A 57671-nucleotide genomic window follows, 5' to 3' on the forward strand; every position below is an offset into this window, starting at 1 on the left:
GCGAAGAGGCGTTTGAGGTAGGGCCGAACGATATCGCCGTGGTGCCTGGAGGCGTGCCGCACAAATTCACCAATCTGGGGCCGGGGCGGCTCGAAATCGTGTGCATCCACGCGGCGGGCACGATGGTGCAGGAGAATCTGGAGTAAGCCTCGCACCGGCATTATCCGCCAGCCCGGATTGATCCGGCGCTGGCGGGCGGGCGTAGGTTTACACCACAGCGCTGATCAGCGGTTCGCCGGCGAAGTGGGCTTCGAGGTTGGCGACGAGGAGTGCGCCCATGGCGTCGCGGGTCTGGTAGGTGGCGCTGCCCTGGTGGGGAGACAGGACGACATTGTCGAGGGCGAAGAAGGCTTGCGGCACCTTGGGCTCGTCGACGAACACATCGAGCGCAGCGCCGCCGAGGCCGCCGTTTTGCAGGAGTTCGAGCATGGCGGGTTCGTCGATCAGCGTGCCGCGAGCGACGTTGACCAGCATGCCCTTGGGACCCAGCGCCTCGAGCACTTCGCGGTTGACGATGGCATCCGTACCCTTGCCGCCCGGTGCGATGATGACGAGCCAGTCGCTGTCGCGCGCCATTTCGGTGAGATTGTCGTAGTAGACATGCGGCTCGGCGGTCTGCCGATGGCGTCCGTGGTAAACCACGCGCATCTTCATGGCCTGGGCGCGGATGGCGATCTCCTTGCCGATGCGGCCAAGGCCGAGGATGCCGACGGTCTTGCCGGTGAGTTCGGAGAAGAGGCCCATATTGCCGCCCGCCCATTTGCCCTGGCGGACGTACTGGTCGCCCTGCGGAATGCGGCGGGCCAGCGCGATCATCAGGCCGATGGTGAGTTCGGCCACGGCGTCATTGAGCACGTTGGGCGTATTGGTGACGCGGATGTTGCGGGCCTTGGCGGCCTTGGTGTCGATATTGTCGTAGCCCACGCCGAAGCTGGCGATGATTTCGAGATTGGGTAGCTTTTCCATCAGATCGGCCTTCACGCCGGAACCGGCATGGGCGCGAATGCGCGCGCCGTTGTCGCGCAGCCAGGCTTCGGGGTCCGCCTGTTCATGGAGCTTGTGGACAGTGTAGCGCTCGGCCAGGGCGGCCTCGCAGCTTGCGTGGAGCTTGCTGGTCTGCAGGATTTCGATGGGCATTGGATTCTCTCTTTTCGGCCAGTTTAGTGGGGTAGCCGAACATCGCAAGCCCTACCGTAGGAGGATTGGGGGCGATCCACCCCCCACCCTTGATCCCTCCCCGCGAGGGGAAGGGAGCCGACTGAGATTTCTCTGCTAGAGATCGACCAGGGGCGTGAAACCGCCATAGATCGAGCGCCGGGAATCATAGAGATCGAAATTGGGCGCCATGCGGGGGTCCTTCATGAGGACCTCCCAGGCTTTATCGCGGACTGCCTTGGACGGCCATTCGATGAAGGAAAAGCCGATGGTTTCATCATCTTTGCTGGCGACGGCGCGCTGGTAGTCGGTCGTCTTACCGGGGGGCACGTCATCGCCCCAGCTGTCTACAACACGCAGGGCGCCATGTTCGATCAGCAGGGGCGCCTGTTGCTCGGCGGCAGCGCGATAGGCCTCCTTGTTGGCGATCGGAACGGGCGACACCATGCCTTCCACATAGCCGGGCTTGCCCTTGGCGCCGGTGTCGACCAGCGCTTCGAAGCCGCCATAGATCATGCGCTTGCCATCGAATGGCATTTCGCTCATGTCGGCCATTTCCGGGTCGCTCATCATCTTCTGGCCCGCATCGAGACGCGTGGCGCGATCGGGATATTCGATCCAGGAAAAGAGGGGCACTTCGCCTTCTTCGAGCTTGGTGGCTCGATAGAAATCGGTCTGCTTGCCGTGGGGAACGTCATCGGCCCAGGTCTCGACCAGGCGGGTGGCTCCCAGGCGCTTGAACATGCCCGCGCCCTGGCTGGCGTGTTCACGATATATGTCTTTGTTGGCGGCGGGAACGGCGAGCACAAAACCTTCAATATAGGACATGGATCATCTCCGAGAGGGTACAGTCTGCCTCAACAACGAACGGGCGACGGGCACTTCGACATGCCGTTGCGGCTTTTTTCCGTTCGCTAGGGGCGCCGTCTCTCAGGGGGTCAGGATCAACAGCCAGGCCGAGATGGTGACCGCAGAAGCGACGGTGGCGATCAGGATGGTGTTGGCGGCAACGCTGGCGGCGCGGTTGTAGTAGGTCGCAAAGATATAGACGTTGACGCCTGCCGGCATGGCCGACAGCAGGATGCCGTAGCGGGCTATCTCCATGGGGACATGCAGGATCCAGATCATCATCACATAGGCCAGCGCCGGGTGGACGATGAGCTTGATGAAGGAGGCGACGAGCGCCTGCCGCCAATTGTCGGAGAGCTTGTATTCGTTGAGCGCGCCGCCAATGCCAAACAGGGCCGCGGGGATCACGGCCGAACTCATCATCACGAAAAAGGCTTCGGCCGGCTCGATCAGTTGCAGGCCGGAGAAGTAGCCGATCATGCCGGCGATAATGCCCCAGATCAGCGGATTGGAGAGTACGCGGCGGGCGGCCACAAACAGCGTCTTGCCCAGGGGTTGGCCGTCGCGGCGCACCAGTTCCATGGTGATCATGCCGATGGTCAGCAGGATGGCGCCATGCAGGCCGATGATCGAGAGGGTGACAGGCAGCGATTCCGGGCCATAAGCACGGGTCATGATCGGCAGGCCAACCAGCACCGTATTGGTGAAGGTGCCGGAGAAGCCCACCGAAACGCCGACGCCCGGCGTGTTGCCGAAGAACCTGATGGCGACGACGATGCCCAGCACGAAGCAGATCAGCGCACCGATGTAGAACGGCCCGATGATCGCGAGGTTGAAAGCCGAGCGCAAATCGCTGGTCAGCAGCGAATGGAACAGCAGGCAGGGGGTGGCAAAGTTGTTGACGAAGGCGATGAGGCTCTTGATGCCCTCGGCCGGGAAGAGGCGGAAGCGGACGGCGCCGTAGCCGAATGCCATCAGCGCAAAGATAGGCGCGATGACCGTGATGATGGCGAGCATGGCCGGAATTCCGTGGCCTTGAAGGAATGCGCCCTGCCCTATCGGGGCTGCCGTGCCGGGTCAATGGCAATCTTGTATGGAAGAAAGAGATTGCGCAGAGCAGGCCGCAAAAGCGAAACTAAAATCTTCCCAAACGAAAGCCACTCGCCTAGAAACGAAACTGATAAAGGAGTTCTGCATGGCCAGCAGCGACAGTGTCGACGTCTTCGTAATCGGTGGGGGCATCAATGGGGCAAGCGTTGCGCGCGACGCGGTGGGACGCGGTTTCAGCGTGGCGCTGGCCGAAATGAACGATCTGGCCTCGGGCACTTCGTCGGCGGCGACAAAGCTGGTGCATGGTGGTTTGCGCTATCTCGAGCATTATGAGTTCCGGCTGGTGCATGAGGCGCTGGCGGAGCGCGAGGTACTGTGGGCCGCAGCGCCCCACATCATCTGGCCGCTACGCTTCGTGTTGCCGCATCACAAGGGGCTGCGGCCCGCATTCGTGCTGCGCGCGGGGCTGGCCATGTATGACTATATGGGCGGCCGCCGGCTGTTGCCGCCCACCAAAACGCTGAACCTGACGCGGGACGTGACGGGCAAGCCGCTGAAACCGGGATATCGGCTGGGGTTTGAATATTCCGATTGCTGGGTGGAAGATTCGCGTTTCGTGGTGCTGAACGCGCGCGATGCGGCGGACAAGGGCGCGACGATCCATGTGCGCACGAAAGTCACCAGCGTGCGGCGGGACGCTGGAAGCTGGCTGATCGAGCTTGATGGTGAAGGCGGGCGGCAGACCGTTCGCGCCAAGCTGGTGGTCAATGCGGCTGGGCCCTGGGTTGACCAGGTGATTACCGGGGCGATGGGGCACAAGGGCGCGCGCAATGTGCGGCTGGTCAAGGGCAGCCATCTGGTGGTGCGGCGGCTGTTCGACCATGACCGCTGCTATATTTTCCAGAATGCCGATGGGCGCATCATTTTCGCCATTCCCTATGAAACCGATTTCACCCTGATCGGAACCACCGACCAGGATTTCCAAGGTGATCCGAAGAACGTCCAGATCTCCGACGGCGAAACCGACTATCTGCTTTCGGCCGCCAGCGAGTATTTTGCCACGCCGGTGACAAGGGGAGATATCCGCTGGTCATATTCCGGCGTGCGGCCGCTGTTCGACGATGGGGCGAGTGCGGCGCAGGAAGCTACGCGCGATTACGTGCTCAAGGTGGATGGCGATGCGGCGAGCGGAGCGGCCGTGCATGTGTTTGGCGGCAAGCTGACGACGTCGCGGCGGCTGGCAGAGTCGGTGCTGGAAAAGATCGAAGGCGTGCTGGGCAAGAAGGGTCCGGCATGGACCAAGGTCAGCAAGCTGCCGGGCGGCGATTTCGAGCCGTTGGCATTCGACGCCGAAGCACGGCGGCTGCACAAGGATTATCCCGGGCTGCCTGCCACCCTGACGCGGCGGCTGATGCGGCTTTATGGGACCAAGGCACGGGTGCTGCTGGGGGATCGCAAGACGCTCGAGGATCTGGGCCAGCATTTTGGCGCCGACCTTTATCAGGCAGAGGTGGATTACCTGATGTCCGAGGAATGGGCGCGGACGGCGGAGGATGTGCTGTGGCGGCGTACCAAGCTGGGCTTGCGGGTCGGCGCTGATGACGTGGCGGCGCTGGAAGGCTATCTAGGGCAGAACACGCAGGGGACGGCTATATGAGCGATTTTATTCTGGCGATCGACCAGGGGACGACTTCCAGCCGGGCGATCGTGTTCGACAGGAATCGCAAAATAGCCGGTGTCGGGCAGAAGGAATTCACCCAGCACTTTCCCGAGGATGGCTGGGTCGAGCATGACCCGGAGGAAATCTGGGAGAGCGTGGTCTGGTCGGTCAAGACGGCCATCGAAGACGCCGGGATAACAGCGGCGGATATCGCTGCAATCGGCATCACCAATCAGCGCGAGACGACGCTGATCTGGGACCGGCAGACCGGCAAGCCGATCTACAACGCCATTGTCTGGCAGGACCGGCGCACGGCGGCTTATTGCGCCGAGCTGCGGCAGGCGGGGCATGAGGCGGAGGTGACCGAGAAGACCGGGTTGCTGCTCGACCCGTACTTTGCCGGTACGAAGGTGAAGTGGCTGCTCGACAATGTCGAGGGAGCGCGGAGCCGGGCCGAGGCGGGCGAGCTGGCATTCGGGACGGTGGACAGCTTCCTAATCTGGCGGCTGACCGGTGGCAAGAGCCATGTGACCGATGCGACCAATGCCGGGCGGACGCTGCTGTTCGATATCGGCAGGAATGCGTGGGACGATGGACTGCTGGCGCTGCTGGACGTGCCGGCGGCGTTGCTGCCCGAGGTTAAGGATTGCGCTGATGATTTCGGGATGACGGATGAAGCGCTGTTTGGCGCTGAAATCCCGATCCTGGGCGTGGCGGGGGACCAGCATGCGGCCACTATCGGGCAGGCCTGCTTCCGGCCGGGCATGCTGAAATCAACCTATGGCACGGGCTGCTTTGCACTGCTCAACACCGGCGCCGACATCGTGCGCAGCCGGAACCGGCTGCTGACGACCATTGCCTATCGGCTGGACGGGAAGACCTGTTATGCGCTGGAGGGCTCGATTTTTATCGCCGGGGCTGCGGTGCAGTGGATTCGCGATGGGCTGAAGCTGGTCAAGCATGCCAGCGAGACCGGGCCGTTGGCACGGACGGCGGACCCCAGCCAGAATGTTTATATGGTGCCGGCCTTTGTGGGGCTTGGTGCGCCGTGGTGGGATGCCGATGCGCGCGGTGCCATCTATGGGCTGACGCGGAACTCGGGGCCGGCGGAGATCGCCCGGGCAGCGTTGGAGGCCGTGTGCTACCAGACGCTGGACTTGCTGGATGCCATGCGCAAGGACTGGAAGGGCGGCGGCGACACCGTCCTGCGGGTCGATGGCGGTATGGTGGCGTCGGATTGGACAATGCAGTTTCTGGCGGACGTGCTCGATGCGCCGGTGGATCGGCCGGTGATTTTGGAAACGACAGCGCTGGGGGCGGCGTGGCTGGCGGGCTCAAAGGCTGGCGTGTGGCCGGGGATGGATGAGTTTGCCGAAGGCTGGGCGCTGGAGCGGCAGTTCGAGCCGCAGATGGATGCGGCGGAGCGGACGCGGAAGGTCAGGGGTTGGAACGATGCGGTGCGGCGGACGCTGACGGTTTAGGCCGAAGGCGCTATCCGTACACGCGCCAGGCGTCGAAGCTGCCGCCGGCGATCATGGCCCAGTAGAGTTTTCCGCTAGGGGCGCGGACGGCGGCGAGGCCGAATTCGGTGAATTTCTTGCTCAGCAGGGTGGAGCGATGGCCGGAGGAATTCATCCAGCCGCCAATGGTGCTGCCGAGGTCTGGGTAGCCCTTGGCGACGTTTTCGCCGACGGCGCCGAGATAGCCGGCCGCAGCGACGCGCTGGCGCAGGGTGACGCCGAGATCGTGGCTCATGGTGTTCTGCTGCGCCATGAGGCGGGCTTGCGAGCGGGCGGCGCTTTCAAGGGCGGCATTATAGGTCCAGGGCGGCGAGCCGTTGGCAGCGCGGACGGCGTTGATGGCCGAGAGGATTTCCGCGTCGGTCAGCGTTTCCGGGGTGCTGGCGGTTTTGGGCAGGATGGGAACGGTGCTGGCGCAGGCCGAGAGGGCAGCGGCGGAGGCCAGGACCAGGACGCTGCGGCGGGTCAAATTGGGCATGGATGGTCCGGTTTCAGGCCTGGTCGTAGGCGGTCAGGAGCAGCGGCAGCATGGCAAGCTGGGCGGCGATGGGTTGTTCGTCTTCGAGCGACCAGCAGGCCGATAGGGCCGCATGAGCAGCGGCCCAGCCCAGCATGCGCTTGCGGGGGAAGCCCAGGCGTTGCGAAAGGAGCTCGGACATGGCGGCGATGCGGCGCGGGTCCTTGACCAGCTCGTCCGCACCCACCGGATTGTTGATCGCGTTGGCGACCTCATAGACGGGGTCGCCAAGGAGGGCCTTGGGATCAATGGCGAGCCAGCCGCGGGGGCTGGAAATGATGTTGTCGTGGTGCAGATCGCCGTGCAGGGGCACTTGGGCGCTGGGGCGATCGAACAAGGTCAACGCTACCCCGGCGGCGCGGGCGAAAAGGTCACGGGCCGTATAGGGCCAATTGCGAATATTGGTGGAGAACAGCGGCGCGAAATGGTCGCGCAGGGGCAACAGGTCCTGTGGCGGGTCGGTGCGTGGACGGTGCAGGAGGTTGACCACGGTCGCCAGGGCGATGGTGGCCTCGTCGTCCCGACCCTGCCGGACTGCGTCGCCGAGCGGAATGCCATCGAGCCATTCCATGAAGAGCGTGCCGCCGTGGCGGTCGAAGACCGTGGCAGCCCCCTCCCCGCCATACCAGTTCATCAGCTCGCCGCCACGCTGCTCATGATCGCCCTTGCCGGGCTTGAGGATTTTCAGAACTGCGTGGTTGCGACCATTCTGCTCGACCCGGAAGATCCAGCTCGTGGGGGTTTCGGCAAGAGGACTTGCCTTGGTGAGCGACCAACGGATCAGGGCGCGATTGAGCGCAGTTTCGACGGGCGACTGATTCATCATGGAGCCATTAAAGCAGAAGGAGCGCCCGGATTCGACCGCGGTGCTGTGATGGCTGGTAAACTTGATGAAATGGTGGCGTCAACCTTTGAGTAACACTGCCGGTTTGCCCGGCAGCAACCTTAATGGCCGGAACAGGCGATTTGGAAGGGTTTCTTTACCAAACCCAGGCGCACAATGGATCTCACGCGAAGTCAGTTGGAACAAGGGGGACGGCAGATGACGCAAGAGACCTTTGAAGGCGAACATGACGGGCGATTGCAGGATGTCCTCGCTGCAGATGAAGCGCGAACGGGTGTGCTGCGGCAGATTACCAACGGCGTCGGCGGATTGTTGCTGTTGCTGGTGACGGGACTGCTGATCGTGCTGCTGGTGTTGTGGAAGTCGCCCTGAGATCAGCGGACGTGCCGAAGCGCCGCCCGGGCCTCGTCGCTTATGGCGCGGGGAGAGTAGCCCTCGGGTCGAGCCCGAGGGTGACGAGTGGTGGGTGGACTCGCCTTGAGAGTGAGTCCAACCCCGCGCCTATCAGTCTTCGTCGCTGGCCATCTGCTGGAGGAGTGCGCCTTTGCCGCGGAGGCGGAAGTAGAGGGGGACGAGGAGGGCTATGGCGGCGATGATGTAGAGGGTGATGGCGATGGGGGAGCTCACCAGCACCAGGGGGTCACCCTGGCTGATGGCGAGGGCGCGGCGAAGTTGCTGTTCGGACAGGGGCCCGAGGATCAGTCCGATGACGACCGGCGCAATGGGGTAGCCGAAGCGGCGCAGGATGAAGCCCAGGATGCCGAAGGCGAGCAGGATCAGCAGTTCGAACGAGAACGGGATGGGACCCAGCCGACCCGACATGGCGCCATTGGCACCGAGCGTGCCCAGGGTCGCGAAGGTCAGGATGCCGGCATAGAGCCAGGGTTTTGGGATGGTTAGCAGTTTCACCCATAGCCCGATCAGCGGCAGGTTGAGAACCAGCAGCATCAGATTGGCGACGAGCAGGCTGGCAACAAGCGACCAGACCAGCGGCGCGTTGTTGGTGAACAGGAGCGGGCCGGGCTGCAGGCCGAATTGCTGGAAGCCCGCAAGCATGATGGCGGCGGTCGCCGAAGTGGGAAGACCCAGCGTCAGGAGCGGCACCAGCGTGCCAGCGGCCGACGCATTGTTGGCAGCCTCGGGGCCGGCAACGCCTTCGATGGCGCCTTCGCCGAATTCTTCAGGATGCTTGGAGAGCTTGCGCTCTGCGGCATAGGAAAAGAACGTGCCGATTTCGGCGCCGCCGGCCGGCATGGCGCCGATGGGGAAACCGATAAAGGTGCCGCGCAGCCAAGCCGGCCAGGAACGTTTCCAATCCTGAGCCGTCATCCAGACGGAGCCCTTGACCGCCAGCACTTCTTCCTTGAGCGAGCTTGTGGACGAGGCGATGGCGAGCGTTTCGCCGATGGCGAACAGGGCGACGGCGAGCGTGGTAACTTCAATTCCATCGAGCAGGTCGGGAATACCGAAGGATAGGCGCGCCTGACCGGTTTGCAGGTCGATGCCGATGATACCAAGGCCAAGGCCAATAAAGAGCGCCGTGATGCCGCGCAGGGCACTGTCGCCGAACGCGGCGGAAACCGTTACAAAGGCCAGCACCATCAGCGCGAAATAATCGGCGGGTCCAAAGGCCAGGGCCGCCTTGACCACCCAGGGGGCGACAAACGCCAAGGCGAATGTGGCGATAAGACCGGCAATGAAGGAGCCGATGGCGGCGGTGGCCAGCGCCGGACCGCCCCTGCCCTTGCGGGCCATCTTGTTGCCCTCGAGGGCGGTTACGATGGATGCGCTTTCGCCGGGTGTGTTGAGCAGGATGGAGGTGGTGGATCCGCCATACATGCCGCCATAGTAGATGCCGGCGAACATGATGAGCGAGCCGGTCGGATCGAGCCGATAGGTCACGGGAAGCAGCAGCGCGACGGTGAGCGCGGGGCCGATGCCGGGCAGCACGCCCACGGCTGTACCCAAGGTGACGCCCAACAGCGCATAAAGCAGGTTTTGCACCTGGATAGCAGCTAGAAGGCCGTCTGCCAAAAGACCGAAGGTATCCATTACAAACGTCTTTCGATCAGGGGATGAGGCGTTCGAGTGGACCGGCCGGCAGGGAGAGCTGCAGCCCACGCGAGAAGATGAACCAGATGACGAAGGCCAGAACGAACCCGATGGGCAGGGTCATCCAGAGGGGTCCACGACCAAAGCCCTTGGCCACGAAGGCGAAGAGCACGGCGCTGCCGATGGAAAAACCGGCCCAGCCGATCAGCAGCATCTGGGCCAACAGCCCGCCGACGACCCATAGCACGGGGCGGTAATTGATTTTTTCACGGGCCGGAAAGCTGCCGCGGAATGCCGAAAAAGCCGTGCCGATGGACAGGACGATCAAGCCGACGGCGATGACATAAGGGAAGACCGTGGGGCCGACCTTGGCCTGAATGGGCGGTACGCGCATGAGCGAAGTCTGCCAGATGATGACGGCCGCAATGGCCGCCAGCACCAGCGCTATGACAAACGCCGCCCCATCGGGGCGGCGCGAGAGATTGGGTTCGCCGAGGCTCATTGCACGAGGCCAATGTCTTTCAGGATGGTCTCGGTGGCCGCGATGTCGCTGGCGAGCTGGGTTTCGAAGGCTTCGCCGGCGAGGTAGGTATCGACCCAGCCATTGGTTTCCAGCACCTGCTGCCAGGTGGCCGAGGTCACCAGCTTTTCGATATCGGCATTGATGGTGGCCTTCTGCTCATCAGTGAGGTCGGGAGCCGCTGCAACCATGCGCCAGTTTTCGACAACCAGATCAACGCCGCTTTCCGACAGGGTCGGAATTTCGGAGCCTTCGAGACGCTCTGCGCCGGTGGACGCCAGGGCGCGCAGGTCACCGGACTGGATCTGGGCGTCGAACTCGCCGAGGCCGGAGATGCCAACGGTCACCTGGCCGCCGAGCACGGCCGCAAGGGCTTCGCCGCCACCGGAATAGGCGATGTAGTTGACGGTGGTCGGATCGACACCGACGGTCTTGGCAAAGAGCCCTGCCGCGATGTGGTCGACGCCACCAGCCGAGCCACCGGCCCAGGAGACCGAACCCGGATCGGCCTTGAGCATGGCGACCAGATCGTCAACGGTCTGCAGTTCGGAATTGGCCGGAACCACGATCACGTCCGACTCGCCGGTGAGGCGGGCAATCGGGGTGACGTTGGCGAGCGAGACAGGCGAGCCATTGGTCAGGATGGCGCCAACCATGACGTAGCCACCGACGATCAAGGCGTTCGGGTTGCCGGTCGACTGATTGACGAACTGGGCGAGGCCAATAGTGCCGCCGGCGCCGGGTACGTTGGTGACCTGCACATTGCCCGAGATGCCTTCGGTCTGAAGCGCATTCTGCATGGCACGAGCGGTCTGGTCCCAGCCACCGCCGGGAGCGGCCGGAGCCATGATGGTGTAGTCTGCCGCAAAAGCGGGGATGGCCATTGCGCCAGTGATTGCCGCGGCCAGAAACAGCTTGTTCATAAGTCCTCCCATGTAACATTCGGAACGTTCTTGGCGTTCGTGATGGACACCATAGAAGGCGTCCCTGTCACCGTCCTGTCATCGCAAGCCGATCGGGCGGAGCCTTGTGCAACCGAGATTGCGCCAATCACCGGCCGATGGCAATGGCGCTAAGCGCTGCGGCGCGGCTGCACAGCGGCGGGGTCGCGCTTTTGAGCGAACAGCCGGAGCAGACCGGTGGTCTCTTCAAAGGAAGCCGGCCGGGAAAACAGGTAGCCCTGCCCCAGAGTGCATCCGAATGCGTCCAGCAGCGCGGCCTGGGCCGGGGTCTCGATGCCCTCGGCCACGACGCGCATATCGAGCTTGCGGGCGATGTCGATGATGGCGCCCACCAGCACATCGCCAGCCCGGTCATCGCCGAGGCGGTTCACGAAGGACCGGTCGATCTTGATGATGTCGACGGGGAAGCTCAGCAGATGGGTCAACGAGGCAAAGCCGGTGCCGAAATCATCGAGCGCCACCAGCAATCCGTGCTGGCGCAAGGCACCGACGGCCTTTGGCACCATCTGGTCGATGCCGCTCATATAGACGGCCTCGTTGACCTCGAGCACGACATGCTTGAGCGGCACGCCGGTGCGGGCGAAGGCGTCCACTATGCGTTGCTCAAGGTCGCCGCGCTGGAAATCACCGGTGGTGACGTTGATCCCTACGTGCTGGAAATCCATGCCCAGATCGAGCCAGGCACGAACGTCCCTGGCGACCTGGTCCAGCATCTGTCCGGTCATCTGATAGGCTATGCGCGGATCGGACAGGCCCGCGTGGAATTCACTGGCCTCGGCGATACGGCCATCGGGCATGCGCATGCGGGCCAGGGCTTCAACGCCGATGATCTCGGAGGTGTCCAGCCTGACGACGGGCTGGTAATAGGGCAGGATACGCCCTTCGAGCATGGCTTGGTCGAGGTTGCGCACCATCCGCACGCGTTCGAGCATGGATGTGCGCAGATCGGGCGAGAAACGGACATAGCCGCCGCGGCGCATTTCCTTGGCATGATAGAGTGCGAAGTCGGCATTCTGGCAGAGGGACGCCCCATCGGCACCGTCATCGCCAAAGAGAGCGCCGCCAACGGTGATATGGGGATCAAGGGTCTGGTCTCCTGCCTTGATCGGGCCACGTACGGCCGCGAGCATGGCGGTGGCGGCCTTGCCGAGATCCATGGCATCGCGGCAATCGGCAACCAGGACGGCGAATTCATCGCCGCCGAGCCGGCAGGCGGTGAGCCGCGGATCGCTGCCGGCAATGCGCTCGGCTATGGTGCGAATCAGCATGTCGCCAAAGCCATGGCCGACCGTGTCATTTACCGCCTTGAGGTGGTCGATATCCACCAGCAGCAAGCCAAAGCGCTCCTTGCGGGCGATGCTGGTGGCAAGCAGGCCATTGAAATGGCCGCGATTGGGCAGGCCCGTCAGCGCGTCGAAATAGGCGAGACGATGGTTGCGTTCGCGGACCTGATCGTTCTCGATGGCGATGGCGCAGAGATGGACGCAGGTTTGAACGATGCTGCGTTCCATGTCGTCCGGGGCGCGGCTGGTGCGATAGTAGAAGGCGAAGGTGGCGACGGGCTGCCCGTCCTGGTCAAGGATGGGGCTTGACCAGCAGGCCCGCAAGCCAAGTGGCTGTGTCAGATGGCGGAAATCCTCCCAGAGCGGATCGGTGTCGATGTCGCAGACGACGACCGGCTCGCGCCGGAAGGCCGCCGTACCACACGAGCCGGCCTTGGGGCCCATCTGCAAACGGTCGATGGCGCTGGAGTAAGATTGCGGCAGGCTGGGCGCCGCCAGGGGATGAAGCAATCCATCGGCATCCACGGTCAGGATGGAACAGATGACGCCGGGCGCCAGGGCTTCGGCGCGGCGGCATAGCAGATCCGCGACCGCCGCCAGACCTGTTCCGCAGGCAACAGCCTCCAGGACCTCGGTCTGTAAACGCAACAGGGCTCCGGTATCGCCAGCATTCATCTGCATCAGCCTCAGGTCAGGCTGCAAGAATAGCGCCGCTGGATGAAGGCTCGGTTCCGCGGATGGTTAAGGTTTTGTGAGCCGCGCTAACCGGTCGTTAGCGACGACTCAGGGACAGCGCTACAGCAACCAGAGCGTTTCGGGAGCGTTCCCAACCTTTGCATGGAGGATTTCATGACCAAGACCCCCTGCCCGATCACTGGCGATCCTGCCCAAATTCGTGCCAGGACAGCCGACTACACCGAATTTGATTGCTCCCGATGCGGCGTGTTCCGCATCAGCGACGCCGCGATGGCGCTGGCTGGAGACAATCCGGAGACGCTGGCGGAGGCTTTGGCCGTGGCGAGAAGTGCTGCTGGAGAGGGCGAGACGCCGATCATCGACAATGTGGTCAGCGGTTGAAAATGACCTTCTGTTGCCATCCACGACCCGCTGACCGGCGGCTACGGACAAGCCCCATAGCCCGCTGCGGCTAATCGTTTGGCTTATTCCGCGCCATAGGGGCTTGTGAGAGCGTTGTGACCTTCCGAACCGTGGGGGCGAAGGTGACACAACAAAGGGATAACGACCGCCGCCCGGGTTCGCCGCTCAATCACATCGCCCAGAGCGTACCGGTTTCAATGGTGCAGAAGTCCAGAAACCGGCTGAAGGACATCAGGAGCTACATCTCCCAAAATTCCGCACCCTGGACGCTTGCATCGGCTGCGGGCACCCCACAGTTCACCCCTTCCAACCGGCGTCCATGGCAAAGCCATGCACCAACGCGGCGCAGTTTTTTTGCGTTTGGTGCCGGTTCGCCAGTGTACGGCTTTTTGCCAGCCTATGTGCAGACCCACACTCCCGCACTGTCCCGGCCGGGTGATCAGACCGAAGCGCTCCATTCCGAACCAACGCCATCCAGCGGGCCGGTGCCGCCAGTTGCGAGTGCTCCGCTCGGGTGGCAAACAGCCGATGTTGAGGCTCCAGCAGCGGCGCCCGGTTCGGTGGAGGTTTCGCAGCCCCGGACGAGCCTGGAGACGGCGGCTGCAGCTAGCGAGCCTGCGCCTACTTCACAGGAGCAAGCGTCGCCGTATGTGTCGGCCAATGCGGGCTGGCGGGCAAGCTGGACTTCGGCTGCGGCGACAACGCCGTGCGGCAGTTGCACCGGACGGGCCTGCACGATGTGTTCGGTTCGCACCGGCGGCCCGGCGGCCAGCAATGGGCGGCCCACCGGCTATGCCAAGCGCGTGCTGATGTATTACGAGCCCACGGATGAGCCGGAGACTGTCGACGGCATTGGCGGAAAGGCTATTGCGCCGGCTGGGCAGACCGAGCAAGGGCTTGCGGGCCCGGCGCTTGCGGCTGCTGTCGCCCCGAACGCCATAGTGCTCGAGAACCAGAAGCAAGGCACGCCGGAAAGCGTCTGGATGATCGGCACGGCCGATGCCTCCATCGAGGGCTATGCCGCCCAGTTCACGCTCAATCACGGACAAACCGTCGACTTCAAGATCGATACGGATTCAAGGGACTACCGCATCGACATCTACCGGCTGGGCTATTACGGCGGCGACGGTGCGCGCCTGGTGCACTCCATCGACCGCGACCTTGCGGCCGCGCAGGTGCAGCCACTGCCGCTGTTCGATGCGGAAACCAAACTGGTCGATGCCGGCAACTGGTCCGTATCTGCGTCGTGGGCCATTCCGGCAGATGCAGTTTCGGGGGTGTATTTCGCCAAGCTGACCCGCTTTGACGGATCGGGCGGCGAGAACATGATCCCGTTCATCGTGCGCGACGATGAGGCGCCGAGCGACATCACCTTCCAGACGTCGGACACGACCTGGCAGGCCTATAACTGGTGGGGCGGCTACAATTTCTACGGCGGCATAGACAACGGCGGCCGTGCCGGCCGCGCCAGTGCCGTCAGCTATAATCGCCCGATCATCACGCGCGATGGCGGATTTGCCGCCGGGCCGCAGGATTATGTCTTTGGGGCCGAATATCCCGCCATCCGCTTTCTTGAGCAGAATGGCTATGACGTCAATTATATCTCGGGCATCGATACGGCGGCCAATGCTGCGCAATTGCTCAATGGCAAGATCTTCCTGTCGGTCGGCCATGACGAATATTGGTCCGGAGATCAACGCGACAATGTGGAGGCCGCGCGCGATGCCGGGGTCAACCTGTCGTTCTGGAGCGGCAACGAGGTTTATTGGGAAACTCGCTGGGAAGCCAGCATTGACGGGACGGGCACGCCCTACAAGACGCTGGTGTCCTACAAGGAGCGCTGGGACAACACCAATTCGGACACGGAGGGCACAACGTCGACCTGGCGCGATCCGACGTTTGGGTCCGGAGAGCCGGAAAATGCGCTGACCGGCACCATGTTCACGGTGGATTCCTACCGGCTCGATGCGATCGATGTGCCCTATGACATGTCCAATCTGCGGTTCTGGCGCAATACCGACGTGGCGGACCTCGACCCCGGCGAGGTCTTTACGCTGACGCAGAATCTGCTCGGCTATGAATGGGATTCCGACGTCGACAATGGTTTCCGTCCGGCAGGCCTGGTGCCGCTCTCCTCGACCACGGTGGACGTCAACACCCTGCTGCTCGATTACGGCAATGCGACCGGACCCGGCACCGCATCCCACAGCCTGACGCTGTACCGCGCGCCGAGCGGAGCGTTGGTGTTCGGCGCCGGTACTGTCTACTGGTCCTGGGGGCTGGATAGTCACCACGACAATGAGGCAACGCCCACCGACCCCAATGTGCAACAGGCGATGATCAACCTGTTTGCCGACATGGGGGTGCAGCCGACGACGCTGATGCAAAGCCTGGTTGTCGCGAACGAGAGCACGGACAATGTTGCGCCCACGAGCGTCATCACCTCACCAACAGCAACGGGGCCGCTGACCGCCGCCCAGACCTACACGGTAACGGGGACCGCCAGTGACACGGGAGGCGGCGCGGTTGCTGTTGTCGAAGTGTCCACCAATGGTGGCGCCTCCTGGCACCGCGCAACGGGACGCGCAAGCTGGACCTATTCCTGGACGCCGATCGTTGCCGGCAATTACACGATCCTGTCGCGCGCCGTTGATGACAGCATCAATCTCGAGGCGCCCAGTGCGGGGGTAACGATTACAGTGGACCCAGGCGGGTCCGGCAATCTATTTGGCCCGAACGACTTGCCCAGTGTGCCGCTTGATCCTGACGGGGCCAAAGTCAATGTCGGGGTGACTTTCTCTGCAGCGCAGTCCGGCAGCATCGTTGGGATTCGGTACTACAAGGGCGTTGGAAATTCGGGCGAGCATGTCGGCTCGCTCTGGACATCCACCGGCACCCTGCTGGCGCAAGCCACCTTCAAGAACGAGACACAGAGTGGCTGGCAGACCGTCATCTTCGATGCGCCGGTGTCCATCACTGCGGGCACCAGCTATGTCGCCAGCTATTTCACAAGCCAGGGCTATGCCGCATCTGCCAATTACTTTTCGACGCCCCACACCCGAGGGGCACTCACGGCGACAAACGGAGTTTACGCCTACGCCGACCAGAGTGCCTTTCCGAACGTAGCGTCGTCCGGGAGTAATTACTGGGTCGACGTCATCTATAGCGGCGTGCCGACCGCCAATGACGCGCCCGTCGGGAACAACGACAATGGGTTTCTGGTCGCCCAGGGTACCTCGATCACCTTTTCGGCAGCAACGCTGCTCGCCAACGATACTGATCCCAACAATGACGCGCTGACCATTATCGGGGCCGGTGCAGCGTCGGGCGGCTCAATTGCCTTCGATGCGCAGGCGCAAACGCTGACCTTCACGCCCAATGCCGGCTATATCGGCCCGGCGACCTTCGGCTATTCCATATCCGATGGGCGCGGCGGCACCGGTTCGGCGCTGGTCAATATGGAGGTCGTGACTTCGGTTTCGACGAGTTCGTTGTTCCAACAAGGGGACACGCCGGCAAACCTCACGACCGTCGATCCAAGCCGGGTCAATCTGGGGGTCCGGTTCGTCGCCTCCGCCGGCGGAATGGTCACCGGGATCCGATACTACAAGAGCGCCAACGATACCGGCACGCATACCGGCACGCTGTGGAGCAGCACCGGCACCTTGCTGGCCACCGGCACCTTCGTCAACGAGACCACCAGCGGCTGGCAGACGCTGCAGTTCAGCAATCCCGTCAGCATCACTGCGGGCACCAGCTATGTCGCCAGCTACCAGAGCAACGGCAATTACGCGACGACGCCGAACTATTTCACCACCGACCACGTCAGTGGCCTGTTGACCGCGCCGGCTGCAGGCAACGGGCTCTTCACCTATGGCGCCGCCAATGTGATGCCGACCAGCACCTATCAGAGCAGCAATTATTGGGTCGACGTGATCCTGAGCTCTACCGCTGCGGCGAATGGGATGCCTGTTGCCAATAATGACACCGGCTATTCGACAGCGACCAACACACAATTGACACTGGCAGCAGCCACGCTGCTGGCGAACGATAACGATCCTGACAGCGATCCGCTGTCGATCACCGGGGTAAGCGGTGCCGTCAATGGCACGGCAGTGTTCAACGCCCAATCCAACAGCGTCGTCTTTACGCCCAATGCGGGTTATTCCGGTGCGGCTTCGTTCAACTATGCCATTTCCGATGGCCGGGGCGGCACTGCCAGCGCCAGCGTGACGCTCAATGTCACCGCTGCGGCCAACCGCGCGCCGGTCGCGGCGGGTGACACGGGATATGGCACCCAGCAGGGCCAGGCCCTGCAGATTGCGGCCGCCAGCCTTCTGGCCAACGACACCGATCCCGATGGCGATGCGTTGACCATCACGGGAGTAACGGGAGCGACCAACGGCACTGTTGGCTTCAATTCGCAGACCAATGTCGTGACCTTTACGCCCAATGCCGGCTACACCGGCGCTGCCAATTTCAACTATTCCATCGCTGACGGGCGCGGTGGCGTTGCCTCAGCGGCCGTGTCGCTGAATGTCGTGGCGCCGCTTGCCGGCAGTACGCTATTTGCGGCGAACGCAACCCCGGCCACGGTGAGCGTCAATGATGCAAGCTCGGTCGAATTGGGCATGCGGTTCACGGTGGCCTCAAGCGGCTCGATAACCGGAATGCGCTTCTACAAGGGCCCGCAAAATACCGGCACCCATACCGGAACGCTGTGGACCAGCACGGGCGCCCAGCTCGGAACGGTCACCTTCCAGAACGAAAGCGCTTCGGGGTGGCAATCGGCAAGCTTCAGCAGCCCGATAGCGGTGACGGCGGGTACGAGCTACGTGGTTTCCTATCACACCAATAGCGGGTTCTATTCGGCAACGAGCGGCTATTTCAACTCGGCCACGACCAACGGGCAGCTCACGGCTCCGCCAAGCACGAGTGGCGGCGGCAACGGTCTGTTCGCCTATGGCTCCGGCTCGATCTTCCCGACCGGGACCTACCAGGCCACCAATTACTGGGTCGACGTCTATTACCAGCAGAGTGCGAACATTGCCCCGGTGGCGGCCAATGATGCTGGGCTGGGGACACAACGCGGCGTTCCACTGCAAATTGCGGCGGCAAGCCTGTTGGCCAATGACAGCGATGCCAATGGCGACAGCCTCGGCATCACCGGTGTCAGTGGCGCCAGCAACGGCACCGTGGCGTTCGATGCGCAGAACAACATCGTAACCTTTACGCCGACCGCCAACTACACCGGCAATGCAGGTTTCACCTACGCCATTTCGGATGGCCGCGGCGGAACGGCTTCCGCCAATGTCGCCCTGACGGTTTCCGCTCCGGCGCCCGGCGTTTCACTGTTTGCCCCCACGGCGACCCCAACCACCACGACGGTCAACGACCCCAATGGGGTTGAACTGGGCATGAAGTTTACCAGCAGCCAGGACGGCACGATTACGGGGATACGTTTCTACAAGGGGCCGCAGAATACCGGCACGCACACCGGCACGTTGTGGAGCGCCACCGGCACCAATCTGGGTACGCTGACCTTCCAGAACGAAACGGCGAGTGGCTGGCAGACGGCCTCGTTTGCCACCCCGATCTCCATCACGGCCGGCACCACCTATGTCGTTTCCTACCACAGCAACGGCAATTACTCCGCCTCCGGCAACGGCTTCGACCAGGCCATCGCCGCGGGTCCGCTGACGGCACCATCGAGCACTTCGAGCGGCGGGAACGGGCTCTATGCCTATGGCAGCTCGAGCGCCTTCCCGACCAACAGCTATAACGCCTCCAACTACTACGTCGACGTCGTCTTCAACGGACAGCTGGCGTCCTGAGCCAGCGGACACAGGAGATCTGGTATTATGCAAAGTGAACTCTACGCCGACGCAATCGGCGAAATTACCGTCACGGGCACGGTGGTGCGCATCGATATGGTAAGCCTTTCGGCAACGATGCGGGACGATATGGGGCAACCGGCCCCCGAACACCGCCAGCGCATCGTGATGTCGCTGGAAGGCTTCGCCAACAGCTTCGACGTGCTGCAAAAAGCCATGAATGGCCTGATCGAGGCTGGTGCCATTCGGCGCAATGAGCCGCCGGAATTTGCAGCGGCGATGGCTGCCGGCAAACCCAATGGCAAGGGTGTTCACCTCAACGCGTCACCGAACTTCGAATAACCCCTGGGGTTGAGCGGCCATGCAGGCGCAGATTCAAACGGGCCCGGAATGCCTTGCGGCTACGCTGCGCCACAATGGCCTTGTCGGAAATGCCGAGCGGCTGGTCGCGGACTATGCCATCGGCGACGAGGGGATCGGGTTCGACCTGATGTTGCGCATGGCGCGCGATGCCGGACTGCGCGCCCGTCGCACCAAGGTGGGCCGAGGCGCCCTGCTGCGGCTGGGCCAGGCCTTTCCGGCAATGGCACGGCTCGAAAACGGCAATTGGGTGACTGTGCTGGGCGCCGAAAAGGACGAGGCGGGCGCGGTGATCCTGCGCCTGTTCGATCCGCTGGCGCAGGCAATTGGTGGCCTGATCACGGTGCCGCTCGACCAGTTCGCCAAGCGCTGGCGCGGCGAATTGCTGCTGGCCAAACGCAGCTATGGCATCACGGACGCAGAGCAACCGTTTGGCTTCAAGTGGTTCGTGCCCGAAATCCTGCAGCAGGGCCGCCTGTTCATGGATGTCGCTGTCGCGGCGCTGTTTCTTTATGCGCTGGGGCTGGCGACCCCGATCTTTTTCCAGCTGGTGATCGACAAGGTTCTGGTGCACCAAAGCTATGCGACGCTGGTGGTACTGGCCGTCGGAGTGGGCGTTGCGCTGGCGTTCGAGGCGCTATTCGTGTTCCTGCGCCGCTACCTTTTGATCTATGCCACCAACCGCATCGACATCAGGGTCGCTACCCGCACGTTCCGGCACCTGCTCAACCTGCCGATCAACTTCTTCGAACAGGCGTCGGCTGGTGTCCTGGTCAAGCACATGCAGCAATCGAGCCGCATTCGCGAGTTCCTGACCGGCCGGCTGTTCCTCACCCTGCTCGATGCCCTGTCGCTGCTGGTCTTCGTGCCCGTGCTGGTGCTCTACAGCCCTACCCTGTCCATGGTCGTGCTCGGCTTCAGTGCCTTGATCGGGCTGATCGTGGCGCTGCTCATCGTGCCGTTCCGCAAACGGCTGGCAGCGCTTTATGCCGCCGAAGGGGAACGGCAGGGCCTTTTGGTCGAAACCATTCACGGCGTGCGCACGATCAAATCTCTTGCAATGGAGCCGTTGCAGCGGCGGGTCTGGGACGACCGCTCGGCGCAGACCATCAATACCCGGTTCAAGGTCGAGGTCATCTCCATCACGGCCCAGGCAATCACTGGCCTGCTGGAGAAACTGATGGCGGTGGCGATCATCGGCTTTGGCGCCTTGCAGGTGTTTGACGGCGCCATGACGGTGGGCGCGCTGATTGCCTTCAACATGCTCGCAAGCCGCGTATCGGGACCATTGGTGGCGATCGTCACCATGGTGCACGAATACCAGGAAGTGGCGCTCTCGGTCCGCATGCTGGGCGAGGTGATGAACCAGAAACCAGAGCGCTCCGGCCGCAGCGAAGGCTTGCGCCCCGAAATTACGGGTGGGGTGGATTTCGAGAATGTCGCATTCCGCTATCTGCAGGATGGAGCGTTCGCGCTTAACGACATCAGCTTTTCCATTCCCGGGGGCAGCATCATGGGCGTGGTTGGCCGCAGCGGGTCCGGCAAGAGCACGATGACGCGGCTCATCCAGGGGCTTTATCCTGTCCAGCAGGGTCTGATCCGCATCAGCGGGCACGATGTACGCGAGCTCGATCTGAACCATTTGCGTCGCAATGTCGGGGTGGTGCTGCAGGACAGTTTCCTGTTCCGCGGAACAGTGCGGGACAATATCGCGGCGGCCAAACCCGATGCCACGTTCGAGCGGATCGTGGAAGCTGCAAGGCTCGCGGGCGCCCTGGAGTTCATCGAGCTGCTGCCGCGCGGTTTCGATACAGTGATCGAGGAAGGCGCCGAGAACCTGTCGGGCGGGCAGCGCCAGCGACTGTCGATTGCCCGGGCACTGGTCACCGACCCCAAGATCCTGATCCTAGATGAGGCCACCAGCGCGCTTGATCCCGAAAGCGAAGCCATCGTCAAGAAGAGCATCAAGGGCATCGCCGCAGGCCGCACCGTGATCATCGTGTCGCATCGGCTGTCGATGCTGACCGACGCCGACTCAATCCTTGTGTTCGACCGGGGCCTGCTGGTCGACGTCGGTCCGCATGGGCAGCTGGTGTCGCGTTGCACCACCTATCGGCATCTCTGGAACCAGCAAACGAAGCTTGTCGGATGAGCGCGACCAGGAAAAAACCCAAACTTGTTCCACCCGAGAAGCCGGCGCATCTCAAGCTGGTACCGCCGGCCAAACAGGCAGCAATCGTGGATTTCCAGACCGATGCTATTGCGCTGGAGCAACGCCGCCCGCCGATAACCGCGCGCCTGACGCTTTACCTGGTGGCCGCAGCGATTGGCTGCGCGATCTATTGGGCCAGCGTGTCGCGCATCGACGAGATCGTCACCGCGCCAGGAAGGCTGACCACCAGCGAGCCCACCCTGGTGATCCAGCCGCTGGAAACATCGATCATCCGGGCCATGGAGGTGAAACCGGGCGACGTGGTGCGCAAGGGGCAGTTGCTGGCAAGGCTGGACCCCACCTTCACCTCTTCCGATGCTGGGCAATTGCAAGCCAAGCTTGCTGGTTTCCAGGCGCAGATCGCGCGGACGCGGGCGGAACTGGCAGGCGAGCTGTTCGTGCCTCCGGAAGGCGCATCGGCGGAAGCGATAATGCAGGGGCAATTGGCCCGGCAGCGCCAGGCTGCCTACGAGGCAAAGCTGGGTGATTTCGATGCGCAGATCGCCCATAGCCAGGCCATGATGGACGCGGCGACGGCGCAACAGACCGTGCTGGCCGAACGCATTGCGGGGCTGAAGGAAATCGAGACGATGCACGAAACGCTCGCCGACGCCGGCAACGGATCGCGCCTGTCGTTCTTGCAAAGCCGGGATCTTTCCCTCGACCTGCAGGTGAGCATGGCCCAGCTTGAGGGGCAATACGCGCAGGCGGGTCAACAGTTGAAGCAGATCAGGGCCGAACGGCAGAACTATATCGAGGATTATCGCCGGCTCGCGACCGAAGCGCTGGTTGACCTCGAGGAGAAAAACGCCGGCGCCAGCGAGGAATTGCGCAAAGTTGCCTTGCGGACTGCGATGGCGGAACTGGTTGCGCCAGCCGATGCGGCAGTGCTCGAGGTCGCGCAACGCTCAGTAGCTTCGGTCGTGCAGCCGGCCGAACCCCTGATCACGTTGGTGCCCCTCCATGTGCCGTTGGAGGTGGAAGTAACGGTGGCGGGCAATGACATCGGCCATCTGGCGGCGGGGGACCTGGCCCGCATCAAGTTCGATGCCTTCCCGTTCCAAAAACACGGGACGGTCACCGGGGAAGTGACCTCGATCAGCGAAAATTCCTTTGCCAAGCCTGCTGACGCCGACCCAGCCGGGGGCGCTGCGTTCTACAAGGTGGTCATCGCTCTGGGCGAGGAACAACTCCGGAACGTCTCACCGGATTTTCGGCTTCTGCCTGGCATGACGGTCTCGGCCGAGATCCACGCCGGCCAGCGCAGCGTCATTTCCTACTTCCTGTACCCGCTGATCCGCGGGCTTGATGAAAGCCTGCGGGAGCCGTGAGGATGAAAGATCGCGGCGGCTTTCCTGCTGTCGTTTGCCCCCGTTGTTCGCGCTTGCAGGGACGAACGGGCCGGGCTCAGGCCAACGGCTTGAGCGGACCCACGACCAACGCCGAGCTTGCACGTCAGCGGGTTGACCACGACCTGGTCTATATCGAAAGAGTTGAGCTGCTGGTCGGCTCTTGGCGTTCCGTCTTGTTTAATCGCCGGTTGTAAAAAAAGCCGGTGTTTCTCCCTCTATCAAGCGCACCGCGGTGAGACGGCCGGTGGCGAATGCGCAGGTGTCGATGCCGATGCGTCCCGGGGCAAGTTCGGGCTCGCTTGCTGGTGTGTGCCCGTGTACGACCAGCAGACCATCCGTGGGGGAAGCATTAAGAAACTCCCTACGGATCCAGACCAAATCGTTGGGGTTTTGCTGAGCGACGGGAATACTCCTTTTGATCCCCGCGTGCACGAAGACTGTCTGCCCGAGCTGTAGACTGAGAGCCAGACCTTCGAGGAAGCTCAGGTGATCCTGCGGTATGTGGCTCTGCAGCATAGTCTGTCGAGCTTTAGGCCGAGATGAGCGGTACAGCGCAACGTCAATCCCATAGGAGCGGATTGTCTCGACGCCCCCAAACTCAAGCCAAGTCTCGTCGCCAAGGCCCTTTATGGCGTTGAGCATAAGTTCTTCGTGGTTACCGCCCAAGAGCACACGCTCGAAGTCATGAGGCAATGGCCGCATGAGGTGTTCGATCACGCCCGCGGAGTCGGGCCCGCGATCAACATAGTCGCCCAGCGTGACAATCAGCTTCTCGCCGGCGATGGCTTCGCCATCTGTCGTGATGAGTTGCTCGAGCGCACGCAACTGATCTAGGCAGCCATGGACGTCGCCCACGGCGTAAACGGCGGCCGGCCAAGCAGGAAAACTTAGTTGGTTCCGGAAGGCACCGCGGGGCGCCTTGGGGCCGAAGAGCGATCGCAGGATTCTTATCATGATGTGGCTCGCTTAATCCGGAGCCGTCGGCATGCCCATGGCAAGCAGAGCGACAAACAGCATGGCATTGGCCTGAATTTCGAAGCTGAAATCAACCAGAGAATGCACAGCGGCAACGGTGGCAACACCGAAAAACAATGCAGCGGGAGCTCCGCCGGGCCGCGGCAGTCTTCCCGATACAGGAACATCCCATTCTGCCGCTCGCCGGTAAGCAATCGTTAATCCCGGATCGCAGACGCGTGAACTTTTCAGCAAAGTGTGGCGTTTGCCCCTCACTCACGAGGAGAGCACAATGCGGACGAAAAGCCACATATCCGCAGTTGCCTTGGCAGCTGCACTCATCACCACACCACAAATTTCCATGGCACAGGACCTCAGTGTTGATCTGGGTGGCGTGGGGGTAGATGCCGACGTTTCCATCGGAGGCGACAGTCTTGTGGATGTCGATGCCGGCGCTGAAGTCGGGGGCGAAAGCGGTCTAGGTGTTGACGCTGGTGTCAGCGTTGGAGGCTCGGAACCGGAGGACGGGCTGGTGGATGCCAATTTGGGTGTCGATTCTGGCGGGTCGGAGAACGATGGGAACTTGGTCGACGTCGACGCAAGCGTCGGCTCAGGGTCCGGATCAATCGGCAATGGTGATGCTGACCTGGTGGACGTCGATTTGGGAATAGGATCAGGGTCCAGCGGTGCTGGTGACACCGGCCCCAATGGCGGCACACTCATCGATCTTGACGCCAATATCGGCGCCACCGGCGGAGGCGACGTGCCGGCGACCGGCCCGTCTGGTGGCAACACCCTGATCACGGGCGACATTCGCATCGGCTCGATTGGCGATGACGATGCCCGCGCAGATGCCCTGCTCGGCCTGATTGCCAGCCCCAAGCTGGCCGACATCGATCTGGACGCCACAATAGACGACACGCGTGTGTCCATCGTTGTGGTCGCAGAGCTGTTGGGCGCAGAGGCGATGGCGAACATCGAGGCGGCAATTCAGTCGAGCGGTGACGGGCGGTCGGAGCTAATCGATGCGCTCTCCAACAGCGTCGAGTTGGCCTCGATCCTGGGCAAGGAGGGTATCGATCTTTCCGACGTGCTCGCGGTTCAGATCGTAGAGAACGGCGCTACCGAAGTGATCGTTCTGGATCGCACAGTCACCGTCGCGCTTGGGGGCGATGAGAGTGACCTGGCCAACCTCGGAATAGGTGACACGGCGGAGCTGGATGTGGACCTGCTGAGCGATGAGGAACTAGCGGCAGTTGACCTCGACCTCTTGCCGGATGACCAGCGGGCGGAGGTTCAACTTCGCCTGCTGAGTGATGGGCACGACCTCGCTGACATGCCAGTAGACGATCTGGCCAATATCGACCTGGATCTGCTCTCGGACGATCAGCTTGCTTCGCTGGATCTTGATGTACTTCCCGAGACGCTGCGTACCCCCATTCAACTGCGGCTGCTTGGTGATGAGGGCAATCTGGCAGATCTCAGTGTTGGCGATCTTGCGGAACTTGATGTGGGGCTGGCGCCTGGCGGCGGCGATTCGGATGACGGCGACACCGGTGGTGGCGGAGACGGCAACGGTAACGGCGGTGGCAATGGTGATGGCGATGGGGGTGACAATGACGGCGGCGCTGGCGAGGGCGGCGGTGGCGGCACCGGCACCGGAGGTGAGGATAACGGAGGGGCGAATGGCGGCGCGAACGGCAACGCGGGCGGCGGCTCCGATGATGCTGCCGATACGGTCACCGATACAGCCGCATCATCCTCGGCTCAGGCCGAAGGTCGCTTCGGCATTGCTTCGCTAGGCTGCGGTATCGGTGTGTTGGCTCTGGCCAATGGCCGTGATGCCACGCCCCAGGCAATCGTTTCCGCCGAAAGCCTGGAGTTGGTGCGGATCGATGGTTGCGAGCGCAGCCTTGTCGATGCAGAGATCGATTCCATACGGTCTGCCATCGACACGAACGCTGCGATTTCCAACGTATTGGAGCAGGCCAGCATCCCGCTCGATCAGGTGATCGGCGCAACTATCCAGGGCGGTACACTTACCCTCTTCATCGATCCGTCCGATGTGATGTAAGCGGAACGGAGACCCTCATGGCTCCGGCTCAAGTGCCGGGGCCAAATTCTAAAAAGCGAATCTCGTTTCAGGTGACGTCGGTAGCGGCCAGCAGTGCTCCAATGAGGGCCACTGTCATCAACGGGTTACGCAGGCACGATCTGAGGCTGGAAGAGCGAAGGCTCCAGGCCCAAATGGCTTATCACCCGGGGCAGATAGCCCGCGGCGAACCCAATACTGCCGCCCACGGCAAGCCGATCAAGACCAAGAATTGCCGTCAGGTCCGCAATCAGGCCTGCTACTGCGGCAGCGGAGCGGTCGATAACCGGCTCGAAACTGCCATGGTCGAATACGGCACGTGCATCTGGCAGTCCGGCGGCCTCGGCGATCGCACGACCACCGGCCACGCTTTCGACAGTGCCGTGCCGGTCTGACCCGCAGAGTGAACTTCCGAGCCGCGAGGATGAAAAGCTGACATGACCGGCCAATCCGTTCAGGCTGTCGACCAACCGGCCATCCAGAACCAGGCTGAGGCATGCGTGTGGTGCCTCACCCTCGATCCGAGGCGGTTCTCCGGACTGACAATCGCCGCATGTCGGTTTTTCCGCCTCAGCCTGTTTTCCGTTGCACCGGTGCAAAACTGCCGCCATTGCGCATCGCCGGTCCCGCTCGCAGGGCCGCTGCCGCCTCGCTTGTCGAGGCGCCACCATCTAGCTTGAACACATCGACAATGTTGTCGAGCTCGGAGGCCTGGGCTTCGGTTTGCTCGATGGCCGCGTTGGTCTGTTCCACAAGGGCCGCGTTGTGCTGAGTCATCTCGTCCATTTGCCTGACGGCAACCGTCACTTCGCCAAGCGCTGCGGACTGTTCCCGATTGGCTTGGGCAATCAACTCGATGAGACCCGAACTCTCCTCCGCGCCGGCCAGAATGTCCTGCAAGGTTTCCGCGGCTTGCCCCACCAGTTGGGAGCCAATCTTGACTTCGCTGGCGCTGGCCTCGATCAGCGCCTTGACCTCACTGGATGCTTGCGCTGCCGATTGAGCCAGGCGCCGAACTTCAACGGCTACAACGGCGAACCCCTTGCCGGCGTCCCCTGCTCGCGCGGCCTCGACTGAGGCGTTCAACGCCAGCAGATTGGTTTGAAAGGCAATATCATCGATCAAGCCGATGATATTGGAAATCTTGCCTGAACTGGTCTCGATCGCGGCCATCGCAGCGTTGGCGTTGTTCATGACGATACCGCCCTGGCTGGCATTGCTCGAAACTCCGCGCGCTTTCTGGCTGGCGGTAGTCGCTCGATCGGCATTCTCGACAACGGCCGCGGAAAGCTGCTCGATGGAGGCCAATGTCTGTTCGATGGTCGCTGCCTGCCGTGTTGTGCGCTCGGAAAGATCGTTGGCGCCGGAAAGAATTTCGCTAGTGGCTGTTCGCAGCGAACGGGAGGTCTGTTGCAAGCCGCGGATGATGTCGAGCAGACGGGTCAACGACTGGTTGAACGCCAATCGAAGCTCTTCGTATTGCCCGGTGAACTGGGTATCGATCCGGCCGCTGAGATCGCCTTCTGCCATCTTAGCCAAACTGGCAGTGAGTTGGGCAATGATGCCTTCGGCGCGCTTCCGCTCGGTGATGTCCGTCGCAAATTTAACGATCTTGACGGGGTGGCCTTTCGCATCAAGAACGGGATTGTAGGAGGCCGCAATCCAGACCTCCTTGCCACCTTTTCCGAACCGCTGGAATTCGGCGGCAATGTATTCCCCGGCGCGTAGCCGATCCCAAAACTTGGCATAGTCGGCAGTCTGCGTGTAGGCAGGATCGCAGAAGGTGCGGTGATGCTTACCGACGATTTCTTCGGACCGATATCCCAGCGTCTTGAGAAAATTCTCGTTGGCGCCGAGCACGCTGCCCGCGAGATCGAATTCGATCACCGCCTGGGCGCGACCGATGGCGGCGATCTGCGCTTCATGATCGGCGGCCCGGTTCTTCTGTTCGGTGATGTCGGTGGCGAATTTGATCACCTTGACGGGCTTGCCAGCCTTGTTGAACACCGGATTGTAGCTGGCCTGAGTCCAGATTTCCCGTCCATTCTTGGCAATACGGCTAAAGGCGGCCGACTGGAACTTTCCGGCGGCCAGATCAGCCCAGAATTGCTGATACTCTGCGGATCGGGCATAGCCGGGATCGACAAACATGCTGTGGTGCTTGCCGGCAATCTCGGCAAGTTCGTAGCCAAGCGTTTCGAGAAAGTTCTGGTTTGCCGTCAGAATTGTTCCCTCGAGAGTGAACTCGATCACCGCCTGACTGCGCATTATTGCATCCACCGTGGCCCGATCGTCGTTGTTCGAAGTTCTGCCCAGGAATGCACGCATCATAAACGGCCTTTCTAGCCCATGCTCTCGCTGGCCCATCTGGCCCGGCCGAGTGGTAAAATGAAGTGGGAAATTACTGCTGTTGTTCGCCGTGACGCTGCACTGCAAGCGACTTTGACCTGGCTGCAAGCGGGCCACTGCGGGCATTCAGTTCTGCAAATACGCCACGTTAAAAAACTGAGCATTGCCGACCATTTAGCGATCACGACGGCTCCCTGCCGCCGTGTTCATTTCGCGTCCAAGGGCAGAGTGAACGGAGTCGGTAAATCTCCGCTTAAAATGAAGCGGCCGACGGGGCAGCATGCAAGAGGTGAGAGCGATAGGTCCAGGAGTTCGGCGGATTCTGGTTGGTTCTGGACTAGAATGTGCCGCTGCCATGAGCACGCTGGCTTGCCAACGCTTCCCTGGTGTATCGAACGCTCATCTTTCGATCCGCACCAGTATGATCAGGTGAGATGATACGGCGCTGCGTGATTAGTGCCGTTATCGATCATTTGCCCAAATAGCGCTCAACTCAGCAGGCCTGGCGACCACCCTTCTGCCGACCCTGCAAAGGCAGGGCCACGATTTCCGGTGCTCGTTGGCTGACCCAGTTCGAAGCTTGCCATTTCAAGGTTTCCCATTCCTGAGTCCGCCCCAGGATCCGGGCTATAACAAAACGCCTGAGCAAATCGCCACCGGCTCATCGCGCCAGCCGCGCCCTGACCTATGGACCAATGGCCAAGTCAAGGCTCTGAGCATCATGGCTGTTGAGCAAGTGCGGCGAAGGGCGTGACCGACACATAGAGCTTGCAGCCCGTCCTGGCCTCTTTCCACCTCCCTCAGGCCACCGGGCGCCGCCGTTGGAAACCATGTTTTCAGTATCACCTATAATGCAGCACCGGATCGTGTGAGGTATGCAGCACACTCCTGGCGCGCCGCCGGGAGGTGAACCAGGCCACTCGGTCAGATGCACATCCCTCGTGAGAAACGTCTACTGCCCTTCCTCGTCAAAATCGCACTGATGGGCGTCGCGGCTACAATCCTGTTCTTGCCGAAATTAGAGCGCGAGCCGCCGGCGTCGCCAAGGCCCGTCGACCTCCTTGCCCTGGTACAATCCAACAGCTTTCCTTTGACCATGAACGCATCGGATACCCTGGTTGTCACACGCTAGGAGCAGCCGATGACACTTCACTTCCTTCCGTTCGTAGCGGGCGGCCTGGCATTTGCAATCTCCGGATGCACCAACGCTGTCCCGCCCGCGGCTCAACTGCCTCCCCCTACCGATTGCGGAGCGTCTCTACTTCAGGACAAGCTCGGCGAACCGGTCGCTGGCAGTTCCGCAGCCGATGCAAGTGTCGGCGGGGTTCCGGTCAGGTCCAAAGGCGACATACGGGTGATTGCCCCCGGCCAGGCTGTGATTGAGAACTACAGCGAGCCCCGCCTGAACCTCGAGATCGACGGCTCCGGCAATCTGGTGCGCGCAAGCTGCGGTTGAGGCAGCCTCGATCAGGCTGTCCCGCACCTGGCCCAGGTCGATTTTCCCGTCCGCCGCGGATCGACAAACATCTGGAATCGGCTCAGCCTGAAAGTCGGCACCGGCTCAACCAGCGAAGTACAGGCCGAACGGCAACAGCAAAAAGACGAACCAGGCGACCAGCATGATGATGGGGGCCCGGATCGCGAAATGCCGACCCTGGTGCTGCCTGCGCGCCACCGCCTGGCGCGCGTTTTCGTCCACGGCAAGGGTGTAGGGGGCATAGTCGGCGGACGAGCTCACAAGCGCGGCCTCACGCTCGCGCCAGTGTTCTATGGCCTGCAATGCCGCCTTCAGGCTTGGGCGTGCTTCAAACACCAAGGCCGCCCCCAGCACTGCAAGGAAGGGCGGCAGGATCAGGATGAACAGGGTACGGAAATCGCCGTAACCGCTGCTCAGCGTCGAGGCGTAGGCAATTACCAGGAACGACTGGGAAGCCATCAGGGCGTTCAGCCGGTCATTGAGCAATCCGATCTTCGCCCGGATCTCGGCACGAATATAACTGAGTTGATCAGTTTCCATCTCGTTTCGACCATCAAGCTGGCTGGCCTGCAGGCACGAAACACTCCGGGCCGTGGTCCGTTCCGGTAAGCGAGGTACCATTCCCAGCTTTTGAACCGTTCTGCCGCAGCAGCTGCAAGTTGATTCTTCTCACACCCTTTTTCTCGCAATGTTCTCTTTCGGTGCGGTGGGAACATCCGAGGCAGGAGCGATCAGGTGTGGAAGCGTCCAATATCGACGGGCCAGGCGCCAGAACGGAAGCTGAAGACGCTGGTGGTGTTGATGGGCTTCGTTCGCGATGACGAGGGCGACCTGCAGCCCGCATTCGAGCCGCGACGGGTCGTATCCGAGGACAAGGCGGAGATGGAGGCCAGCCGGATGGCGGCGCTCGGAACCTATGCCGGCGTCATCACCCGGTCGCGCACAGCCAGTCTGATCAATGGCGAGTTCGGTGAACCAGTGGTATTGTTCCAGCACGCGAGCCGCCGATGCCGGGCTTGCACTCCCCAATGTGCTTGCGTGGGCTTGCTGCGGCTGCATCGTGTAATTGAGCCATCGAGACCGCTCCATGTTCCTTTATGAACAAAGAACTGGATCCTGAGACCGCCGAGGAACTCCACGAATTGTATGCCGAGCTGCATCTGACATGCGGCAGAGCGGCCGCGGCACTGCGGCTGAGCGGCAACTGGGATGCGCCGATGGATGAAATGTTGGAGCGCTACCATCAGGAAGAAGCCCGCGCCGAAGCGATTTGGCAGCGCATCAACAAGCTGCGGTCCGGGGCATGAGCAAAGTCGAGTGACCAAATTCAAGGTTCACCTACCTTCCACTGAAGCCTTTTCCCGTTCAGGCCCTGGCGCTCACCGGCCACCCCGGAACGACTAGAGTCGGCGGGTATCTGGACGTGGCGCCTCGGTTCGCCTGAAAATTGGCCAGACTGCGAAGCGTCTGGCAGGCAAGCTGCAAGACCCGTCCTCAATATAGCGACGCGACGACAGCGTGTGGCCAACCCCGCCTTCAACCACGGGCCTCAACCTTTTGGGCGCTTGCGCTTGGCGATGGTGCATGACACTAGGAATCGTACTGCAGATTGGGGCGTCTGCGTCGTGCGTTGTGCAACCCGTCAGAGACGAATTTATGAGCCCGAATTATCTGATCGGCATTTTCCATTGGCGGGATCACGCGGGCGATCTGGATGACGGGCAGGCGACCGCAAGCCTTAGAACTCTACTATTTGGCTGTGAAAGGTGGATAGAGGACAATCCTGCGGCGCTAGATACAGCCAATGGCCGCCGCCTCTTGATGATCAAGCGCGAGTTGGAGGAATATATAGGGCGCCAAAAGAAATAGCCGCCCTATGCCGGGGCCTTGTTCGACAAAGCCGTTCGGATAGTAGCACTCAACACCGGCACACTGTTCTGCGCGCGTCTGCCCAACCAGCAGCTTCCGTGCGGAACGTCCATGAAGGCGACACAGTAAACCATCCTGCCGATCCCGGGACTAAGCGACCGGGGGCGTGATGCAGTGCGTCAGTAACGCTTGGGGCGGCAGGTCGAACCTTCCCACCCGCGACATTCTTGCGCCTCCCGGCAAGCGCGCCGGGGATTAAGCCGAGGTCCGGAACTATCGGCCAAAGCCCGAGCAGCGCCGCGTTAGAAGATTGTTCAATGAGCTAGATCATGGTGCCGGCAACAACGGAGCATTCATGACAAGCTATAAGTTTACCCTGCATTCTGGTCAGGCCTTCACCGGAGAAGACAAGCGCGATCTACGGCAGCTTTCCGAGGATCTTTGCTCAGCGGGTTTCGTCGTGGTGCAGCGAACCGCTTCCGGTTACTCGACAGTGCCGAAGCCTATCGCCCTGCTCGAGCGTGCGGTTGCTAGCGTCGAACCGGCTGATTGACCTTGAGCTCCGCAGGTTTGTGCATATGAGCCATTAGTGTGATGTTGAGAAAAAGTCACATTCCCTATCCTCTATTCGGATAGTGGAACGTCTGCGCTGGTCCTGCCTTTGGTCTTGGAAAGCCAAAGGGAAGAAACGCCATGCTGACCCTATGACGCTCGCCGGCTTTGCGCTTCTCGGCGCAATCGGAGCTATCGGCATTATTGCGACAACGATAGTGGAAGGCGCTTCGGATCGACCAAGGAAAGTGAAGTAGACGGTAAGCAACAACCTGCACAGTTGACTCTCTCCGACCTCTGTTCTCCGAATACGCTCGTGGTGCTGATGGCACTGGTCGCGATGACCAGGGCGCGCTGCGGCCGGCGTTCGAAGGACACGGCACTGCCTTTGGCTGTCATGGGACGGCTGGGGGGTGACGAGTTCGCCCTTGTTCTGAATATCGCTGATGGGGAGCCCAGGGCTGCGGCCAAAGCCATGCTGCACGCCATCCGGCAAATTGGTCCCACCAGCGCCTCTGGCTCCAGACTGGGTGCCAGCATCGGGCTCGCTGTTGTCGATGGCTCCGGCACGACGCCCGCCGATGTTCTGGCGCGGGCCGATGATGCCTGTTACGCCGCCAAATCCATGGGGCGAAATTGCTGGCAGTTTGAAGCCGAGCAGCCGTCCGGCTCGGGGATGACTGCGGCGCAGCTGGTGGCTGATCTGGCTACAGGAATGGGCGAGGGGCGCCTCGTCCTGTTCGGCCAAGAAATCCGTGTGCTGGATCGGCCTGATCAGGCCGCGGGAAGGATCGAGGTTCTGGTCAGGTTGAGATCCCGCGACGGCAGGCTCGTTTCCCCTGCGGAATTCATCCCGGCTGCCGAACGCTTTGGCATGGCAGCGGCCCTGGACCGCCATGTCATTCGCACCGCGTTGCGCAGCTTTGGACAGCTGCTAAGCGCGCGGACAGACATGTCCCTCAGCCATTCCAGAAAACCACCAAGCTACCGGGCCGACCGCGATCATGAGACGCTGAAAAATTGCGCGGCCTGATTGACGCTGAGTCTCACCTTGTTTGTCGCCGCGCAGATGTGCCAAACAATCGCCAGAGTCTTCATCAAGCTGGGTAGAAATGGGTGCAACGTCACCGGACGTAGCTTATCAAAGCGCCATAGTGGAATGCGATGGTGCGGTATATCCTGCCCCGGCTGCGGGTCTATGGCACAGCTGCATATAGTTTTGCAGAGCAGAGGCGCCTTGATTCAGATTCACAAGTATTCAGTCGAAGCGGATTGGAGGCGCCCATATTGGCCAAGCGCAATCGGACCAAATATGGTGAGATGTGGGGCGCTCGCGGTCCAGAGGCACCGGTGTCACCATGAATGCCAAGGAGATATCTATGCCGTCGGAACAATGCCAGTGTGCTAACTGCGCGATGCGAACTCCCAAGGAGATTTGCGCTGCGTTTCGGCGATGGCCTGGACTCCAAAAGCATACGGTATGGCTGTGTGGGATTTGTTATGGGGATTACAGGCAATTTGTGACGCAGAAGGTGCGGGACCGGAATGCGCTTGCGGCTTTTCTAGCCGTGGCAAGTGCGATTTCAATGATCGGAATAGGCGCCTGGCAGCATTTTTTAGGGCATGGCATCTCGTTGCTGGCACTCGCTCCATTGGCATTGCCGGTGCTGGCATACGGGTGGAGGGATGATCTCGGAGGGTTTTTGCGCGCAAACAAGAACATGCTGGCCGCATCAAAACTAAGCGGCGGGGTGAACAAGGAGGGGTACGGCCTCTCGGGAGAGCATAAGTTCTGAGCTAGACAGAAGAATGCCTTGGCGCAAGTGTGCTTGAGGGGCAGCGATCCCCACGGGGGGCCCTGAGGCCGTTCGGTATATCCGGTTCTCCAGAGCTGTTTTCCAGCATCAAGAAGGCGTTGGTCATGGCATCGGCAGGAGCGTAGTCCCGATCGGCTTGATTGGGCGCTGTTTGTTTGAACCGCTCTGGTTGCAAAAGACGGTGCATCCACATATGGAGCGCTCGAGACCGCCGATGAGATCGCGAGCCATGGAGCTGGTGCAACATCGTTGGGAGTATAGCGCCGGGATGTTGCCTGCAAGGAAACCCCTGGCTCTTTGGCAGTCCCTGGTACATTGCAAATCTGTGACCAGCCTGAGCCGCAGCTGGCCATAGGTGGGGGTGAGGCAATAGGAGCCTTGCCGCGGATTGGAACTGACGGAGATGCCAATGAATATTCTTGTAACCGGTGGCGCAGGGTTTATCGGCTCTGCAGTGGTTCGACTGCTGTCTGAGCAGAAGACAACCAACGTTATCGTCGTTGACAAGCTCACCTATGCGGGGAACTTGTCTTCTATAAAGTTGGACAATGGTCTGAATAGTTGCCGGTTTTATCGGGTGGACATCTGCGACGAGAACAAAGTTCTGGAAATAATGCGGGCTGAGTGCATCACCCATGTCATGCATCTTGCGGCCGAAAGCCATGTTGATCGATCAATTGACGGGCCCGGTGCGTTCATCCAGACCAATGTCGTGGGAACCTTTAATCTTTTAAATGCTGCCCTTGCCTATTGGCGGGAGCTTCCAGTGACAATGCAGGAGCAGTTCCGGTTTCACCACATCTCCACAGATGAAGTGTTCGGTGATCTACCCTTCGACGAGGGCATTTTCACTGAGGAGACGGCATATGATCCTTCATCGCCCTATTCCGCTTCCAAGGCCGCCTCCGACCACCTCGTAAGATCGTGGCACCGTACCTATGGTCTGCCGGCGGTGGTTTCGAATTGTTCAAACAATTACGGTCCTTATCACTATCCCGAAAAGCTGGTCCCGCTGGTTATTCTGAACGCCCTCCACGAAAAAGAGCTACCCATCTATGGAGCAGGCAACAATGTGCGTGACTGGCTTTTTGTTGAGGATCACGCGCGTGCCCTGCAGCTTATTGTCACCCAGGGAATAGCGGGGGAAAGCTATAATGTGGGTGGACGCGCAGAGAGGACAAATCTATCAGTGGTTGAGACAATATGTGAACTGCTCGACGCCAAGCGGCCCAGGGCGGGAGGAGCCAGTTATGGCGAGTTGATCCGGTTTGTTTCGGACCGGCCCGGGCATGATCGACGCTACGCCGTTGACCCCACAAAAATAGAGCGCGAACTCGGCTGGCGCGCGCAGGAGTCTTTTTCCAGCGGCATCTCGAAGACCATTGACTGGTATTTGGCCAACGAAGCCTGGTGGCGGCCCATCCGCGAGCGCTCTTACGCCGGAGAACGCCTTGGAACGGCGGGCTGGGCTAAGCCATGAGGATCCTGGTCATCGGCCGCGATGGACAACTCGCGCGTGCTCTCGCGCAGCTCAACAGCGATGCATTGTCGGTTCGTTGCGTTGGACGGCCGGAGCTGGATCTGCTGGATCGGGATACGATCGGCGCCGCGATCACCAACTACTCGCCCGATGTCGTGATCAATCCGGCAGCTTACACCGCCGTCGACAAGGCAGAGAGCGAGCAGGATCTTGCCTTTGCCGTAAACCGGGATGGCGCTGAGCATGTTGCCGCAGCGGCGAAGTTGGCCGGAATACCCCTCGTTCATATTTCGACAGACTACGTGTTCGATGGCCACAAAACTTCACCATACGTGGAAACAGACACCCCCGATCCTCAAAGCGTTTATGGCTGCTCTAAGCTAGCGGGAGAGAAGGCCGTGGCGAGGGCCAATCCAGACCACGTGATCCTTCGCACGGCTTGGGTTTATTCGCCATGGGGGCACAATTTCGCCAAGACAATGCTGCGGCTTGCTGGCGAGCGCGAGGTGGTGCGGGTAGTTGCCGACCAGCATGGGACGCCAACTTACGCCCCCTATATTGCCGACGCCGTTGCCGCGGTGGTCAATTCGATACGCACGCGAAGCAACGGCGATTGGCGCGGCCTTTTTCACCTCACCAATGAGGGCGACACAAGCTGGGCCGACTTTGCTGCCGCGGTGTTCGAACATTCGCGCCAGCGCGGCGGTCCATGGGCTCGGGTCGAACCGATTGCAACCAAAGATTACCCCACGCCGGCGAAGCGACCTACCAACTCCCGCCTCGACACCACGCTCTTCTCCCAAACGTTCGGCTATGCTCCTCCCCACTGGAGAGAAGGCGTGCGGCGCTTCAGCGAGACAATGCTTCCCCGCTAAGGCAATGGGAGCAGCAACTACCCTTGCGCTAAAGCCAACCCATTGCTCCGGCTAGCCACATCATTGCATTGGCCCGCAGGTTCTGCCGGTAGACCCGGGAGCGAAAAACGGAGATCAAGCCCAAAGGTGGCGTGGCGGTATGGGCATCTTTAAGGTGCCTCAAGGTGATGCGGGCGGACGGGGTGAGCATATCCGCACAGGCCTCAAGCCCTGCGATGTTGCCAGCTGTCCACTCGCGGAACTGCCCCTTCACGACACCCCCGATCCGTCGCAGGTTCGCGGTCAATCCGCTGTTCTTGCCTAGCACGTTGTTGGCGTGCTGCCGGTAAAGCAGGTTCGGTTCAGGGTCGTACACAGCTTTACCACCGCAGCCCGTCGTCAGCATATAGGCCCACCAGTCATGCGTTACAAAGCTGGTGCGGCGCGCACTTTCGGCTAGAAGCGCAAAGGCGGGGGGGTTGAGCGTCATGGTATTGCCGCCGGCCATGCTTTGAACCAGAGCGTTCTGGAAGCCCATCTGGCGCTCCCACAATGGCGAGAACCCGATGGGGCTACCGTTCACATCGACCAGTTTCGTGCGGGCGCCATAAAGAACCGGCGACGGGGTATCCGCAGTTGCGGCAAGTGCCCGCTCGATCTTGGCGGGCAGCCAGACATCATCCTGATCCGAGAAGCAGTATCCGACGTAGTCGCCCGATACGCTAACCATCAGCGAGCGGAAATTCTCCGCGAAACCCAACCGGGGACCGGCGCAGATGCGAAACTGTCCCTTGGTCCACTTGGCCGCCCATTTGGCCAGAATGGCAACAGTTGCATCGCTTGAGCCGTCATCGCTCGCCCAGATGTCAATCCGGGGATGGGTTTGCTCAAGGATGGAGCGGAGCTGCTCGTCAAGGAACGCTGCGCCGTTGTAGGTCGCAAGCAGAACCGCTACGGGCCGGGTAGAGGGGGGAGCAATTTGTGAGCGGTTAAGCGGCATCAAAGACAATCGATCTCTGCGAGGTTGCGCTGGCCTGGTTAGGAAAGTGCGCGGCTTCCCTTACCAGCGGCCGGCCATTGGAGAGGCCGAAAATGTCGCCAAATGCTATTGTTCGCGCATGCCCTTGCGCACGGCATCGGATAGCGGAGACGTTAGGTACTCCATCACCGTGCGTTCTCCAGTCGAAATCAGGACGTCGGCCGGCATATCGACCGTCAGCCTTTGTTCGACATCGTCTGGCACCATGCCTTTGCTGACAATGATGCGGGCGCGGTAAAAAGGCGGTGTCTTGCCGTCCTGGAGGTCGATAGTGAGGTTGGAGACCGAATCCACTTCACCCATAATCACCGGCATAAACCGGCCCGGGAAGGCAGTGAGCTTAACTTCAGCCTGCAGGCCGGGCCGGACGCTGTCGATATCGATGGGCGCCACGCGTGCCTCGATCACGAACTGATCGGCAGCCGGCAGGATTTCAAGAACGACTTCACCGGGTTTGACAACGCCGCCAACGGTGTGGAACTTCAGCGTCTCAACGGTACCTTCCACGGGGCTGCGGATCTGCGTCCGGAACAGCACGTCCTTGGTTGCGGTAACTCGCTGGATCAGCTCTTGGACCTCTCCGCTGACCTCTTCGTATTCCGAGCTCGCGCGCTCCTGATACTCCTGCTGTGCCTGCAGGATCTGAAATTCGGTCTCTCCGATCGATTTTTCAACCTTGGCCATCTCGGTATCCATCCGCGCCACGTTGGCTTCCACCTCGACATGTTCTTCTTCATAGGTGGTAAAGGCGTTGGTCTGAATCACTGCCGACTCCAACCCCGGGCGCATCCGCTCTAACCGGGTGGAGAGCAACGCGGCACGTTCACGATAGAAAACCTTCTGCTGCTCAAGGCCTTCATACTCCCGCCGCAGCTGATTGATCCGATTGGTCAAAATATCGACCTTGGAGCGCAGGATCGACTGGCGGCTTTCAAATATCTCCTGCTGGTCGGCAATGGCAGACTGGACCTGGTCCGAGGTCTCCGCCTTGACGCTGCTCGATAGAGTAATTTCGGGGTCCATTCGCCGCTCAGCAAGCAGGCGGGCCTCCATGGCCTGAGCGATGCGCAGACGGATTTCGAAAACGCGCAACTCGGACCAGGCCTGCACTTGGTTAAGGCCGATTAGGACATCGCCTTCCTTGACGCTCTGGCCCTCCTTGACGAGAATTTCCTCGATGACCCCGCCTTCCAGATGCTGGACCTGTTTGCGGTTGGAGGCCACGTCGATCATGCCAGGCGCAATCACCGCGCTGTCCAGCCGGGCGGTTGAGGCCCAGACCCCCGCAACCCCAAAGGTAAGCCCGATCACGGTATAACCGGCGATGATGAAGGGTTTTGGATTGGATTTGCGCTTCATGGCAATGGTCTTTCTGCGTCAGGCGCGCTGCGAATCCAGATTGGCGGGCTTAGGCACCGCCTGGATGGAGGGCGCTTTGGGCTTAAGGATTTCCCCTGGCGTCGTAAAGGCCTGCACGGCGCCCTCGCGCAGCACCAGGGCTCTGTCGCAAATTGTCAGGAGGTTGGTCTTGTGCGTCACCAGGATCACCGTAGTGCCAGCGGCCTTCATGGCCTTCACCGCTTCAAAAAGCGCCGTCTCGCCATCGCTATCAAGGTTGGCATTGGGCTCGTCCAGAATGACGATGCGTGGGTCGCCGTACATGGCACGGGCTAGGCCAATACGCTGGCGCTGGCCACCAGAAAGCTGCTGGCCATTGTCGCCCACTTGGGTCTCGTAGCCTTCAGGGCGGCGGAGGATCATGTCATGAACGCCGGCCATAATGGCGGCCTTGATCACGGCTTCAGATTCGCCCGATGTGAAGCGAGAGATGTTTTCAGCGATGGTGCCGGCAAACAGGCGCACTTCCTGGGGGAGATAGCCTAGGTGCTGTCCAAGCTGCTCGGCATTCCAATGGGAAATATCGGCGCCATCGATGCGCACTGTGCCGGCGACGGCGGGCCACACGCCCGCGATGTTGCGCACCAAACTGGACTTCCCCGAACCGGAGGGGCCGACCAGAGCCAGAGTTTCGCCCGGCTTCAGCGCAAAATTGATATTGCGCAGGAAGGGTGTCTTGGTGCCGGGAACAAGCGAAGTCAGGGCCTCGACCGCCAAAGCACCCTGGGGCGTCGGTAAATCGATGCGTTGTTCGTCGCCCGGAACGGTAGCAAATAGATTTTTCAAGCGGTCATGCGCCTGGCGGGCGGCAATGAACTGCTTCCACTGACCTACGGCCTGCTCCACTGGCTGCAGAGCGCGGCCCATCATGATAGAAGTTGCGATCATGATACCGGGAGAGATCTGCTGCTCAATGGCGAGAAACGCACCAATGCCCAAAATCGCCGATTGCAGGATCATGCGGAAGGTTTTCTGAAACGTCAGGATACCGCCGGCCTTGTCGCTGGCCTCGGCCTGGGCGTCGAGCATCGCGCCGTGCCGGTCCTGCCAGCGTTGGCCCAGGGCGCGCTCCATGCCCATGGAGCGGATCACCTCGGCGTTCTGCAGCACGGCGCCGGCAAATTGGCTAGCATTCTGGCTGGCTGTGTTGGCCTCCTTGAGCTGGCGCTTGGTGGCAAATTCATTGAGCAGCGCCAGGGAAAAGATAACCACGCTGCCGCCCAGGGCTAGGAAGCCGAGCCAGGGGTGAAACAGGAAACAGATGAAGATAAAGAACGGCACCCATGGGGCGTCAAAGAAGGCGAGAATGCCCGAACCGGTCAGAAATTCCCGGATCTTATTGCCATCGGACAGCACATATTCAGCGCCGCCATTGGGGTTCATCAGGCGCAACTTGACGGCGCGGGAGAAGATTTCGTCCGAGAGTACCTGATCGAACTGCATGCCGGCGCGGACCAGCACCCGGGAACGGATCCATTCGAGCACACCAAAGACCACCATGAGGAACAGGGTAATCATCGAGATCATCAGCAGAGTGGTCTCGTTACGGGTGCCAAGCACGCGATCATAAATCTGCAGCATGTAGAGCGGCGCAACGAACTGCAGGCAATTGATGGCAAAGGAAAATGCGAAGGTAGTCAGACCAATGGTGCGGAATTTTGCATATGCCGCGTCGAGAGGTGTCTTTGGCGCCATGGGTTTTCCCGGGAAGTGTGCCGAACGGACGAAGCGTTGTCACCAACGTGTTGAGGGCCGCTGGCCTTCCATACACAGAAAGCCTGTTGCTGGCAATCAAAGGCAAAGTACGAGAGGCGCACGCGACGCCAAGATCAATGACAATTGAAGGCCAGATGAAACGTTCTCACCGCCTCACCGGAGCCCGATACAGCCCTGTGGCCCTCACTGGTCTTCTGAATGCCATTGTACGCCGGTGCGACATAACCAGTTGGCTGCTGCGCAGCCTCAAGATGTATGGCATGGCCTAGGCCGTGGACGAGCTGATCGAACAGGGTGCGCCCGCCTTCGATGCCACAGTGCCGATCCTGTCCCAACTGCTCAAGCCGAACTTGCCGAGCGGGAGGTGAGGTCCATCACCTATCACCTCAAGGGGGCCCGCTTCCCCGCTTACAAGGATCTGACGGGCTTCGACTTTGCCTCCAGCGAGATCAATGAGGCCTCAGTCCAGCAACTCCATCGCGGCACCTTCATCGAAGGCGCTGACAATGTGGTGCTGATCGGTGGTCTTGGCACCGGCAAGACCCATATCCACAGCCCTCGGCGTCCCAAGGTATGAGCTTCCCACTGAGGGATACTTCACCCGGGTTTATCAGCTAGGGGTGGGTGGTCCTGGCATAGCCCTACTATCTGCCGTCAATTCCCCGGATTAGCACCACGCTGCAGCCCTTGATTCGTCTCTGGTCACAAACCAGTCACAGGCGGTTGCCTTTGTCTTCGCTCCAGCGATGGGTTTGGTCCCTTTGGTTGTAGTTCCGAAGTCTGGCAGGCGAATTGTACGCTGAACAAGATACTGCGCACCTTGACGCCCATCTCGGCGCGGTCCACGATTAGAAACGATCTAGTCAACGGGTGATTGCAATGGCTGTAGTACGTGCTTACTCCGCAACGGATATGAGCTCAGCTCAAGTAGGTAATTGGCAATATCTTGTCCCAACTACAGCCACTTCCACTTATTTCGACGGATACTATAGTTTCAACCCTTATTTCGGAGCGGGATTCGAAGGCTTTGGTTTTCAATACCAGAATGGCAGCCCTGTTGCGGGAACGGTCACACGGCTTTTTGACGACCAAAACCATGGGTCTTACTTAGCCTTTGATGTGCAGAACATTGCTGTTCCCGTGTCACAGCTTCAATATTGGTCACAGTACAATCGCACGGAAGAGGCGTACTCGACCCTCCTTTCCGGAAACGACATTTTCTACGGAAGTACACTTGACGACATTTTGTTCGGCTATTCCGGTGACGATTGGATGGAAAGTGGAGGTGGAAACGACATCCTGATGGGTGATCAGGGGTTGGACACAGCTGTTTTGCCGTTCAGCTCCTTCTATGCATATCCAAGTTCCACTGTTGTGTTTGGGGAGAGCGCCCTTTGGTTCTCTGACGGTGTCAACGAAGTCCAGCTAGCGGGGTTTGAACAGGTCCGCTTCACTGACGTCATGATTGATTACGGTGACGGCAATTGGCTTATAGACGACCGCTATTACACGAGCACTTACAGAGACGTGTTTGGTGCCAGACTTGACCCCGAGTCCCATTACGCTACGGCTGGCTGGCGGGAAGGACGAAACCCCAACGAAATTTTCGACACGTCAGATTATCTCGCGGCCAATAGTGACGTGAAAGCGGCAGGAATTAACCCGCTCGACCATTTCGCCCAATTTGGGTGGAGGGAAGGCAAGGACGCTGGGCAGTCGTTTGACACTAACTTCTACCTCGCCGCCAACCCGGACGTTGCCGCAGCGGGAATAGATCCTCTGGAGCATTACCTTTTGCACGGCTACGCTGAGGGCCGTGACACTGCACTTGCTGTCTTCGATCCCCAAACCACCAACGGCCTCGATCGTGGTTACTATCGAGCGACAAACGCGGACGTGGCAGCTGCCGGAATGGATGAGCTTGTCCATTTCGAGAATTTTGGGTGGAGAGAAGGGCGAAATCCTAACTCCTACTTCGACACGAACGGGTATTTGGCCGAAAACGAAGACGTAGCTGCTGCAGGTATGAACCCGTACGAGCACTACAATCAATTTGGTTGGAAAGAAGGGCGTGAAACCGGCAGTCTGTTTGACACCGTTGCCTATCTAAGTGCCAACGAAGACGTTGCGGATGCGGGCATCAATCCGCTTGAGCACTGGCTCAACCACGGTATAAATGAGGGGCGTTCGCTAGGGACCTACGATCTCTTCGCGTGACCGCGCTGAAATGCGAGCTAAAATACTTTAGGTCTAGCCTGACGCAGGCCTTGAGGTAGCTCCAGCATGTGGCATGTCTGATGATATCGGGCAGACGACTGATGGTGTTCCACTGTCCGTCGTCAGATCATTTGGCGTGTCCGTCGTCAGACCATTTGGCTCAGTTTGCGGCTTAGATTAGCGGAGTGTCGGTCTCGTCTTTGGGTTGATGTTATGCGGCGATCTTGCGGTGCTGCAAGCGCCGATGCTGGATGGTCTGGCGTTTGATCCTTTCGCGTTGCTTGATGATGGCTGCGGCCCTGCCGAAGTAGGCGTCGGCTGGCGTTACGTTGGCCAGGCTCTCATGATAGCGCCGGTGGTTGTAATGCTCGACGAAGGCGCCGATCTGGGCCTCGAGGTCGCCGGGCAGGAAGTAGTTCTCCAACAGGATGCGGTTCTTGAGGGTCTGGTGCCAGCGCTCGATCTTGCCCTGGGTCTGGGGATGCATTGGAGCGCCCCGGACATGGCTCATGGCTTGAGCCTCGATATAGTCCGCCAGTTCACCGGCGATGTAGCTCGGGCCGTTGTCACTGAGCAGCCGGGGTTTGTGATGCACATGGGCCTGGTCGCAGCCAGAAGCGGCCAGCGCCATGTCCAGCGTGTCGGTGACGTCCTCGGCTCGCATGGTGCTGCATAGCTTCCAGGCAATGATGTAGCGCGAGTAGTCGTCGAGCACGGTGGACGGATACATCCAGCCCCAGCCAATGATCTTGAAGTAGGTGTTGATTTCCGCCGAGAAGTGACCCTGGCTTTCCACTGAGAAGTGACCCGCCTTTTAGTTGTGTTCTGGGTCAGGTGTGGTGGTCAAGTGTCTGGGTTTCTCCTTTGGGTTTGATGGCGGATGGGCCGAGCTGTTCTTGAAGCGGAAGCTGTCGTTTCCGGTCTCCAGGATGTGGCAGTGGTGGGTGAGCCGGTCGAGCAGCGCAGTGGTCATCTTGGCATCGCCGAAGACGCTGGCCCATTCGCTGAAGCTGAGATTGGTGGTGATGACCACGCTGGTATGCTCGTAGAGCCTGCTGAGCAGGTGGAAGAGCAAGGCGCCGCCTGAAGCGCTGAACGGCAGGTAGCCAAGCTCATCAAGGATGACGAGATCACAGTGAGCCAGGCGGCCGGCGATCTGGCCGGCTCGCCCCTGCATTTTCTCCTGCTCGAGCGCATTGACCAGCTCGACGGTCGAGAAGAAGCGGACGCGTTTCTGATGATGCTCGATGGCCTGCACACCGACGGCCGTGGCGATGTGGGTCTTGCCGGTTCCCGGGCCACCGACCAGAACGATATTGTTGGCGTCCTCGATGAAGTCGCAGCGATGGAGCTGGCGGACCAGGGCCTCATTGATCTCGCTGCTGGAGAAGTCGAAGCCATTGAGGTCGCGCCTACCTTTGATCTGACACCTCCTAGTGAGCACCTGCCCACAACCACATTGAACCCTTATTCGTCGGCCCATGGGCGCCTCCTTATAATAGGTCCGCATTATCGGCTATCATTGCCCATACTCAACTAAGCTGCCCCCATCATGATGACAGCTGTAAAAGCCGGAGTGCATGCTTGTTGAAGAGGATGTCGTGCCCTGTATGTGACAAGGCATTTCCTCAGCTTGGTTAAAGGCTAGGCATAGCATCTGCTTGGGAGTGGATAGCCCTAGCTGCCTCCACTAACCTGCCCTCAGTGGACTCTCTCTATGGCTTCTGGAGGAGTTCTAGCGGGTGGTCTGTGTTGGTCTTATCCAGCTATGAAGTGGACCGATGACAAGGACGTAATGTCTAGTTCGGCTAAGCTGAGTAAGGGCATTGAGTGACAAGGTGTGTCTGCTTATTGAGAGACAGCCTACTCAATGGTTCATTGGGTATGTTTAGCTAGACCATAGATACAGATGATCGTCGCCCCATGGGGGGGCTCCTCATAATAGGTCCGCATTATTTGCCCTGACCTATGCCCACCATGTTCATAATCAAGCTATCCCCTCCTGTTCAGCGAGAACGTAAACCCGGGCCTTAAGCAATCTGGCGAGGGAATTAGCCTGATCATTTGACAAGCTATTTTCCCCAAAATACTCAGAGGCAGTATACGGCCTTGATGGGGGTCGGGTGGCTCTTGCCCGGGTCTGAACGATTGTCAGTAACCTTCTCTGGTCATCCTAACCAGTTTCGGCGGTAAGCCCCACCTTCCAGCAGGACAGTAGGCCTCAAAAGATGTCGGAGGAATCAGCGAGCTGGAAAAGAGCCGTCCGCTGCAATGCCCTGGTATGCCCGGTCAATGAAAGCTGCCGCTTTTTCCGTGGCATCCCTCCGCGTGTCATCACTCAGATGTGCATACCGCTGTGTGGTCCGAAGCTGCGTATGCCCAAGAAGGTCCTGCACGACATAGATGGAAACTCCAGTGTTCACCAGAAAGCTCGCAAAGGAGTGCCGAAGATCATGCAAACGGACATCAGCCAGCCCTGCCCGCTTCCTGATACGATCCCATGGGCCGTAGAGCGATGGTGAGGGGCGTCCTGTTGCCTCTGTTGGGAAGATGTAAGGGTTGCCCTTAGTACGTTTGATGCCCTTCAATAACGCTACAGCCTGCCCGCTCAGAGTGATCTTACGGGGCTTGCCTGATTTCGACCGGGGAACAAGCAGGGTCTTCTTACGCCAGTCGATGTGCTTCCATTCGGCTTGCGTGATTTCGTTCCGCCTTCCCCCGGTCAGAAGCAAGAGCAGGACGGCATCAGCTGCTACTCTGTTCTCATCAGCAGCAATGGATTCAAGTAAACGGCGTGTCTCTTCCGGTGAGAGGAAACGATCCCTGTGAACGTCAGGGGCAAGCTGGAGGGGAGCAGTAGGGTTCTCTGCCGTAACTCCCGCGATCTTCCATTTCCTTGCAAGATTGAAGATGTAGCGAAGCAGGATGACAGCTCGATTGGTTGTACCTGCGGCATAGCCTTTGACGCGCATAGTCCGCAACATGGCACTGATCTGCTCTGCGGTCACCTCGTCTAGATAGAGCCGCCCCAAGGCTGGGAGAATATGCAGACGGAGCATTATCTCGTCGGTTTTCCAGCTTCGCTTGTACTCCTGCACATAAGGGAGGTAGCGAGATTGGACCAGTTCGGATAACGTCAGGCTAGCCCTGAGTTCCTGTCGCTGGAGCTGAGGGTCAGGACCAAGAAAGGCTTCTGCTTTGATAGCCCGTCCTTTGCGGCGAGCTTGTTCAAGGGTGATGACGTCTGCTGTGCCGATCTTGTACTGGCGCTGTGCACCGTGTCTGTCGGTGTAGCGTTGGTAGAAGGTTTTGCGCCCTGTGGCTCGCACCTCCAAGACAAGTCCAGTCAGGACGGTGTCGAAGTATTCAGCCTTAGCGCATCCCTCAGGACACGCGGCGGAACGAATGCGGGTAGCAGTGAGATTGACCTTAGGCATAGCCGTCCAACGGTAATGTCATTTTTTAAGACATACACATGATCACAATGCACATTCAACCCCAAACATCGCTGAAATGATGTAGCTGTGAGTGCTGCCGCTACCGTACATCGAGCATCGCTTGGCGCACGTATCCGTGCTGCACGAGGCGTTCTGGGCTGGAGCCAAGTCGATCTGGCGGACCGAATTGGGTCGACACAGAGGTCGGTACATCGCATTGAACAGGGGGCGGTTGACGCTCGAAGTTCGACGGTTGCTGCAATCGATCAAGCGTTTCGCGATGCGGGGCTTACGTTCGAGGACCTAGGGGAAGGTGGGTTCAAGCTCATTGCCCCGTCCTCTGTATTCGTGTCAAAGGGCGAATGACACAGAGGGCTGATGCATGGCCATCTCGAAGCCCCAAAAGAGCCACTGCCGACAGCATGCCGACAAAGGTGAGCGGGTAGCACGGCCTTAAAGCTACAAGCTCCTTCGCCGTAGTCCCATTGAAATCAGCCGTTTAAGTCGCTCTGGCCCCCTCCAAAGCCGCCCACGGCATGCCGACGAACTGCGGTCCTGAAACGGGTTAAGCGGGACCTGAAGACGTTATAGGCGGAACCCGAAGGCACTCTTGGCAGAACGTAAGCTCTGCTATCAGGAAACGACAAGGTCGGTCGAAATCTCGCTTTCTACCTGAGCTGCATCTCCAAAAAGAAAAACCCCAGCACAAGGCCGGGGTTCTCCGTAAAGACCGAAGTCTTAGATGTTATGCTGTGGCTTCGGAAACGCGCAGTACGCCGTTCTCGAAGCTGATGGTGTCTGCATCGACGCCCACGAGGGTGATGGTCTCACCAGCGAAAGCACCGTCCAGCTGACCATCGTAGGTCTCGGTTTCGATGTAGACGACCGTGTTAGCACCATCCTGCTGAAGGAAGATGTCCAACGCAGCGACGTTTCCGAAGTTGGCGTTACTGTCGAGGTCGGCATCGTCTGCAACAACGGAGGCTGTGAAGTCAGCACCGATGAACAGAGCGTCTTCGCTGTCGAAGCCCGTGATGCTCTGATCGCCTGCCAGTTCGCCACCGTAGAGGTATAGGTCACCCTCTGCAGTTGCAACTTCAGCACCGTCAACGAGGGTCGGAGCCTCGAACCCAAGAGCCTCAAGAGCCTCAAGAGCAGCTGCTTCGTTGTCCTGCAGAGCTTCAAGCTGGTCAACCAAAGCCTGAGCGTCTGCAACGTCCTGGATCAGCTCAGCACGAACTTCCAGAGCCGTTTCGGCACCTTCGACAGCCGTCTGAGCTGTTTCTAGAGCGTCAAGCCGCGGGTTATCGAGCTCAGCAGTCGCTACGTCTGCTCGTAGACCAGCACGTTCGGCGACTTCAGCCTCGGCATCAGCAACGTCCTGACGCAGATCAGCACGCTGATCAACCTCAGCCTGAGCGGCAACAACGTCGCCGTCCAGTTCAACCTCTTCCGCACCGATTTCGCCAGTTGTCTCTGCATTAGCAGCGGCAATCGCAGCTGCGTCAGCAAGGGACTGGAATGTTGACGGAGCGTAGGCATTCAGAGCGTTGTAAGCAGCTTCCAAATCAGCATCTGTCGTTGGATCTGCCGAGTCGTAATCCGCAAAAGCAGTTTCATAGGCAGTAACGAGAGCAGCAAAGTCTGACTGGGCGTCCTGAGCGTCAGTCAGAGCTGCGTCCAGGTCAGCGTCTGGACCATCGGCAGTGATGTCAGCGTCCAGAGCGTTCTGAGCAGCCGTGACGTCCGCAGCTAGCTCAGCATCGGTGCCATCAGCTGTGATGTCAGCTTCGAGATCAGTCCGAGCAGCAACTGCAGCAGGAGAAGAGGACACATCCAGCGTGTTTACCTGAGCCTCAGCAGCAGCAGCTTCACCCTGAGCAGTGACGAGAGCAGCATCAGCAGCTTCGCGGGCCTGAACAGTCTGAAGCAGCAGGGTTACGCCTGCAGCAGTTTCTTCCGAAACGCCATCGGCCAGAACCAGCTCATCGTCGGCGTTCAGTTCGATGAGACCAGTAACAGTACCATCTGCATTAACGGTGACGGGGCCATTCAGAGCCTCATAGCGCGCCTCTGCACCAGCCACGTCAGCATTGGCTTCAAACTGAGCTTCGATGGCAGCGTCTACCGCTGCTTCAGCAGCCTGAAGGCGTGCTACAGCTGCAGAAAGGCCAGCAACAGCATTCACTGCAGCCTGAGCATCGGCAAGTTCTTCCTGAGCATCGGCAAGGTTGGCCTGCAGAACACGATCGGATGCACCAGCACGGGCAGTCGCAAGATCGGTCTCAGCCGTGGTCAGGCTTGCTTCGAGGGAGGCTTCGGTAGCCGAAGTGGTCTCATCATCGTCGCCATCGGCAGTGACGAGGAACTCAGCAGTAGCCTCATTGGCATCCTGCAAATTGGCCAGAGCTTCAGTGAGCGATAGGACCGGGGGTCGCTTTTGGCTAAGTCTATCAAGTACTTAGACTTTCAACGCGCACCAACCCACCCACAAGCCACTTTTTGGTTGCTAACTAGCCATTTATCGCCTATAATCAGGGATAGGAAGTCCCCGGTTTCTCTGGAGTTTCTCTCTATGGCTGCTCTACTCACATTTACCCACTCCAACGACAAGCTCCTGCCGTTAGAAGTCCAAGTTCACTCGCCTGCGACGAACACGAGATTGAGGAACCGGCGTAGAGGGCGCTGCTGCCTCATCACCTTTTTCCGCCAGCTGGTGCTTCCGAACGTCTGCCCGAATTGCTGATGCGCTCGGTTCCTCCACCAAAAGGCCAAACCCCTTTGCGTCGCTTTGGAAGCGGACCCCAGCCTTCTCGAAGGCAGCAACGATTTTCTTCATGTTCGAAGGTCTACCGGGGCCGTCCAGCCGCTCAAGTCGGCTGATCGACGTTTCTGAAACCTTGGAACGCTCAGCAAGGGCCGCTTGGCTCCACCCCAGAATGGCTCGGGCCGTCCGGACCAGTACGGGAAATGAGGGGTCTAACACGTCCATGATTATTCCTGCCGTCATCACTCACCCGGAGAGATAACATGCCTAAGGCCAAGTTCACTCCCTCGTTTCTCAACAATGCTGCCTGCCCGGCGAACATGAAGCGCATCATCTACTCCGATGACAGCGTGAAAGGCCTTGTCATGGAGGTTCGAGCATCTGGTGGCCGAACTTTTTACGTTCGTTATCGCGACAAAGACGGCGCTCAGCGAAACCTGAAAATTGGCGACGCTACGAGCATATCCCTTGCTGCTGCGAGAACAAGAACGATTGAAGTCATGTCACAGATTGCACTCGGACGAGACCCGCAGGGAGAGAAGCGTTCTGAGCGACAGATCCCCCTGTTCGGCGACTTCGCGCGGGGCCGCTATCTTGGGCACGTCAAGGGATACAAGCGGTCATGGAAGTGCGATGAAATCCTCCTGCGGGTTCACGTTGAGCCCCTTTTGGGTAAGAAGCGGCTGGACAACATCACCATTGGCGATGTGACTGCGCTGCACCATGGCATAGTCGCAAAGGGTCTCGCTGCTGGCACGGCCAACCGCATCTTGGTTCTTGTGCGCTACGTCTTCAATCTTGCAATCAAGTGGGGCGTCGAGGGTATGACGCAAAACCCCTCTAAAGGGGTGGACCTGTTCAAGCTAAACAACGAGCGCCAGACCTTCCTCAGCCATGAGGAGTTGGGGCGGCTGATGAAAGCCCTACAACAGTCTGCGAACATACAGCTCTATTCAATCGTCCGTTTCATGCTGCTCACAGGGGCGCGGAAGCAGGAGGCTTTGAAAGCAGGTTGGGCCGACATCGACTTCCAGCACAAGGTCTGGGTTATCCCCATCACCAAGTCGGGGCGGGAGCGCAAGGTGCAGCTGAGTGACTTCGCTCTGCAACTGCTCGAAGCCCTGCCCTCTCGCGGCAACTCAGACCACTTGTTCCCCAATCCTGATACGGGTCGGCCTTACCATACGATCTTCGTTGCGTGGAATACAGCCCGCAAGCGGGCCGGAATGCCGGAGTTCCGCATCCATGACCTTCGGCACTCCTTTGCGAGTTTTCTCGTCAACAGCGGCAGGTCAATCTTCGAAGTCCAGACGCTACTTGGGCACTCCAACATCAAAACGACCCAGCGCTATGCCCACCTTGCTAACGAAACGCTCTCCGATGCGGTGAATAGGGCCGCTGCGTTCGCGTTCTCCGGCGAGGCTGCCGCGCCTCCACTCATAGAGGGGACCGCCTCGCGGACCCGCCTACCTCCACGTGAGCGGCAGCGCCCTGTTCGGCTTCTAGCCACAAGGTAGGAGGCAGGCAATGCAGATCAGGGAACTCGATAGCTTTGGGCGAGTACGTCTGTCGCGCCACTTCTTCATGCGGGACTTCCTCTATTCGGAAGTGGCAGCCAAGCATGGCATCAACAATGTGCCAGACGATCCCGATCTGGCCATTGCCACAGGGAAACGCCTTTGCACCGAGGTTCTCGAACCGATCGTCTCTATGTTCGGCCCTATCGCGATACGCTCCGGCTTCCGCTCTGCCAAGCTCAACGAATTTGCGTCTGCACACCGACTGCAGTGCGCCAGCAACGAGAAGAACTTCGCCTACCACATCTGGGACCATCGCGACGTACAAGGCCACAGTGGTGCTGCTGCCTGCATTGTGGTGCCATGGGTCATCGACAATCTGCAGCAGAGCCGCTTGGACGATTTCGCGCTCTTTCTACACGAGCGGCTGAACTACCACCGCATGGTATTTTTCCGCAGCCACGCAACGTTGAACATCGGCTGGCATGAAGCCCCTCGCCGGGAAATCCTTTCATATTGGCCTAAGCCGCGCACCGTGCTCCGCGTCGGGCAAGCTGCACAGGGAAGCCTCAGCCTAGAGCCGAACCACATGGCCCCAGAAACGTATCAGCGGCCAGCTGGCGATCTGCTTTTCAGGAGCTAACAAGATGAACCCCGGTGCAGCAATCCTTGGCCGAAACACATGCGCGACAGGCTCTAGTTTGGCTCAAGGGCACGCCGTCCCTGCTCCGCGAAGTCGCACCCGTTCACGCCCTCCTCAGCATGGCGATGCCAGCCAGCGATTAATGCCGTCCCTGCCGTCGCAATCGCCACTAGCGGACGAGCCGCTGTCCAAAGAGGCATTGGCAGAGATCAAGGCCCATAGAAGCCTTTTCCGCAGGGGACGGAAAGCGACCGGGAAGCTCTGCAGGAGGATAGAGGAGCGGCTAGAGGCCGGGGACAGCGAAGGAGCCCGCCAAGCCCAGCGCACGCTGCTAGGAAGCTTCTCTGCCAAGCTGATGGCCTATGAGCGTGCGAACAGAAAGATGCGGGCAGACAAGAAGCTCCCTACATCGCAATTGGTCGCAGCAGCGGAGCGCTTGAACCCGTTCGACCAAGAGAGCGAACAAGTGATGCTACAACTGAAGCTCAAGGATGACGGCCGGACCCGCCGCCCCATCCATTCTTTCGGCATCAACCACCGCGCTCGTCAGTACCTCTGCAAGATGGCGCTAGAGCCCTTCCTAAATCCCATCCTGCGCCCTGAACAGTTCGCCACTCGCAAAGGGGGCAGAGACGAGGTTGCCCGCAGGATCATAACCGGCATCGAGAACGGCGAGATCAAGTACTTCGTTGAACTCGATGTCGAAGATTTCTACCCGAACATTTTCACCAACGGAGGAATAGATGAAACCAGCATAAGCCTTACCGACTGGCTCCCCTTACCTGAGCCGGTAGTCCGGTATTGCCTGACACCAAAACATTTCAATATCCATTCTCTGTTACATCATATCCCCCCTACCGAAGGTGTTAGCCTAACAATAGATAGCCGCGCCGGGTTGTCACAAGGATCGGCCACTTCACCACTTATCGCTGAAGCCATCTGCAGTACGTTCCTGTCCAGTGCCTCGCCGGATTTTCTGGCTCGCGTTCTGGCCTTCAACTACGCAGACAACTTCGGTATCGGCGGCAAGTCCGCCAAGGGTGTGAAGCAGGCGATGCTAGCCTTGAAGCGTTCTGCGGAACGCTGCCCCCGTGGCTCTTTTTGGCTAAAGGAAAAGTCCTCCCGCAAGGTGGAGAGTGGTTTCAATTTCTTAGGCTACCACTTCCAACGAACTAACAGCGGCAAAGCCGATATAAGCGTCTCCGAAAAGAACGCTGAGCGCTTCGCTGCCCGCGTCAAGTCGATCCTGAAACAATGCCGTGTTAGCACTCACAACCGCGTCGCCATTGCCGATGGCATCACTGAGCTGCAAAGATACGTGGAGAGCTGGTGCGCAGGGTTTTCCCTTGCGCCCTACGTGCAGCACCGCGCCCTCCGGTTAAGCTGTGAACAGGCCCGACACGTAGGTGGGCAATCTATGCAGGCAGTCCGACAAGCCTTCACAGCAGCATTCGGGGCCGAGTTCGTTGCTGGGGTAATCAGCGCGCGATGACAGGACGTCTTTTAGGGTGAAAGCCGCTGGTGGACCGGCCAAGCGTTTGGACTGCCGGAGTGGCACCCTGAGCGGCTCGACTGGTAACGCGGGGAGGAAGCAGCACCATTGGTCGGAAGTAGCCGTCGGCTGGTATATTTTGACGGCACCCTGTGTTTCCGTCTGACCCCACTAGGCGGAGTGGGCTGCGTGCCCCACTGATCGCTGATAGCCGCGCGCCGGATAAGAGAAACCAAATGACACGTACAGAGAACCTCATCCACGAGCCCAAGCTTACATGGGAGCAGGTGAACGCCATAAGGCGGAACTACCGCTGGCACTCGTCTACGCACGGCTGCAAGAGCCTTGCAGAGCGGTACGGGGTCAGCACCAACACCGTGCACAAGATCGTTCGCGGCAAGACGTGGAAGCCGAGGCCGGGAGGTGATGATGTGCAACCGCCGAAGTTGAAGCCGAACCACACACGGCTATTCTCGTCTTTTGCAGCAAGCACCGAGAGCCTGCGAACGCAGCTGGCTGCCCTACAGGATTTCAAATAACTGCAAATTCACCCCCTGCAGCTTTTGTAGGAGATGAACCCCGGTGCACCGAAAGCAGTGAGTTCGCCAGCTTTCCCATTCAACACCGCGCCCAGCTTGGTGTTCCTCCGGTGTCTGCAGGACGGCCGCAGCTTCACCTCTGCGCCTAGGGCTGCCCGCCTTGGATTAGAAGTGCCCACATAAAAGAAAACCCCAGCACAAGGCCGGGGTTCTCCGTAAAGACCGAAGTCTTAGATGTTATGCAGTGGCTTCGGAAACGCGCAGAACGCCATTTTCGAAAGTCACGGTGTCGGCATCAACGCCCACGAGGGTGATGGTCTCACCAGTGAACGGACCATCCTGGTTGCCCTGGAAGGTTTCGGTTTCGATGTAGATCACGGTCTCGCCAACGCCCTGCTGGATGAAGATGTCCAGTTCAGACACGCTACCAAAATCGGTGGCGTCGTCAGCAAGAACATCGTCGTCAGCAAGAGTGATCGGAGCAGCGAAATCAGCACCGATGTAGAGAGCGTCTTCGCTATCGAAGCCAGTGATGGTTCCGGAGTTTTCACCGTCGTAGATGAACAGATCACCTTCGTCGGTTGCAAGCTCAGCACCGTCCACAACAACCGGAGCTTCGAACCCAAGAGCCTCAAGAGCCTCAAGAGCGCCTTCTTCGTTCGCGACCAATGCGTCGAGCTGATCAACTAGCAGCTGCGCATCAGCAACGTCCTGACGAAGCTCGGCACGAGCCACAACAGCTGCTTCTGCGGTTTCAAGCGCATTCTGAGCGTCGATCAAATCCTGATACGCAGCGCCGGCGGCGCCGCCATTCTGGGTGATGTCTTCGATCAGAGGAGTACGGTCTTCCTGGATTTCGTTGACAGCATCGCTGGCTTCGAGCCATGCGTTGAGTTCGTTCACGACTTCCTGAAGGCCGGCATAGCCAACACCATCGGCAGTGATGACGATACGACCTTCCGGACCCGCAGCATCAAATTGCTGGAACTCAGCCACAACTTCGCCATCAGCTGTAATCGCGGTAGCTGTACGAACGACTACAACGTCATTCTCCAATTCGGCAGCAATGAAAGCTTCAACGGCCGCATCAGCGTCCACCTGAGCCGCATCACGGACTTCCTTGGCAGCGACCAGCTCAGCGGTGAGGCGCTCAAACTCAGCGACTTGAGCTGCCAGCTCAGCATCGTCTTCAACAGCTACTTCATAAGCGCCTTGAGCAGCGGAGAGATTAGCCTCAGCAGTCACTACCGCAGCGTCGAGCTGACGGTCAGTGCCATTGTCGAGGATGTCACCTGCCAGCTCGTCTTCAGCAGCACCGAAAGCAGCTTCTACGTCGCCATTCTCTTCTACGAATTCGGCGACTGCTTCCCGAGCACCAGCCAAATCGGCCAGAGCTTCAGTGAGCGCATCGCTCTCGCTGCCTGGAGTACCGGGACGGTTCTCCGCGTAGCCGAACGTGATATAGTGCTCGTAGGCTTCTTCTAGCGTATCAATGCCGGCAGCCTGAAGATCTGCATTGGCATCAATATAGGCTTGGAAAGGGAAATCGGCACGAGCAGGGATAGTGTCGCTCAGGGCGCGGCCTTCAGCGCCACCGTGCAGCTGATAGTGCTGCCAGGCGTTGAGGAAGTCACCTTCTTCAATAGCATCTGCAACGTCGGGGTTCAGAGCCAGGTACTCTGCTGCGTTGAAGGCGGCATTCGGCTGAGTGCCTTCTTCGTCGCCATAGGCATTGAAGTGCCAGAGAGCGAAATCTTCGTAGCTCAACCCGATGTTATCTTCTTCGTAAGCTGCAAAAACGTCAGGGCGCTCATCATAATAATATTCTGCGTCAAAGGTCAGAGCCATTGCTCTTTCTCTCCTTGGTGAAAACTTACATCAAGTTGAGCGGACAAGGGGCTTCCTCCCATCCGCGACTCGCCATCGAACTAGTTCCAATCCGATGATCGGCCCTTGAGGTAGCAGCAAGTCCAAGAGGGGGCAAGGCGAAATTAAGACGAGAACAGGGCAATGCAAACATTCGTGACGGGGGTTGCGGTGCGGCCAAGCTCTTGGTGGGAACCAATAATTAACTACTCGCCGCAGTCAAAGCTTCCATCTGGGATACAAGAAAATGTGGCAAGAACAACAACCTACCAGTGTAGGGCTGGCAGCGCCGCGACGCCTGAGCGAATTTAGCTGACGCTAAAGTTAATGATTTGAGTAACATAGGATGGTTGGGCCGCTGGGCCAGAGGTCACGGGAAAACTGAGCGGGTGTTGCTCCTCTGCCACTAGGCGCAGCGCCAAGAGAGTAACCGCCGCCTCCCCTCCGGCTTGCATGGCCAAGGTGACGCGGCTATATGGCGCCCTTCGAGATCGCCGGGGTCCGCCGCCCCATCAGCGGCCTCTAAGGAGAATGGCGTTTGGCCGGCAACAATCTAACACACCGCACCCCCTCCGTTGCCCGCTCCGGTTGGCAGCGCCTGATTGACGTTGCCACCCCGCTCTTTAAACGCGACATCTTCGCGCGATATCGCGGTTCAGGAATGGGGCTGGCTTGGACATTCCTGGTGCCGCTTCTGATGCTGGGGGTTTATACCTTTATCTTCGGCCGAGTTTTCCCCGCTCGCTGGTCGGAGGGCGTTGAGCCCAAGGGTCTGCTGGATTTCGCCCTGATCCTTTTTATCGGCCTCATCACGCACAGCTTCGCCACCGAAGTGCTGACGCGAGCGCCCACCATTATTCTGGGGCAGGTTAATCTAGTTAAGCGGGTGGTTTTCCCCCTCCAGATTCTGCCGGTGATGTGTGTCGTCACGGCGTTGTTTCAATATACCGTCAGCTTGCTGGTATTTTTGGCGTTCCAGCTTGTGGCGACCGGCACAGTGTCACTGGGCATATTATGGTTGCCTGTGATCATCGCGCCTTTCACGCTGCTGCTGGTGGGCGGCGCCTGGCTGCTAGCGGGCGCGAATGTTTACCTGCGGGACATCGCCCAGCTCATGGGCGTCACGTCGACGGTGCTGCTATTCATGTCGCCTGTGTTCTATCCGGTGTCGCGGCTTCCGGAGCGCCTCTGGCCGGTGTTCATGCTAAATCCACTCACCTTTATCATCGAACAGTCCCGCCGCGTGGTCTTCACCGCCGCCCTGCCCGATTTCGCCGGCCTGGCGCTTTATAGCATCATCGCAATTGCTGTGGCCTTTGCAGGGTTCGCGGCCTTTCAAGGCATGCGCAGGAGTTTCGCCGATGTCCTGTGAAACTGAGGCCGGGCTCGCAATCGAAGTCCGCAGCATCTCCAAACACTTCCGCCTCTATGACCGTCAGGCGCACCGCCTGGCGGAATTGCTCAGCTTGAGTCGCAAGCGCTACCATCGTCAATTCCAGGCGCTGAGCGACGTCTCCCTAACCGTACGGCGGGGCGAAGCCATGGGCATCATCGGGCGGAATGGATCGGGTAAGTCGACCCTGCTGCAAATAATCTGCGGAACGCTTATGCCCAGCAGCGGAGAGGTCATCGCCCAGGGGCGCGTCGCGGCCCTTTTGGAGTTAGGCGCGGGATTTAATCCGGAGTTCACTGGCCGCGAGAACGTCTATCTCAACGCGGCGCTTTATGGCTTGAGCCGCGCAGAGATCGCGGAGCGTATGGACGGCATCCTCGCCTTTGCCGATATCGGCGACTTCGTGGACCAGCCGGTCCGCACCTATTCCAGCGGCATGTTCGTGCGTCTGGCTTTCGCGGTGATCGCCCATGTGGATGCGGATATCCTGGTCATAGACGAGGCGCTGGCAGTGGGCGACGTTGCCTTTGGGCAAAAATGCATGCGCTTCTTGCGCAGCTTCCGCGAGCACGGCACCATTTTGTTTGTCAGCCATGACACGGCTGCAGTCACGGGCCTATGCGACCGGGCGGTGTGGCTCGATGGTGGCAAAAAGCGCGCCGATGGCTCGGCTAAGGAGGTCTGCGAACTCTATCTTGGCGATAGCTTCGGGGATGCGAAACCTCTGGAAAACGCCATAACCGAGCCCGATGATACCGGCTCGCCAACACCGGGCGTCCATTCTGAGCGGATAGTGCCGCCCGATGATTGGATAGATCAGCGGAGAGACTGGATCAACGGCAGCGCGCTGCGCAATGACTTGGAACTCTTCGTCTTCCATCCAGGAGCCAGCGGTGACTTCGGACGTGGTGGGGCAGTGATAGAGGACGTGCGGT

Annotated in this window: 48 protein-coding genes and 3 pseudogenes (2 of these 51 only partly in view); 26 read left to right on the forward strand and 25 right to left on the reverse strand. The window is 60.0% G+C overall.

Annotation, left to right across the window (positions count from 1 at the left end):
• Positions 1-146: the 3' end of a cupin domain-containing protein gene (locus C8264_RS17535; protein ID WP_108462282.1), read on the forward strand. It extends 193 nt beyond the left edge of the window; 146 of the gene's 339 nt are visible here — the last part of the coding sequence; its start codon lies off the left edge, out of view; the stop codon is at positions 144-146.
• A 61-nt stretch (positions 147-207) separates the two neighbouring features.
• Here the strand turns inward: C8264_RS17535 and C8264_RS17540 are convergent, their stop codons facing one another.
• The 3 genes from C8264_RS17540 to C8264_RS17550 all read right to left on the reverse strand — a co-directional run bounded on the left by C8264_RS17540 (position 208) and on the right by C8264_RS17550 (position 3021).
• Complete coding sequence (locus tag C8264_RS17540; protein WP_108462283.1) at positions 208-1137, reverse strand: 2-hydroxyacid dehydrogenase; 930 nt, start codon at positions 1135-1137, stop codon at positions 208-210.
• Between the two features lie 135 nt (positions 1138-1272).
• Positions 1273-1983, reverse strand: a complete 711-nt coding sequence (locus C8264_RS17545) for a DUF1428 domain-containing protein (RefSeq protein ID WP_108462284.1) — start codon at positions 1981-1983, stop codon at positions 1273-1275.
• Between the two features lie 102 nt (positions 1984-2085).
• Complete coding sequence (locus C8264_RS17550) at positions 2086-3021, reverse strand: AEC family transporter (protein ID WP_108462285.1); 936 nt, start codon at positions 3019-3021, stop codon at positions 2086-2088.
• A gap of 178 nt (positions 3022-3199) precedes the next feature.
• On the opposite strand from C8264_RS17550, the gene glpD reads away from it, so the two are divergent.
• Together glpD and glpK are read left to right on the forward strand one after the other, a co-directional pair.
• Positions 3200-4711: a glycerol-3-phosphate dehydrogenase gene (gene glpD / locus C8264_RS17555; RefSeq protein WP_108462286.1), complete on the forward strand. Its 1512-nt coding sequence runs from the start codon at positions 3200-3202 to the stop codon at positions 4709-4711.
• Positions 4708-6195, forward strand: a complete 1488-nt coding sequence (gene glpK / locus C8264_RS17560) for a glycerol kinase GlpK (RefSeq protein WP_108462287.1) — start codon at positions 4708-4710, stop codon at positions 6193-6195. Before glpD ends, glpK begins: the two co-directional genes overlap by 4 nt.
• A 10-nt stretch (positions 6196-6205) precedes the next feature.
• Here the strand turns inward: glpK and C8264_RS17565 are convergent, their stop codons facing one another.
• Positions 6206-6712, reverse strand: a complete 507-nt coding sequence (locus C8264_RS17565; RefSeq protein WP_108462288.1) for a CAP domain-containing protein — start codon at positions 6710-6712, stop codon at positions 6206-6208.
• Positions 6713-6725: 13 nt separating this feature from the next.
• Entirely contained in the window at positions 6726-7577 is an 852-nt protein-coding gene (locus tag C8264_RS17570; RefSeq protein ID WP_108462289.1) for an aminoglycoside phosphotransferase family protein, read from the reverse strand.
• Positions 7578-7793: 216 nt separating this feature from the next.
• Here C8264_RS17570 and C8264_RS22260 point away from each other — a divergent pair, with 216 nt between their 5' ends.
• On the forward strand, positions 7794-7967 hold the full coding sequence (locus tag C8264_RS22260; RefSeq protein ID WP_162783732.1) for a hypothetical protein: 174 nt from the start codon (positions 7794-7796) through the stop codon (positions 7965-7967).
• Positions 7968-8099: 132 nt separating this feature from the next.
• Here the strand turns inward: C8264_RS22260 and C8264_RS17575 are convergent, their stop codons facing one another.
• The 4 genes from C8264_RS17575 to C8264_RS17590 form a co-directional block, all read right to left on the reverse strand.
• Positions 8100-9647, reverse strand: coding sequence for a tripartite tricarboxylate transporter permease (locus C8264_RS17575; RefSeq protein WP_108462290.1), 1548 nt, complete (start codon positions 9645-9647; stop codon positions 8100-8102).
• 16 nt (positions 9648-9663) lie between these two features.
• Positions 9664-10149 (reverse strand): tripartite tricarboxylate transporter TctB family protein, encoded by a 486-nt coding sequence (locus tag C8264_RS17580; RefSeq protein ID WP_108462291.1) that lies wholly within the window; start codon positions 10147-10149, stop codon positions 9664-9666.
• Positions 10146-11090, reverse strand: coding sequence for a Bug family tripartite tricarboxylate transporter substrate binding protein (locus C8264_RS17585; protein ID WP_108462292.1), 945 nt, complete (start codon positions 11088-11090; stop codon positions 10146-10148). Before C8264_RS17585 ends, C8264_RS17580 begins: the two co-directional genes overlap by 4 nt.
• 149 nt (positions 11091-11239) lie before the next feature.
• Positions 11240-13114 (reverse strand): putative bifunctional diguanylate cyclase/phosphodiesterase, encoded by a 1875-nt coding sequence (locus C8264_RS17590; protein ID WP_245893341.1) that lies wholly within the window; start codon positions 13112-13114, stop codon positions 11240-11242.
• Positions 13115-13261: 147 nt separating this feature from the next.
• On the opposite strand from C8264_RS17590, the gene C8264_RS17595 reads away from it, so the two are divergent.
• Positions 13262-13489 carry a hypothetical protein gene (locus tag C8264_RS17595; RefSeq protein ID WP_162783733.1) on the forward strand — a complete coding sequence of 76 codons (228 nt, stop codon included), beginning with the start codon at positions 13262-13264 and terminating at the stop codon, positions 13487-13489.
• A gap of 460 nt (positions 13490-13949) precedes the next feature.
• On the opposite strand, the gene C8264_RS22265 is transcribed toward C8264_RS17595, so the two are convergent.
• A complete protein-coding gene (locus C8264_RS22265) occupies positions 13950-14264 on the reverse strand; it encodes a hypothetical protein (protein WP_205245724.1) in 315 nt (104 codons plus the stop codon).
• On the opposite strand from C8264_RS22265, the gene C8264_RS17600 reads away from it, so the two are divergent.
• From C8264_RS17600 to C8264_RS17615, 4 genes are read left to right on the forward strand one after another with little or no spacing between them, the layout of a single operon-like run.
• Positions 14248-19344, forward strand: a complete 5097-nt coding sequence (locus C8264_RS17600) for a DUF4082 domain-containing protein (protein ID WP_108462294.1) — start codon at positions 14248-14250, stop codon at positions 19342-19344. The genes C8264_RS22265 and C8264_RS17600 overlap by 17 nt on opposite strands.
• A gap of 27 nt (positions 19345-19371) precedes the next feature.
• A complete protein-coding gene (locus C8264_RS17605) occupies positions 19372-19686 on the forward strand; it encodes a hypothetical protein (RefSeq protein WP_108462295.1) in 315 nt (104 codons plus the stop codon).
• Between the two features lie 19 nt (positions 19687-19705).
• Positions 19706-21856, forward strand: coding sequence for a peptidase domain-containing ABC transporter (locus C8264_RS17610; RefSeq protein ID WP_108462296.1), 2151 nt, complete (start codon positions 19706-19708; stop codon positions 21854-21856).
• On the forward strand, positions 21853-23247 hold the full coding sequence (locus tag C8264_RS17615; RefSeq protein WP_108462297.1) for an HlyD family type I secretion periplasmic adaptor subunit: 1395 nt from the start codon (positions 21853-21855) through the stop codon (positions 23245-23247). Before C8264_RS17610 ends, C8264_RS17615 begins: the two co-directional genes overlap by 4 nt.
• Before the next feature lie 198 nt (positions 23248-23445).
• Here the strand turns inward: C8264_RS17615 and C8264_RS17620 are convergent, their stop codons facing one another.
• On the reverse strand, positions 23446-24222 hold the full coding sequence (locus C8264_RS17620) for a metallophosphoesterase family protein (RefSeq protein WP_108462298.1): 777 nt from the start codon (positions 24220-24222) through the stop codon (positions 23446-23448).
• A gap of 12 nt (positions 24223-24234) precedes the next feature.
• Positions 24235-24360 (reverse strand): hypothetical protein, encoded by a 126-nt coding sequence (locus C8264_RS22775; RefSeq protein WP_281261464.1) that lies wholly within the window; start codon positions 24358-24360, stop codon positions 24235-24237.
• A 154-nt stretch (positions 24361-24514) separates the two neighbouring features.
• Here C8264_RS22775 and C8264_RS17625 point away from each other — a divergent pair, with 154 nt between their 5' ends.
• A complete protein-coding gene (locus tag C8264_RS17625; protein WP_108462299.1) occupies positions 24515-26296 on the forward strand; it encodes a hypothetical protein in 1782 nt (593 codons plus the stop codon).
• Positions 26297-26421: 125 nt separating this feature from the next.
• Here the strand turns inward: C8264_RS17625 and C8264_RS22965 are convergent, their stop codons facing one another.
• Complete coding sequence (locus C8264_RS22965) at positions 26422-26985, reverse strand: ROK family protein (RefSeq protein WP_108462300.1); 564 nt, start codon at positions 26983-26985, stop codon at positions 26422-26424.
• Positions 26885-28582 carry a methyl-accepting chemotaxis protein gene (locus tag C8264_RS17635; RefSeq protein ID WP_245893346.1) on the reverse strand — a complete coding sequence of 566 codons (1698 nt, stop codon included), beginning with the start codon at positions 28580-28582 and terminating at the stop codon, positions 26885-26887. Before C8264_RS17635 ends, C8264_RS22965 begins: the two co-directional genes overlap by 101 nt.
• 1222 nt (positions 28583-29804) lie before the next feature.
• Between C8264_RS17635 and C8264_RS17645 the strand changes: the two genes are divergently transcribed.
• Positions 29805-30119, forward strand: coding sequence for an I78 family peptidase inhibitor (locus C8264_RS17645; protein WP_108462302.1), 315 nt, complete (start codon positions 29805-29807; stop codon positions 30117-30119).
• A 105-nt stretch (positions 30120-30224) separates the two neighbouring features.
• Here C8264_RS17645 and C8264_RS17650 read toward each other — a convergent pair whose 3' ends face one another.
• Both C8264_RS17650 and C8264_RS22275 read right to left on the reverse strand, forming a co-directional pair.
• Entirely contained in the window at positions 30225-30680 is a 456-nt protein-coding gene (locus C8264_RS17650; RefSeq protein ID WP_108462303.1) for a hypothetical protein, read from the reverse strand.
• Between the two features lie 129 nt (positions 30681-30809).
• The gene (locus C8264_RS22275) at positions 30810-31136 is read right to left on the reverse strand and encodes a hypothetical protein (protein ID WP_162783736.1); all 327 of its coding nucleotides are present in this window, start codon (positions 31134-31136) and stop codon (positions 30810-30812) included.
• A 101-nt stretch (positions 31137-31237) separates the two neighbouring features.
• Between C8264_RS22275 and C8264_RS17660 the strand changes: the two genes are divergently transcribed.
• The 7 genes from C8264_RS17660 to rfbD all read left to right on the forward strand — a co-directional run bounded on the left by C8264_RS17660 (position 31238) and on the right by rfbD (position 36733).
• Positions 31238-31447, forward strand: a complete 210-nt coding sequence (locus tag C8264_RS17660; protein ID WP_108462304.1) for a hypothetical protein — start codon at positions 31238-31240, stop codon at positions 31445-31447.
• Positions 31448-31796: 349 nt separating this feature from the next.
• On the forward strand, positions 31797-32009 hold the full coding sequence (locus tag C8264_RS17665; RefSeq protein WP_162783737.1) for a hypothetical protein: 213 nt from the start codon (positions 31797-31799) through the stop codon (positions 32007-32009).
• Positions 32010-32364: 355 nt separating this feature from the next.
• The gene (locus C8264_RS17670) at positions 32365-32562 is read left to right on the forward strand and encodes a hypothetical protein (protein ID WP_108462306.1); all 198 of its coding nucleotides are present in this window, start codon (positions 32365-32367) and stop codon (positions 32560-32562) included.
• Between the two features lie 324 nt (positions 32563-32886).
• The gene (locus C8264_RS17675) at positions 32887-33594 is read left to right on the forward strand and encodes a diguanylate cyclase domain-containing protein (RefSeq protein WP_162783738.1); all 708 of its coding nucleotides are present in this window, start codon (positions 32887-32889) and stop codon (positions 33592-33594) included.
• A 487-nt stretch (positions 33595-34081) separates the two neighbouring features.
• Positions 34082-34357, forward strand: a complete 276-nt coding sequence (locus C8264_RS17680; RefSeq protein WP_162783739.1) for a hypothetical protein — start codon at positions 34082-34084, stop codon at positions 34355-34357.
• A gap of 430 nt (positions 34358-34787) precedes the next feature.
• Positions 34788-35858, forward strand: a complete 1071-nt coding sequence (rfbB, locus tag C8264_RS17685) for a dTDP-glucose 4,6-dehydratase (RefSeq protein ID WP_108462309.1) — start codon at positions 34788-34790, stop codon at positions 35856-35858.
• Entirely contained in the window at positions 35855-36733 is an 879-nt protein-coding gene (gene rfbD / locus C8264_RS17690) for a dTDP-4-dehydrorhamnose reductase (protein ID WP_108462310.1), read from the forward strand. Before rfbB ends, rfbD begins: the two co-directional genes overlap by 4 nt.
• 28 nt (positions 36734-36761) lie before the next feature.
• On the opposite strand, the gene C8264_RS17695 is transcribed toward rfbD, so the two are convergent.
• From C8264_RS17695 to C8264_RS17705, 3 genes are all read right to left on the reverse strand, one after another.
• Positions 36762-37712, reverse strand: a complete 951-nt coding sequence (locus C8264_RS17695; protein WP_108462311.1) for a glycosyltransferase family 2 protein — start codon at positions 37710-37712, stop codon at positions 36762-36764.
• 105 nt (positions 37713-37817) lie between these two features.
• Positions 37818-39110, reverse strand: a complete 1293-nt coding sequence (locus C8264_RS17700; RefSeq protein ID WP_108462312.1) for an HlyD family type I secretion periplasmic adaptor subunit — start codon at positions 39108-39110, stop codon at positions 37818-37820.
• 18 nt (positions 39111-39128) lie between these two features.
• A complete protein-coding gene (locus C8264_RS17705; RefSeq protein WP_108462313.1) occupies positions 39129-40844 on the reverse strand; it encodes a type I secretion system permease/ATPase in 1716 nt (571 codons plus the stop codon).
• A 272-nt stretch (positions 40845-41116) separates the two neighbouring features.
• Between C8264_RS17705 and C8264_RS17710 the strand changes: the two are divergent.
• Both C8264_RS17710 and C8264_RS17715 read left to right on the forward strand, forming a co-directional pair.
• Positions 41117-41415 (forward strand): annotated as a pseudogene (locus C8264_RS17710) (ATP-binding protein); the annotation flags it as partial.
• Positions 41416-41744: 329 nt separating this feature from the next.
• Positions 41745-43082: a calcium-binding protein gene (locus C8264_RS17715; protein ID WP_162783740.1), complete on the forward strand. Its 1338-nt coding sequence runs from the start codon at positions 41745-41747 to the stop codon at positions 43080-43082.
• A gap of 211 nt (positions 43083-43293) precedes the next feature.
• On the opposite strand, the pseudogene C8264_RS17720 reads toward C8264_RS17715, so the two are convergent.
• The 3 genes and pseudogenes from C8264_RS17720 to C8264_RS17730 form a co-directional block, all read right to left on the reverse strand.
• Positions 43294-43842, reverse strand: a pseudogene (locus C8264_RS17720) (transposase); the annotation flags it as partial.
• A 54-nt stretch (positions 43843-43896) separates the two neighbouring features.
• Positions 43897-44493, reverse strand: a pseudogene (istB, locus tag C8264_RS17725) (IS21-like element helper ATPase IstB); the annotation flags it as partial.
• An 829-nt stretch (positions 44494-45322) separates the two neighbouring features.
• Positions 45323-46519, reverse strand: coding sequence for a site-specific integrase (locus C8264_RS17730; RefSeq protein ID WP_108462315.1), 1197 nt, complete (start codon positions 46517-46519; stop codon positions 45323-45325).
• An 87-nt stretch (positions 46520-46606) separates the two neighbouring features.
• Between C8264_RS17730 and C8264_RS22970 the strand changes: the two genes are divergently transcribed.
• The gene (locus tag C8264_RS22970) at positions 46607-46885 is read left to right on the forward strand and encodes a helix-turn-helix transcriptional regulator (RefSeq protein ID WP_108462316.1); all 279 of its coding nucleotides are present in this window, start codon (positions 46607-46609) and stop codon (positions 46883-46885) included.
• 379 nt (positions 46886-47264) lie between these two features.
• On the opposite strand, the gene C8264_RS17740 is transcribed toward C8264_RS22970, so the two are convergent.
• Together C8264_RS17740 and C8264_RS17745 are read right to left on the reverse strand one after the other, a co-directional pair.
• A complete protein-coding gene (locus C8264_RS17740) occupies positions 47265-48917 on the reverse strand; it encodes a coiled-coil domain-containing protein (protein WP_108462317.1) in 1653 nt (550 codons plus the stop codon).
• 225 nt (positions 48918-49142) lie between these two features.
• Positions 49143-49529, reverse strand: coding sequence for a helix-turn-helix domain-containing protein (locus C8264_RS17745; protein ID WP_342748710.1), 387 nt, complete (start codon positions 49527-49529; stop codon positions 49143-49145).
• 20 nt (positions 49530-49549) lie between these two features.
• On the opposite strand from C8264_RS17745, the gene C8264_RS17750 reads away from it, so the two are divergent.
• From C8264_RS17750 to C8264_RS17760, 3 genes are all read left to right on the forward strand, one after another.
• Positions 49550-50803: a site-specific integrase gene (locus tag C8264_RS17750; protein ID WP_108462319.1), complete on the forward strand. Its 1254-nt coding sequence runs from the start codon at positions 49550-49552 to the stop codon at positions 50801-50803.
• A 10-nt stretch (positions 50804-50813) separates the two neighbouring features.
• Positions 50814-51446: a hypothetical protein gene (locus C8264_RS17755; RefSeq protein ID WP_108462320.1), complete on the forward strand. Its 633-nt coding sequence runs from the start codon at positions 50814-50816 to the stop codon at positions 51444-51446.
• 199 nt (positions 51447-51645) lie between these two features.
• Entirely contained in the window at positions 51646-52938 is a 1293-nt protein-coding gene (locus C8264_RS17760; protein ID WP_162783741.1) for a reverse transcriptase domain-containing protein, read from the forward strand.
• 776 nt (positions 52939-53714) lie between these two features.
• On the opposite strand, the gene C8264_RS17770 is transcribed toward C8264_RS17760, so the two are convergent.
• Positions 53715-55325 (reverse strand): hypothetical protein, encoded by a 1611-nt coding sequence (locus tag C8264_RS17770; protein ID WP_108462323.1) that lies wholly within the window; start codon positions 55323-55325, stop codon positions 53715-53717.
• A gap of 556 nt (positions 55326-55881) precedes the next feature.
• Here C8264_RS17770 and C8264_RS17775 point away from each other — a divergent pair.
• Positions 55882-56715, forward strand: a complete 834-nt coding sequence (locus C8264_RS17775) for an ABC transporter permease (protein ID WP_205245726.1) — start codon at positions 55882-55884, stop codon at positions 56713-56715.
• Positions 56648-57671, forward strand: the 5' portion of a protein-coding gene (locus C8264_RS17780; protein ID WP_245893348.1) for an ABC transporter ATP-binding protein. Its footprint extends 458 nt past the window's final position; only the first 1024 of its 1482 coding nucleotides appear in the window; the start codon lies at positions 56648-56650; the stop codon falls past the right edge of the window. The genes C8264_RS17775 and C8264_RS17780 overlap by 68 nt, the downstream gene beginning before the upstream one ends.

This window comes from Devosia naphthalenivorans (assembly GCF_003056355.1).
In the GTDB taxonomy this organism is placed as follows: Bacteria; Pseudomonadota; Alphaproteobacteria; order Rhizobiales; family Devosiaceae; genus Devosia; species Devosia naphthalenivorans.

Bases quoted from the DNA above. Each gene is read 5' to 3' on its own strand.
- C8264_RS17570 (WP_108462289.1), bottom strand. From the start codon at position 7,577: ATGATGAATCAGTCGCCCGTCGAAACTGCGCTCAATCGCGCCCTGATC.
- rfbD (WP_108462310.1), top strand. From the start codon at position 35,855: ATGAGGATCCTGGTCATCGGCCGCGATGGACAACTCGCGCGTGCTCTC.
- C8264_RS17745 (WP_342748710.1), bottom strand. From the start codon at position 49,529: ATGACGGCAGGAATAATCATGGACGTGTTAGACCCCTCATTTCCCGTA.
- glpK (WP_108462287.1), top strand. From the start codon at position 4,708: ATGAGCGATTTTATTCTGGCGATCGACCAGGGGACGACTTCCAGCCGG.
- C8264_RS17670 (WP_108462306.1), top strand. From the start codon at position 32,365: ATGACAAGCTATAAGTTTACCCTGCATTCTGGTCAGGCCTTCACCGGA.
- C8264_RS17610 (WP_108462296.1), top strand. From the start codon at position 19,706: ATGCAGGCGCAGATTCAAACGGGCCCGGAATGCCTTGCGGCTACGCTG.
- C8264_RS17625 (WP_108462299.1), top strand. From the start codon at position 24,515: ATGCGGACGAAAAGCCACATATCCGCAGTTGCCTTGGCAGCTGCACTC.
- C8264_RS17700 (WP_108462312.1), bottom strand. From the start codon at position 39,110: ATGAAGCGCAAATCCAATCCAAAACCCTTCATCATCGCCGGTTATACC.
- rfbB (WP_108462309.1), top strand. From the start codon at position 34,788: ATGAATATTCTTGTAACCGGTGGCGCAGGGTTTATCGGCTCTGCAGTG.
- C8264_RS17550 (WP_108462285.1), bottom strand. From the start codon at position 3,021: ATGCTCGCCATCATCACGGTCATCGCGCCTATCTTTGCGCTGATGGCA.
- C8264_RS17675 (WP_162783738.1), top strand. From the start codon at position 32,887: ATGGCACTGGTCGCGATGACCAGGGCGCGCTGCGGCCGGCGTTCGAAG.
- C8264_RS17580 (WP_108462291.1), bottom strand. From the start codon at position 10,149: ATGAGCCTCGGCGAACCCAATCTCTCGCGCCGCCCCGATGGGGCGGCG.
- C8264_RS22965 (WP_108462300.1), bottom strand. From the start codon at position 26,985: ATGGTGGCGCCTCGACAAGCGAGGCGGCAGCGGCCCTGCGAGCGGGAC.
- C8264_RS17595 (WP_162783733.1), top strand. From the start codon at position 13,262: ATGACCAAGACCCCCTGCCCGATCACTGGCGATCCTGCCCAAATTCGT.
- C8264_RS17545 (WP_108462284.1), bottom strand. From the start codon at position 1,983: ATGTCCTATATTGAAGGTTTTGTGCTCGCCGTTCCCGCCGCCAACAAA.
- C8264_RS17635 (WP_245893346.1), bottom strand. From the start codon at position 28,582: ATGCGCAGTCAGGCGGTGATCGAGTTCACTCTCGAGGGAACAATTCTG.
- C8264_RS17660 (WP_108462304.1), top strand. From the start codon at position 31,238: ATGAACAAAGAACTGGATCCTGAGACCGCCGAGGAACTCCACGAATTG.
- glpD (WP_108462286.1), top strand. From the start codon at position 3,200: ATGGCCAGCAGCGACAGTGTCGACGTCTTCGTAATCGGTGGGGGCATC.
- C8264_RS17770 (WP_108462323.1), bottom strand. From the start codon at position 55,325: ATGGCTCTGACCTTTGACGCAGAATATTATTATGATGAGCGCCCTGAC.
- C8264_RS17730 (WP_108462315.1), bottom strand. From the start codon at position 46,519: ATGCCTAAGGTCAATCTCACTGCTACCCGCATTCGTTCCGCCGCGTGT.
- C8264_RS17645 (WP_108462302.1), top strand. From the start codon at position 29,805: ATGACACTTCACTTCCTTCCGTTCGTAGCGGGCGGCCTGGCATTTGCA.
- C8264_RS17715 (WP_162783740.1), top strand. From the start codon at position 41,745: ATGGCTGTAGTACGTGCTTACTCCGCAACGGATATGAGCTCAGCTCAA.
- C8264_RS17705 (WP_108462313.1), bottom strand. From the start codon at position 40,844: ATGGCGCCAAAGACACCTCTCGACGCGGCATATGCAAAATTCCGCACC.
- C8264_RS17620 (WP_108462298.1), bottom strand. From the start codon at position 24,222: ATGATAAGAATCCTGCGATCGCTCTTCGGCCCCAAGGCGCCCCGCGGT.
- C8264_RS17585 (WP_108462292.1), bottom strand. From the start codon at position 11,090: ATGAACAAGCTGTTTCTGGCCGCGGCAATCACTGGCGCAATGGCCATC.
- C8264_RS17695 (WP_108462311.1), bottom strand. From the start codon at position 37,712: ATGCCGCTTAACCGCTCACAAATTGCTCCCCCCTCTACCCGGCCCGTA.
- C8264_RS17565 (WP_108462288.1), bottom strand. From the start codon at position 6,712: ATGCCCAATTTGACCCGCCGCAGCGTCCTGGTCCTGGCCTCCGCCGCT.
- C8264_RS17600 (WP_108462294.1), top strand. From the start codon at position 14,248: ATGTGTTCGGTTCGCACCGGCGGCCCGGCGGCCAGCAATGGGCGGCCC.
- C8264_RS22260 (WP_162783732.1), top strand. From the start codon at position 7,794: ATGACGCAAGAGACCTTTGAAGGCGAACATGACGGGCGATTGCAGGAT.
- C8264_RS17605 (WP_108462295.1), top strand. From the start codon at position 19,372: ATGCAAAGTGAACTCTACGCCGACGCAATCGGCGAAATTACCGTCACG.
- C8264_RS17540 (WP_108462283.1), bottom strand. From the start codon at position 1,137: ATGCCCATCGAAATCCTGCAGACCAGCAAGCTCCACGCAAGCTGCGAG.
- C8264_RS17750 (WP_108462319.1), top strand. From the start codon at position 49,550: ATGCCTAAGGCCAAGTTCACTCCCTCGTTTCTCAACAATGCTGCCTGC.
- C8264_RS17755 (WP_108462320.1), top strand. From the start codon at position 50,814: ATGCAGATCAGGGAACTCGATAGCTTTGGGCGAGTACGTCTGTCGCGC.
- C8264_RS17615 (WP_108462297.1), top strand. From the start codon at position 21,853: ATGAGCGCGACCAGGAAAAAACCCAAACTTGTTCCACCCGAGAAGCCG.
- C8264_RS17665 (WP_162783737.1), top strand. From the start codon at position 31,797: ATGAGCCCGAATTATCTGATCGGCATTTTCCATTGGCGGGATCACGCG.
- C8264_RS17575 (WP_108462290.1), bottom strand. From the start codon at position 9,647: ATGGATACCTTCGGTCTTTTGGCAGACGGCCTTCTAGCTGCTATCCAG.
- C8264_RS17650 (WP_108462303.1), bottom strand. From the start codon at position 30,680: ATGGAAACTGATCAACTCAGTTATATTCGTGCCGAGATCCGGGCGAAG.